The sequence below is a fragment of the Bradyrhizobium sp. WSM1253 genome, from assembly GCF_000244935.1.
Classification (GTDB): Bacteria; Pseudomonadota; Alphaproteobacteria; order Rhizobiales; family Xanthobacteraceae; genus Bradyrhizobium; species Bradyrhizobium canariense.
The window spans coordinates 4620803-4675561 of sequence record NZ_JH600073.1 but is presented as its reverse complement, the minus strand read 5'-3'; the positions used below and the strand labels follow the sequence as shown (position 1 = coordinate 4675561).

57 protein-coding genes and 1 tRNA gene (1 of these 58 running past the window's edge) are annotated in these 54759 nt (G+C 65.0%); 35 read left to right on the top strand and 23 right to left on the bottom strand.

Translation table 11 applies throughout. The annotated features are described in order from the left end of the window. Positions 1–86 precede the first annotated feature (86 nt). Together dnaJ and dnaK are read right to left on the bottom strand one after the other, a co-directional pair. Positions 87–1220, bottom strand: a complete 1134-nt coding sequence (gene dnaJ / locus BRA1253DRAFT_RS23545) for a molecular chaperone DnaJ (protein ID WP_007598494.1) — start codon at positions 1218–1220, stop codon at positions 87–89. Between the two features lie 257 nt (positions 1221–1477). Beyond that, a complete protein-coding gene (dnaK, locus tag BRA1253DRAFT_RS23540) occupies positions 1478–3379 on the bottom strand; it encodes a molecular chaperone DnaK (RefSeq protein ID WP_007598490.1) in 1902 nt (633 codons plus the stop codon). 395 nt (positions 3380–3774) lie between these two features. Between dnaK and BRA1253DRAFT_RS23535 the strand changes: the two genes are divergently transcribed. Together BRA1253DRAFT_RS23535 and pncA are read left to right on the top strand one after the other, a co-directional pair. Beyond that, a complete protein-coding gene (locus tag BRA1253DRAFT_RS23535) occupies positions 3775–4716 on the top strand; it encodes a hypothetical protein (RefSeq protein ID WP_007598488.1) in 942 nt (313 codons plus the stop codon). A 272-nt stretch (positions 4717–4988) separates the two neighbouring features. Beyond that, positions 4989–5711, top strand: a complete 723-nt coding sequence (pncA, locus tag BRA1253DRAFT_RS23530) for a bifunctional nicotinamidase/pyrazinamidase (RefSeq protein WP_088941363.1) — start codon at positions 4989–4991, stop codon at positions 5709–5711. A gap of 142 nt (positions 5712–5853) precedes the next feature. Here the strand turns inward: pncA and grpE are convergent, their stop codons facing one another. Together grpE and hrcA are read right to left on the bottom strand one after the other, a co-directional pair. Further along, a complete protein-coding gene (gene grpE / locus BRA1253DRAFT_RS23525; RefSeq protein WP_007598484.1) occupies positions 5854–6468 on the bottom strand; it encodes a nucleotide exchange factor GrpE in 615 nt (204 codons plus the stop codon). 96 nt (positions 6469–6564) lie between these two features. Further along, positions 6565–7653 carry a heat-inducible transcriptional repressor HrcA gene (gene hrcA / locus BRA1253DRAFT_RS23520; protein WP_007598483.1) on the bottom strand — a complete coding sequence of 363 codons (1089 nt, stop codon included), beginning with the start codon at positions 7651–7653 and terminating at the stop codon, positions 6565–6567. Between the two features lie 181 nt (positions 7654–7834). On the opposite strand from hrcA, the gene rph reads away from it, so the two are divergent. The 3 genes from rph to hemW are packed head-to-tail and all read left to right on the top strand — an operon-like array spanning position 7835 to position 10336. Next, the gene (rph, locus tag BRA1253DRAFT_RS23515) at positions 7835–8548 is read left to right on the top strand and encodes a ribonuclease PH (RefSeq protein ID WP_007598482.1); all 714 of its coding nucleotides are present in this window, start codon (positions 7835–7837) and stop codon (positions 8546–8548) included. A gap of 11 nt (positions 8549–8559) precedes the next feature. Beyond that, complete coding sequence (gene rdgB, locus BRA1253DRAFT_RS23510; RefSeq protein WP_007598481.1) at positions 8560–9195, top strand: RdgB/HAM1 family non-canonical purine NTP pyrophosphatase; 636 nt, start codon at positions 8560–8562, stop codon at positions 9193–9195. Further along, the gene (gene hemW / locus BRA1253DRAFT_RS23505) at positions 9182–10336 is read left to right on the top strand and encodes a radical SAM family heme chaperone HemW (RefSeq protein ID WP_007598480.1); all 1155 of its coding nucleotides are present in this window, start codon (positions 9182–9184) and stop codon (positions 10334–10336) included. The genes rdgB and hemW overlap by 14 nt, the downstream gene beginning before the upstream one ends. Positions 10337–10457: 121 nt before the next feature. On the opposite strand, the gene BRA1253DRAFT_RS23500 is transcribed toward hemW, so the two are convergent. Further along, positions 10458–11711 carry a penicillin-binding protein activator gene (locus tag BRA1253DRAFT_RS23500; protein WP_371261329.1) on the bottom strand — a complete coding sequence of 418 codons (1254 nt, stop codon included), beginning with the start codon at positions 11709–11711 and terminating at the stop codon, positions 10458–10460. 350 nt (positions 11712–12061) lie between these two features. Here BRA1253DRAFT_RS23500 and rsmI point away from each other — a divergent pair, with 350 nt between their 5' ends. From rsmI to BRA1253DRAFT_RS23465, 7 genes are all read left to right on the top strand, one after another. Continuing rightward, positions 12062–13012, top strand: coding sequence for a 16S rRNA (cytidine(1402)-2'-O)-methyltransferase (rsmI, locus tag BRA1253DRAFT_RS23495; RefSeq protein WP_007598475.1), 951 nt, complete (start codon positions 12062–12064; stop codon positions 13010–13012). Next, the gene (locus BRA1253DRAFT_RS23490; RefSeq protein ID WP_007598474.1) at positions 12999–13400 is read left to right on the top strand and encodes a YraN family protein; all 402 of its coding nucleotides are present in this window, start codon (positions 12999–13001) and stop codon (positions 13398–13400) included. Before rsmI ends, BRA1253DRAFT_RS23490 begins: the two co-directional genes overlap by 14 nt. A 10-nt stretch (positions 13401–13410) precedes the next feature. Next, positions 13411–14355, top strand: a complete 945-nt coding sequence (gshB, locus tag BRA1253DRAFT_RS23485; RefSeq protein ID WP_007598473.1) for a glutathione synthase — start codon at positions 13411–13413, stop codon at positions 14353–14355. Between the two features lie 446 nt (positions 14356–14801). Beyond that, on the top strand, positions 14802–15605 hold the full coding sequence (gene cpaB / locus BRA1253DRAFT_RS23480; RefSeq protein ID WP_007598472.1) for a Flp pilus assembly protein CpaB: 804 nt from the start codon (positions 14802–14804) through the stop codon (positions 15603–15605). Between the two features lie 10 nt (positions 15606–15615). Then, positions 15616–17133, top strand: coding sequence for a type II and III secretion system protein family protein (locus BRA1253DRAFT_RS23475; protein WP_088941362.1), 1518 nt, complete (start codon positions 15616–15618; stop codon positions 17131–17133). A 66-nt stretch (positions 17134–17199) separates the two neighbouring features. Further along, positions 17200–17934, top strand: a complete 735-nt coding sequence (locus BRA1253DRAFT_RS23470) for a CpaD family pilus assembly protein (protein ID WP_007598468.1) — start codon at positions 17200–17202, stop codon at positions 17932–17934. After that, positions 17931–19220, top strand: coding sequence for an AAA family ATPase (locus tag BRA1253DRAFT_RS23465; RefSeq protein WP_007598467.1), 1290 nt, complete (start codon positions 17931–17933; stop codon positions 19218–19220). The genes BRA1253DRAFT_RS23470 and BRA1253DRAFT_RS23465 overlap by 4 nt, the downstream gene beginning before the upstream one ends. 229 nt (positions 19221–19449) lie before the next feature. Here the strand turns inward: BRA1253DRAFT_RS23465 and BRA1253DRAFT_RS23460 are convergent, their stop codons facing one another. Then, positions 19450–20235 (bottom strand): tetratricopeptide repeat protein, encoded by a 786-nt coding sequence (locus tag BRA1253DRAFT_RS23460; RefSeq protein WP_007598466.1) that lies wholly within the window; start codon positions 20233–20235, stop codon positions 19450–19452. Between the two features lie 80 nt (positions 20236–20315). Further along, complete coding sequence (locus tag BRA1253DRAFT_RS23455; protein ID WP_007598461.1) at positions 20316–20561, bottom strand: PilZ domain-containing protein; 246 nt, start codon at positions 20559–20561, stop codon at positions 20316–20318. Positions 20562–20787: 226 nt separating this feature from the next. Here BRA1253DRAFT_RS23455 and BRA1253DRAFT_RS23450 point away from each other — a divergent pair, with 226 nt between their 5' ends. From BRA1253DRAFT_RS23450 to BRA1253DRAFT_RS23430, 5 genes are all read left to right on the top strand, one after another. After that, positions 20788–22326, top strand: coding sequence for a YifB family Mg chelatase-like AAA ATPase (locus BRA1253DRAFT_RS23450; RefSeq protein WP_007598458.1), 1539 nt, complete (start codon positions 20788–20790; stop codon positions 22324–22326). Between the two features lie 53 nt (positions 22327–22379). Then, entirely contained in the window at positions 22380–22721 is a 342-nt protein-coding gene (locus BRA1253DRAFT_RS23445; protein ID WP_007598456.1) for a hypothetical protein, read from the top strand. A 119-nt stretch (positions 22722–22840) separates the two neighbouring features. Beyond that, positions 22841–23308: a hypothetical protein gene (locus BRA1253DRAFT_RS23440; protein ID WP_007598455.1), complete on the top strand. Its 468-nt coding sequence runs from the start codon at positions 22841–22843 to the stop codon at positions 23306–23308. 140 nt (positions 23309–23448) lie between these two features. After that, entirely contained in the window at positions 23449–25674 is a 2226-nt protein-coding gene (locus tag BRA1253DRAFT_RS23435; protein ID WP_007598454.1) for a PAS domain-containing hybrid sensor histidine kinase/response regulator, read from the top strand. A 102-nt stretch (positions 25675–25776) separates the two neighbouring features. Then, positions 25777–26406, top strand: coding sequence for a histidine phosphatase family protein (locus BRA1253DRAFT_RS23430; RefSeq protein ID WP_035995357.1), 630 nt, complete (start codon positions 25777–25779; stop codon positions 26404–26406). Between the two features lie 84 nt (positions 26407–26490). On the opposite strand, the gene BRA1253DRAFT_RS23425 is transcribed toward BRA1253DRAFT_RS23430, so the two are convergent. The 8 genes from BRA1253DRAFT_RS23425 to hisB all read right to left on the bottom strand — a co-directional run bounded on the left by BRA1253DRAFT_RS23425 (position 26491) and on the right by hisB (position 31755). Beyond that, positions 26491–26730, bottom strand: coding sequence for a hypothetical protein (locus tag BRA1253DRAFT_RS23425; protein ID WP_007598452.1), 240 nt, complete (start codon positions 26728–26730; stop codon positions 26491–26493). A 97-nt stretch (positions 26731–26827) separates the two neighbouring features. Then, positions 26828–27784, bottom strand: a complete 957-nt coding sequence (gene coaA, locus BRA1253DRAFT_RS23420) for a type I pantothenate kinase (protein WP_007598451.1) — start codon at positions 27782–27784, stop codon at positions 26828–26830. 20 nt (positions 27785–27804) lie between these two features. Next, positions 27805–28131, bottom strand: coding sequence for a phosphoribosyl-ATP diphosphatase (locus tag BRA1253DRAFT_RS23415; protein ID WP_007598445.1), 327 nt, complete (start codon positions 28129–28131; stop codon positions 27805–27807). Positions 28132–28233: 102 nt separating this feature from the next. Beyond that, positions 28234–29010 (bottom strand): imidazole glycerol phosphate synthase subunit HisF, encoded by a 777-nt coding sequence (gene hisF, locus BRA1253DRAFT_RS23410; protein ID WP_007598443.1) that lies wholly within the window; start codon positions 29008–29010, stop codon positions 28234–28236. Positions 29011–29020: 10 nt separating this feature from the next. Continuing rightward, positions 29021–29752, bottom strand: a complete 732-nt coding sequence (hisA, locus tag BRA1253DRAFT_RS23405; protein ID WP_007598440.1) for a 1-(5-phosphoribosyl)-5-[(5-phosphoribosylamino)methylideneamino]imidazole-4-carboxamide isomerase — start codon at positions 29750–29752, stop codon at positions 29021–29023. A gap of 166 nt (positions 29753–29918) precedes the next feature. After that, complete coding sequence (hisH, locus tag BRA1253DRAFT_RS23400; RefSeq protein WP_007598439.1) at positions 29919–30569, bottom strand: imidazole glycerol phosphate synthase subunit HisH; 651 nt, start codon at positions 30567–30569, stop codon at positions 29919–29921. Next, on the bottom strand, positions 30566–31096 hold the full coding sequence (locus BRA1253DRAFT_RS23395) for a DUF2628 domain-containing protein (RefSeq protein ID WP_007598438.1): 531 nt from the start codon (positions 31094–31096) through the stop codon (positions 30566–30568). Before BRA1253DRAFT_RS23395 ends, hisH begins: the two co-directional genes overlap by 4 nt. Before the next feature lie 65 nt (positions 31097–31161). Then, entirely contained in the window at positions 31162–31755 is a 594-nt protein-coding gene (gene hisB / locus BRA1253DRAFT_RS23390) for an imidazoleglycerol-phosphate dehydratase HisB (RefSeq protein WP_007598437.1), read from the bottom strand. Positions 31756–31946: 191 nt separating this feature from the next. Here hisB and hslV point away from each other — a divergent pair, with 191 nt between their 5' ends. From hslV to BRA1253DRAFT_RS23365, 5 genes are all read left to right on the top strand, one after another. After that, on the top strand, positions 31947–32507 hold the full coding sequence (hslV, locus tag BRA1253DRAFT_RS23385; RefSeq protein ID WP_007598435.1) for an ATP-dependent protease subunit HslV: 561 nt from the start codon (positions 31947–31949) through the stop codon (positions 32505–32507). A gap of 177 nt (positions 32508–32684) precedes the next feature. Beyond that, on the top strand, positions 32685–33170 hold the full coding sequence (locus BRA1253DRAFT_RS23380) for a GNAT family N-acetyltransferase (RefSeq protein ID WP_007598433.1): 486 nt from the start codon (positions 32685–32687) through the stop codon (positions 33168–33170). Further along, positions 33167–33784: a DUF2585 domain-containing protein gene (locus BRA1253DRAFT_RS23375; RefSeq protein ID WP_007598431.1), complete on the top strand. Its 618-nt coding sequence runs from the start codon at positions 33167–33169 to the stop codon at positions 33782–33784. Before BRA1253DRAFT_RS23380 ends, BRA1253DRAFT_RS23375 begins: the two co-directional genes overlap by 4 nt. Positions 33785–33835: 51 nt before the next feature. Next, complete coding sequence (gene hslU / locus BRA1253DRAFT_RS23370; RefSeq protein ID WP_007598430.1) at positions 33836–35140, top strand: ATP-dependent protease ATPase subunit HslU; 1305 nt, start codon at positions 33836–33838, stop codon at positions 35138–35140. 28 nt (positions 35141–35168) lie between these two features. Then, complete coding sequence (locus BRA1253DRAFT_RS23365) at positions 35169–36293, top strand: hypothetical protein (RefSeq protein WP_007598428.1); 1125 nt, start codon at positions 35169–35171, stop codon at positions 36291–36293. A 27-nt stretch (positions 36294–36320) separates the two neighbouring features. On the opposite strand, the gene BRA1253DRAFT_RS23360 is transcribed toward BRA1253DRAFT_RS23365, so the two are convergent. Further along, positions 36321–37538, bottom strand: coding sequence for a CaiB/BaiF CoA-transferase family protein (locus tag BRA1253DRAFT_RS23360; protein ID WP_007598426.1), 1218 nt, complete (start codon positions 37536–37538; stop codon positions 36321–36323). Between the two features lie 174 nt (positions 37539–37712). Further along, positions 37713–38138 carry an organic hydroperoxide resistance protein gene (locus tag BRA1253DRAFT_RS23355; RefSeq protein ID WP_007598424.1) on the bottom strand — a complete coding sequence of 142 codons (426 nt, stop codon included), beginning with the start codon at positions 38136–38138 and terminating at the stop codon, positions 37713–37715. A gap of 154 nt (positions 38139–38292) precedes the next feature. Between BRA1253DRAFT_RS23355 and BRA1253DRAFT_RS23350 the strand changes: the two genes are divergently transcribed. Continuing rightward, positions 38293–38754 (top strand): MarR family winged helix-turn-helix transcriptional regulator, encoded by a 462-nt coding sequence (locus BRA1253DRAFT_RS23350; protein WP_007598419.1) that lies wholly within the window; start codon positions 38293–38295, stop codon positions 38752–38754. Between the two features lie 16 nt (positions 38755–38770). Here the strand turns inward: BRA1253DRAFT_RS23350 and BRA1253DRAFT_RS23345 are convergent, their stop codons facing one another. The 3 genes from BRA1253DRAFT_RS23345 to BRA1253DRAFT_RS23335 form a co-directional block, all read right to left on the bottom strand. Further along, the gene (locus tag BRA1253DRAFT_RS23345) at positions 38771–39013 is read right to left on the bottom strand and encodes a GIY-YIG nuclease family protein (RefSeq protein WP_007598418.1); all 243 of its coding nucleotides are present in this window, start codon (positions 39011–39013) and stop codon (positions 38771–38773) included. A gap of 235 nt (positions 39014–39248) precedes the next feature. Continuing rightward, positions 39249–39324: transfer RNA gene (locus tag BRA1253DRAFT_RS23340), tRNA-Ala, on the bottom strand. A 66-nt stretch (positions 39325–39390) separates the two neighbouring features. Next, positions 39391–39801 (bottom strand): TIGR02300 family protein, encoded by a 411-nt coding sequence (locus BRA1253DRAFT_RS23335; protein ID WP_007598417.1) that lies wholly within the window; start codon positions 39799–39801, stop codon positions 39391–39393. A 172-nt stretch (positions 39802–39973) separates the two neighbouring features. On the opposite strand from BRA1253DRAFT_RS23335, the gene aroA reads away from it, so the two are divergent. From aroA to BRA1253DRAFT_RS23275, 12 genes are all read left to right on the top strand, one after another. Then, complete coding sequence (aroA, locus tag BRA1253DRAFT_RS23330) at positions 39974–41311, top strand: 3-phosphoshikimate 1-carboxyvinyltransferase (RefSeq protein WP_035993851.1); 1338 nt, start codon at positions 39974–39976, stop codon at positions 41309–41311. Further along, positions 41308–41946 carry a (d)CMP kinase gene (gene cmk, locus BRA1253DRAFT_RS23325; RefSeq protein ID WP_007598415.1) on the top strand — a complete coding sequence of 213 codons (639 nt, stop codon included), beginning with the start codon at positions 41308–41310 and terminating at the stop codon, positions 41944–41946. The genes aroA and cmk overlap by 4 nt, the downstream gene beginning before the upstream one ends. 267 nt (positions 41947–42213) lie before the next feature. After that, on the top strand, positions 42214–43920 hold the full coding sequence (rpsA, locus tag BRA1253DRAFT_RS23320; RefSeq protein WP_007598413.1) for a 30S ribosomal protein S1: 1707 nt from the start codon (positions 42214–42216) through the stop codon (positions 43918–43920). A 265-nt stretch (positions 43921–44185) separates the two neighbouring features. Then, entirely contained in the window at positions 44186–45166 is a 981-nt protein-coding gene (gene sppA / locus BRA1253DRAFT_RS23315) for a signal peptide peptidase SppA (RefSeq protein WP_007598412.1), read from the top strand. 171 nt (positions 45167–45337) lie between these two features. Continuing rightward, positions 45338–45643: an integration host factor subunit beta gene (locus BRA1253DRAFT_RS23310; protein WP_007598410.1), complete on the top strand. Its 306-nt coding sequence runs from the start codon at positions 45338–45340 to the stop codon at positions 45641–45643. Between the two features lie 71 nt (positions 45644–45714). Further along, positions 45715–46107, top strand: a complete 393-nt coding sequence (locus BRA1253DRAFT_RS23305; RefSeq protein ID WP_007598407.1) for a lipopolysaccharide assembly protein LapA domain-containing protein — start codon at positions 45715–45717, stop codon at positions 46105–46107. Between the two features lie 81 nt (positions 46108–46188). Continuing rightward, complete coding sequence (locus tag BRA1253DRAFT_RS23300; RefSeq protein WP_007598405.1) at positions 46189–46860, top strand: phosphoribosylanthranilate isomerase; 672 nt, start codon at positions 46189–46191, stop codon at positions 46858–46860. Further along, positions 46857–48074: a tryptophan synthase subunit beta gene (trpB, locus tag BRA1253DRAFT_RS23295; protein ID WP_007598404.1), complete on the top strand. Its 1218-nt coding sequence runs from the start codon at positions 46857–46859 to the stop codon at positions 48072–48074. Before BRA1253DRAFT_RS23300 ends, trpB begins: the two co-directional genes overlap by 4 nt. Further along, positions 48071–48907 carry a tryptophan synthase subunit alpha gene (trpA, locus tag BRA1253DRAFT_RS23290; RefSeq protein ID WP_007598403.1) on the top strand — a complete coding sequence of 279 codons (837 nt, stop codon included), beginning with the start codon at positions 48071–48073 and terminating at the stop codon, positions 48905–48907. Before trpB ends, trpA begins: the two co-directional genes overlap by 4 nt. Positions 48908–49044: 137 nt before the next feature. Next, the gene (gene accD / locus BRA1253DRAFT_RS23285) at positions 49045–49986 is read left to right on the top strand and encodes an acetyl-CoA carboxylase, carboxyltransferase subunit beta (protein WP_007598402.1); all 942 of its coding nucleotides are present in this window, start codon (positions 49045–49047) and stop codon (positions 49984–49986) included. After that, positions 49983–51326 (top strand): folylpolyglutamate synthase/dihydrofolate synthase family protein, encoded by a 1344-nt coding sequence (locus BRA1253DRAFT_RS23280; RefSeq protein ID WP_007598401.1) that lies wholly within the window; start codon positions 49983–49985, stop codon positions 51324–51326. The genes accD and BRA1253DRAFT_RS23280 overlap by 4 nt, the downstream gene beginning before the upstream one ends. Positions 51327–51428: 102 nt before the next feature. Continuing rightward, on the top strand, positions 51429–52169 hold the full coding sequence (locus tag BRA1253DRAFT_RS23275; protein WP_007598400.1) for a metallophosphoesterase: 741 nt from the start codon (positions 51429–51431) through the stop codon (positions 52167–52169). A 101-nt stretch (positions 52170–52270) separates the two neighbouring features. Here BRA1253DRAFT_RS23275 and BRA1253DRAFT_RS23270 read toward each other — a convergent pair whose 3' ends face one another. The 3 genes from BRA1253DRAFT_RS23270 to addA all read right to left on the bottom strand — a co-directional run. After that, positions 52271–53284, bottom strand: coding sequence for an ATP-dependent DNA ligase (locus BRA1253DRAFT_RS23270; RefSeq protein WP_007598399.1), 1014 nt, complete (start codon positions 53282–53284; stop codon positions 52271–52273). A gap of 145 nt (positions 53285–53429) precedes the next feature. Further along, entirely contained in the window at positions 53430–53750 is a 321-nt protein-coding gene (gene trxA, locus BRA1253DRAFT_RS23265) for a thioredoxin (protein ID WP_007598398.1), read from the bottom strand. 63 nt (positions 53751–53813) lie between these two features. Beyond that, on the bottom strand, positions 53814–54759 hold the 3' portion of the coding sequence (gene addA / locus BRA1253DRAFT_RS23260) for a double-strand break repair helicase AddA (protein ID WP_007598397.1). It continues 2564 nt past the right edge of the window; the window shows 946 of its 3510 coding nt (coding positions 2565–3510); its start codon lies beyond the right edge, outside the window; it ends in the stop codon at positions 53814–53816.

Below are 54759 nucleotides of genomic sequence, written 5' to 3'. Positions count from 1 at the left end.
CGGGACCGGCCGGGACCGCGTGACCGCGGCGTGTCAGAAAATGGTCATAAAGACGTATAGGCCGAAGGCGGCACGGTCAAGACGCGTCAACTCGCCCGATTACCGAAGAAATCCTTGACCTTGGTGAAGAAACCCTCGGATTCCGGCTGGGTGTTGCCGGAGGAGAGCTTGTCGAACTCGGCCAGCAATTCCTGCTGCTTTTTGGTGAGGTTCTGCGGGGTCTCGACCACGACCTGAACGTACATGTCGCCCATTTGGCGCGAGCGCAGCACCGGCATGCCTTTTGATGCGATGCGGAATCGGCGGCTGGACTGGGTCCCGGCTGGGACCTTCACCTTGGTCTTGCCCTTCTCGATGGTCGGCACCTCGAACTCGCCACCAAGCGCCGCCGTCACCATCGAGATCGGCACACGACAATGCAGATCGGCGCCGTCGCGCTGGAAGAACTGGTGCTGGGCCAGCGACAGGAAGATGTAGAGGTCGCCGGGCGGGCCGCCGCGGACCCCGGCCTCGCCCTCGCCGGCGAGCCTGATCCTGGTGCCGTCCTCGACTCCAGGGGGAATGTTGACCGACAGATTCCGCTCGCGGGTGACGCGCCCCTGACCCGAGCAGGACGGGCAGGCGTCCTCGATCATCTGGCCGCGGCCCTGGCAGCCCGGACAGGTCCGCTCCAGCGTGAAGAAGCCTTGCGACTGCCGTACGCGTCCGGCGCCGCCGCAGGTCGAGCAGGTCTTCGGCTTGGTGCCGGCCTTGGCCCCGATGCCCGAACAGGCTTCGCAAGTGACCGAGACCGGAATCTCGATCTGCGCGGTCTTGCCGCCAAAAGCTTCCTCGAGCGTGATTTCCATGTTGTAGCGCAGGTCGGCGCCGCGCTCGCGGCCGCCACGGCCGCCGCGCTGTCCGGCCATGCCGAACAAATCTTCGAAAATGTCGGAAAAGGAGGAGGCGAAGCCCGCGCCGAAACCGGCGCCGCCACCGCCGCCCTGCTCGAAGGCGGCATGGCCGTAACGGTCATAGGCGGCGCGCTTGTCCTTGTCTTTCAGGACCTCGTAGGCCTCGTTGATTTCCTTGAACTTGACTTCGCTGGTGTTGTCCCCGGGATTACGGTCGGGGTGAAACTTCATCGCCAGCTTGCGGAACGACGATTTCAGGACGGAATCGTCGGCATCGCGTTCGACTTCGAGGGTTTCGTAGTAGCAGCGCTTGGTGGACGTGGACATGATGAGCTCAGTCTATCCGATCGCGATTCAAGTCGGAGCGAAGCAACGTCGCCATGCAACGATATAGGCAGCCTTCCGCCTCGCGACAGAGGATTGCATGGCAGTGTTCAGAATAACGGCTGGGAATTGATCGATCGTAACGGGCCCAAATTTAAAGCCTTGGTCCGTCGAGCCCGACACGATGGCCTCCCCCGCGAGGGAGGAGGCCGTTGGCGCGTGTGGGGTCCAAGCCGTCCGCATCATCACCCTCGCGGGGTTCAGGCGGACTTCTTGTTGGTCTTGTCGTCGTCGACTTCGGTGAATTCCGCGTCGACGACGTCGTCCTTGGCCGCGTCCTTCTTGGCGTCGGCCTCGGCCTGCTGCTTGTACATGGCCTCGCCGAGCTTCATCGATGCCTGGGCCAGCGTTTGGGTCTTGGCCTTGATCGCTTCGGCATCGTCGCCCTTCAGCGCTTCCTTGAGGTCGCTGACGGCATCCTCGATGGCGCGGCGCTCAGTCTCGGCGACCTTCGAACCGTGCTCGGCCAGTGCCTTCTCGGTCGAATGCACAAGTCCGTCCGCGTCGTTCTTGGCAGTCACGGCCTCGCGGCGCTTCTTGTCCGCCTCAGCATTGGCCTCGGCGTCCTTGACCATCTTCTCGATGTCGGCTTCCGACAGACCGCCAGAGGCCTGGATGCGGATCTGCTGCTCCTTGGACGTGGCCTTGTCCTTGGCCGAGACGTTGACGATGCCGTTGGCGTCGATGTCGAAGGTCACCTCGATCTGCGGCATGCCGCGCGGGGCCGGCGGAATGCCCATCAGGTCGAACTGGCCGAGCATCTTGTTGTCGGCCGCCATTTCACGCTCGCCCTGGAAGACGCGGATGGTGACCGCGTTCTGGCTGTCCTCGGCGGTCGAGAACACCTGGCTCTTCTTGGTCGGGATCGTGGTGTTGCGGTCGATGATGCGGGTGAACACGCCGCCCAGCGTCTCGATGCCCAGCGACAGCGGGGTCACGTCGAGCAGCAGCACGTCCTTGACGTCGCCCTGAAGCACGCCGGCCTGGATCGCGGCGCCGATCGCCACGACTTCGTCCGGGTTGACGCCCTTGTGCGGCTCCTTGCCGAACAGTTGCTTCACGACTTCCTGGACCTTCGGCATGCGGGACATGCCGCCGACCAGCACCACTTCGCCGATCTCGGCGGCGGTGAGGCCGGCATCCTTCAACGCCTTGCGGCAGGGCTCGACGGTCTTCTGGACGAGGTCATCGACCAGCGCCTCGAACTTGGCGCGGGTGAGCTTCATCGTCAGATGCTTCGGGCCGGTCTGGTCCGCGGTGATGAAGGGCAGGTTGATCTCGGTCTGCGTCGTCGACGACAGCTCGATCTTGGCCTTTTCAGCGGCTTCCTTCAGGCGCTGCAACGCGAGCTTGTCGTTGCGCAGGTTGATGCCCTGCTCCTTCTGGAATTCGTCGGCGAGATAGCCGACGAGGCGCATGTCGAAGTCTTCGCCGCCGAGGAAGGTGTCGCCGTTGGTCGACTTCACCTCGAACACGCCGTCGCCGATTTCGAGAATCGAGATATCGAACGTGCCGCCGCCGAGATCGTACACGGCGATCGTGCCGGCCTTGGTCTTGTCGAGGCCGTAGGCGAGCGCGGCCGCGGTCGGCTCGTTGATGATGCGCAGCACTTCAAGGCCCGCGATCTTGCCGGCGTCCTTGGTCGCCTGGCGCTGGGCGTCGTTGAAGTAGGCGGGCACGGTGATGACGGCCTGGTCGACCTTCTGGCCCAGATGGGCTTCCGCGGTCTCCTTCATCTTCTGCAAGATGAACGCCGAGACCTGCGAGGGCGAGTAGGTCTGACCGTCGGCCTCGACCCAGGCGTCGCCGTTGGAAGCCTTCACGATCTTGTACGGAACGAGCTTCTTGTCCTTCTCGACCATCGGGTCGTCGTAGCGGCGGCCGATCAGGCGCTTCACTGCGAAGAACGTGCGCTCGGGATTGGTGACCGCCTGGCGCTTGGCCGGCTGGCCGACGAGGCGCTCACCGTCGTCCGTCACGGCGACGATCGAAGGCGTCGTGCGCATGCCTTCGGAATTCTCGATGACTTTGGCGTTCTTGCCATCCATTACGGCGACGCACGAATTCGTGGTACCGAGGTCGATCCCGATGACCTTTCCCATGGTCCTATATCCTTGTTTTTGCGGCAGGCTGGCTGGGCCCAGAAGGCACCCGAACCGAAACCCCCTAAGATCAAACATTCGCGATATTGCGATGGTTGGGGGTCATATAGGAGGGGGGGAGGTGCCTGCAAGGACCGAACGCAAGTTTCGGCCGTGAAAACATTGGGTTTTGGAAGAACATATCCGGGCTGCACCGCCCTTGCGGGTGAGGAAATATTAACAGGTCCCGCGATCGGCCCGCATCCGTCACAGCATCCCGCCCCGCCCTGTTGCGGCCAGACCAAAACCGCTAAAAGGCGGGCAGCCGGCCGGGCTCGTCATCAGGCCGCCTCGCGCGACAAAACGGCCGGCTGGCCACCATCGAACGGCCTCAATGTGAACCAATCAGAGTGCCCATGAAGCTGATCCGCCCCCTCGCCGCGCTCGTCCTCCTCGTCGCCTCTGCGCTTCCGGCTCTGGCTGCCGACGCCGTTTTCCCACCTGGCTTGCGCCTCGGCATGGTGCCATTGGTCGGCCTTAACACGGCCAAGACTTTTCCCGGCTTCGAGAGCGAGGACGGCAGCGTCAAGGTGCTGATCACAGAGCTGCCGCCGGCGGCCTATGGCGAGGTCGTGAGCGCCTTCAACTCCAATCCGGCCGGAGCCAACGGCGTCAAGCAGGACAAGATCGAGACGCCCGCGGGACTTGCCTATTTCACCACCGAGAGCGGCAAGGCCGGCGAGACCCCGGTGCGGCGCTATTCGATGATCGTGCCGGGCGCCGGCTTCTCCGGCTATGTCGCGGTGCAGATTCCCGAGAATGCGGTCAAGATCTACACCGACGAGGCGGTGCGGCAGATGTTTGCGAGCGTCGTCACCCGCAAGCAGGTCTCGGCCGACGAGCAGATCGCGCTGATGCCGTTCAAGATCACCGATCTCGCCGACTTCAAGGACGTCCGCATGCTGGCGCCGGGCTCGAGCATCATCCTGGCCGACGGCGACGAGAGCTCCGGCTATGAATCGAAGCCGTTCATCATCCTCGGCGTGATTGGCGCCACCCCGCAAGCCGCCGACGACCGTGCCCGCTTTGCCCAGGAGGCGGCGCTCCAGATTCCCGGCGTGCGCGAATCGCGCGTCACCATGTCCGAGCCGATCCGCATCAGCGGCCAGCAGGGGTTCGAGACCCGGATCGACGGCGTCAGCGGCAAGGACAAGACGCCGGTGACCGTGGTGCAGTGGATCCGCTTCAGCAGCGGCGGCGCCTCGCTGCGCATCATCGCCAGCGCCCCGCGCGAGCAATGGCCGACTGCCTTCACCCGCTTCCGCGCGGTCCGCGACGGCATCCAGCCAAAGGGCTAGCAGCATCTGCGCATGAGATGCGCTCCTCCCCCGCTTGCGGGGGAGGGCTGGGGAGAGGGTGTCGCCGCACAGGGACACTCCCCCAGAGGATAGAACCCTCACCCGCCGCGCTCTCCGAGCGCAGCGACCTCCCCGCAAGCGGGCGAGGTGCACCGAACCCGCGGCTCAAGCCCAACGACTCACCAAAGCCGGCTGCATTTTCGGGCTTCTGTTCGTATACGAACGGAACTAGGCTCCCCTTCCGTTGAGTTCATCCTGGAGGGAGGCGAATGATGCTGGATCGGCGACAAGTCTTGGCGGCGCTCGGGACGAGCGCGCTCGTGGCGCTCGCGCCAACCGCGATTCTGGCAGCGGCATCGATCAAGCCGGACGATGCATCCGCGCTGCTCGTGATCGACGTGCAGAATTGCTTCCTTCCCGGCGGCAGCCTTGCCGTGAAGGAAGGCGAGCAGGTGGTGCCCGTCATCAACAAGATCTCGAAAGCGTTTTCGAACGTGGTGATGACGCAGGACTGGCACACGCAAGGCCATGTTTCCTTTGCGTCAGTCCACGCCGGCAAGAAGCCGTTCGAGACCGTCGATCTTCCCTACGGCAAGCAGGTGCTGTGGCCCGACCATTGCGTGCAGGGCACCGACGGCGCCGCGCTGTCGAAAGACCTTGCGATCCCGCACGCCGAGCTCATCATCCGCAAGGGTTTTCACAAGGACGTCGACAGCTATTCGGCCTTCCTCGAAGCCGACGGCAAAACCTCGACGGGTCTCGCCGGTTATCTGAAGGCGCGAAAGATCAAGCGCGTCTTCGTCGTGGGGCTGGCGACGGATTTCTGCGTGGCCTGGACCGCGCTCGACGCGCGCAAGGCGGGCTTCGAGGTCTATGTGGTGGAAGACGCCTGCCGCGGCATCGACAATCAGGGTTCGCTCGCAAAAGCCTGGGCCGACATGGCCAAGGCCGGCGTGAAGCGGATTCAGTCCGCAGATATCGCCGCGAGCGCGTAAGAGACGCAACCGAACTGCCAGACCCTCATCCTGAGGAGCGCGCTTCTTGGCGCGCGTCTCGAAGGATGAAGGCCCCCGCTGCAGCAGCTCGGCCTGCATGGTTCGAGACGGCGCTGACGCGCCTCCTCACCATGAGGATCGATCAGTTCGCAGCGCCGTTCGGCTCGTTGCTGTTGGCGGGCGCGGCCTTGGCGCCGCCCTTGGCGACACCGACCAAGGCGGGACGCAGCACGCGCTCGCCGATGGTGTAGCCGGCCTGCATGACCTGCACGACGGTGCCCGCGGGTACCGACGCATCGGGCACCTCGAACATCGCCTGCTGGAAGTTCGGGTCGAACTTCTGGCCCAAGGGATCGAACTTCTTCACGCCGTGTTTTTCCAGCGCGCTCAGTAGCGAGCGCTCGGTCAGTTCGACGCCCTCGATCAGCGAGGCGAGGCCTGCATCGGCCGCCGCACGGGCTTCGGCCGGAACGGCATCGAGCGCGCGCTGGAGGTTGTCGGCGATGTCGAGCACGTCGCGGGCAAAGCCCGTGACGCCGTAGAGCTTGGAGTCAGCGACCTCCTTGGCGGTGCGCTTGCGCAGATTCTCCATCTCGGCCAGCGTCCGCAGCATGCGGTCGCGCGCCTCGGCGACTTCCTTCTGCAGGAGCTCGACCGAGCCGGGCTCGGGATCGTCGGGCATGATGTAGGGTTTTGACACCACGGGCTCGCCGGCCGCAGCACTCGTGTCTTCGGGTTGCCGGTCTCGATCGGTCATCGGCTCTCTTTTCGCATTCGTCTCAGGGGGTTTCTGGCCCGCATATCGTGCTTCGGGCGCCGAAAATCAAGCGCCCGTGATCGGGAGAGACGCCGGTCAGCCCCCCAGGAGCCGGCTGACGATGCGGGCAGCATAGTCCACGGTCGGGATCACACGGGCATAATTCAGCCGCGTCGGCCCGATTACGCCCAAAACGCCGACGATATGGCCGGCAGCGTCCCGATAGGGCGAGATGATGGTGGACGAGCCCGACAGCGAGAACAGCTTGTTCTCACTGCCGATGAAGATCCGCACGCCTTCCGCAGTCTCGGCCCGGCCGAGCAGGTCGATCACGCCGCGCTTGGTCTCGAGATCGTCGAACAGCAGGCGAACGCGCTCGAGATCCTCCAGCGCATGCAAATCCTCGAGCAGATTGGCGTGGCCGCGGACGATGAGCTGGCGGTCCTCGTTCTCGCCGCCGGACCAGCTGGCGATGCCGGCCGAGATCACCTTGTGCGTCAGCTGATCGAGCTCGGTGCGCGCCTCTCCGAGCGCGGTTTCGAGCTCCAGCCGGGCCTCGGCCAGGGTCCGGCCCCGGATACGGGCATTGAGGAAGTTCCCGGCTTCGGTCAACGCCGAGGATGGAACCCCCGGTGGCAGCGTCAACACGCGGTTTTCGACCTGCCCGTCCTCGCCGACCAGGATCACCAATGCCTTTTCCGGTTCCAAGCGGACGAATTCGATATGTTTCAGCCGCGCATTGGATTTCGGCGTCAGCACGACGGCGGCTGCGCGGGTCAGGCCGGAGAGCCGCGTCAATGCCTCTTCGAGCGCAGCCTCCACCGATTGCGCGTGGCCGACGGAGGTCAACTGGCTCTGAATCGCCTGCCGTTCGCTGTCATTGAGATCGCCGACCTGCATCAGGGCATCGACGAAGAACCGCAGGCCGAGTTCCGTCGGCAACCGGCCGGCGGAGGTGTGCGGGGCGTAGATCAAGCCGAGCTGTTCCAGGTCGGCCATGACGTTGCGGACCGACGCGGGCGACAGCGGCATGGCGATCAGGCGCGAAATATTGCGTGAGCCCACCGGCTCGCCGGTCGCGAGGTAGCTTTCGACGATTTGACGAAAGATGTCGCGGGAACGCTCGTTGAGCTGGGCGAGGCCCGCGCGCGGCGCGATCAGATGGATCGGATCGTGATGGGCCACAGACCGTAACTCCTCTAAGATACAGGTAATTTGTCTATCCCGGGCGCGTCTGACAAGCGTGGCGTTCGCGGATTGAAAATCGGGGGTGAATAAGGCCTCGATCTTCCCCCTTGCCGCCCACCCTCACCCAACCTACAAGCACCGCCAACAGCCCTTTTCCGAGAGTTTTGGAGGATTTCCCATGCGGCCAAGCCGCCGTGCGCCCGACGAATTGCGCCCCGTGACGCTGGAGCGCGGCGTGGTCAAATATGCGGAAGGCTCGTGCCTGGTGAAATTCGGCGACACCCATGTGCTGGTCACCGCCACGCTGGAAGACCGCCTGCCGCCATGGCTCAAGGGCCAGGGCCGCGGCTGGGTCACCGCCGAATACGGCATGCTGCCGCGCGCGACCTCGGAACGCACCCGCCGCGAGGCCTCCGCTGGAAAGCAGAGCGGCCGCACCGTCGAAATTCAGCGCCTGATCGGCCGCTCGCTTCGCACCATCATCAATCTCGAAGCACTCGGTGAGCGCCAGATCACGGTCGATTGCGACGTCCTCCAGGCCGACGGCGGCACCCGCACGGCCTCGATCACCGGTGCCTGGGTCGCGCTCGCCGATTGCGTCAGCTGGATGAAGGCGCGCAACATGGTCAAGGCCAATGTGTTGCGCGACAACGTCGCCGCGATCTCCTGCGGCATCTACAAGGGCACGCCCGTGCTCGACCTCGACTATGCCGAGGACTCCGAAGCCGATACCGACGCCAATTTCGTCATGACGGGCGATGGCCGCATCATCGAAGTCCAGGGCACCGCGGAACGCGAGCCGTTCACGGAAGCCGAGTTCCTGGCGTTGATGGCGCTTGCGCGCAAGGGCGTCGCGCGTCTCGTGGACTTGCAGAAACTGGCGGTAGCGTAGTCAATAGGCCGATGCATCGCCGAATCACCGGAAAGCTGGTCATCGCGACCCATAATCCCGGCAAGCTCGCCGAGATGAAGGAGCTGCTTGCGCCTTACGGCATCGAGGCGGTGTCGGCCGGCGAATTAGATCTTCCGGAGCCGGAAGAGACCGGAAACGATTTCCGCAGCAACGCCGCGATCAAGGCGATCGCGGCAGCGCAGGCGACCAAGCTGCCGTCTTTCGCCGATGATTCCGGCATCGTGGTCGACGCGCTCGACGGCGCGCCCGGCATCTACTCGGCGCGCTGGGCCGGGCCGAACAAGGATTTTGCCGCGGCGATGGCGCAGATCGAACGGCTGTTGCAGGAGCGCGGCGCGACCACGCCCGCCAAGCGCAAGGCCCATTTCGTTTCCGCGCTGTGCGTTGCATGGCCCGACGATCATCTCGAACAGGTCGAGGCGCGCGTCGACGGCACGCTGGTGTGGCCGCCGCGCGGCACCGCCGGCTTTGGCTACGACCCGATATTTTTGCCCGACGGCCACAGCCGCACCTTCGGCGAAATGGAAAGCATCGAAAAGCACGGCCTGCCGCCGCTCGGTCTCGGCCTGTCGCACCGTGCCCGCGCCTTCGTGAAACTGGCGGAGATCTGCCTTGAGCCGCGCTAAGGAAGCCTTCGGCGTCTACGTGCACTGGCCGTTCTGCCTGTCGAAGTGCCCCTATTGCGACTTCAACAGCCATGTCCGTCACGCCGCGATCGACGAAGCGCGTTTTGCGTCAGCATTCGCGCGTGAGATCGCGACGACCGCCGAGCGCGCGCCCGGCCGCGAAGTCACCTCGATCTTTCTCGGCGGCGGCACGCCCTCGCTCATGCAGCCTGCAACCGTGGGCGCTGTGCTCGACGCCATCGGCAAGCACTGGACCGTGGCGAAAGACGTTGAAGTCACGCTGGAGGCAAACCCGACCAGCGTCGAGGCCACGCGCTTCGCCGGTTATCGCGCCGCCGGCGTCAATCGCGTCTCGCTCGGCGTGCAGGCGCTCGACGATGCCTCGCTGAAAGCGCTCGGCCGCATGCACAGCGCGCGCGAGGCCCTCGATGCCGTCGCCATCGCGCGCCGCTCGTTCGATCGTTATTCGTTCGACCTGATCTACGCCCGTCCCGACCAGACGCCGGCGATGTGGGCCGATGAATTGCGTCTCGCGATCGACGAGGCGGCCGAGCATCTGTCGCTCTATCAATTGACGATCGAAGAAGGCACGCCGTTCTTCGGCTTGCATCAAGCCGGCAAGCTGAAGACGCCGGATGAAGCGGTCGCACGCGCGCTCTACGACGTCACGCAGGAGACCTGCGACAAGCTCGGCCTGCCCGCCTACGAGATTTCAAATCACGCGCGGCGGGGCGCCGAGTGCCGGCACAATCTGGTCTACTGGCGCGGCGAGGAATATGCCGGCATCGGCCCCGGTGCCCATGGCCGGCTCGACATCGACGGCATCAGGCACGCGACCGCTACCGAGAAGCGTCCCGAAGCCTGGGTGATGCGGGTCGAGACCAACGGGCACGGCGTCGTCACCGACGATCTCCTCAACAGCGAAGAGCGCGCCGACGAATTTTTGCTGATGGGGTTGCGCCTCGTCGAGGGCATCGACCCCGAGCGCTACCGCGCGCTGTCAGGCCGCTCGCTCGATCCCAAGCGCATCACGCTGCTGCGCGAAGAAGGCGCGATCACGGTGGATGCAACGGGACGGCTGCGCGTGACCAGCAGCGGTTTTCCGGTGCTGGACGCGGTGGTCGCGGATCTGGCGGCGTAGCGAGCTGTCGTAGGGTGGGCAAAGCGAAGCGTGCCCACCATTTTTACCACATGTGCAGAAAGATGGTGGGCACGGCGCGCAAAGCGCGCCTTTGCCCACCCTACGGCACCGTCATCTTGAACTACGCCCCAAAACTCTTCGGCGAGCCCGCCACGGCCACGCCGCCGCCCGTCGTGACCTTCATCACCGCGAGGCCGCGCTCGTTGGTGCCGTCGGCGCGGAAGCGGAACAGGCCGTCAATGCCGGCAAAGCCGGACGGATTGGTGAGCACGTCGGATGAGAAGCGCGTCGTGCCTTGCGTGCGCGCCAGCGCGGCGACCAGGGCGACGGCGTCATAGGCGAGCGTCGCGGTGCGCACGGGCTCCGCGCCATATTTGGTGCGATAGCGGCCGGAGAAGGCGCGGAAGCCGGCCGGGTCCGGCGCGGCGTAGAGGCCGCCTTGCAAGCTGGAGCTGGCATAGACGCGCGGGCTGTCCCACAGGCCGGTACCGAGCAGCTGGATATTGCGCAGATTCGCCCCCGCCGCGCTCATCGCATCGGCGACCGCGACGACGGCATCGCCATCATCGGCGATGAACAGCGCATCGGCGCTGCCGAGCTGCTGCGCCACGGTCCGGGCCGGCGTGGCGCGATCGGCGCCGTATTTCTCGAACGCGACGATGCGCCCGCCGCGGCGCGGCACCGCCGCCTTCACCGCGGCCTCGACCACGTTGCCATAAGCATTGTCGGGCACGAGCACAGCGACGGAGCGCTTTCCGATGCTGGCGGAATATTCGACGATGCGGTTGACGTCGGACTCTGGCAGGAAGCTCAGCAGATAGACACCGCGGCCGGCAATGCTGGAATCGGTCGAGAACGCCATCACCGGGATCCCGCGCGTGCGCGCGATCTGCGCCACCGCAGGCACCGATTGCGCGAACAGCGGCCCCAGGATGATCTCGGCGCCCTCGTCCACCGCCTGCTGCGCACTGGCCTGCGCGCCCTGCGGGCTGCCATTGTCGTCCTTGATCAGGAGCTGGATGTTGGGATTCTGGAACTCGGCCAGCGCCATCTCGGCGGCGTTGCGCATCGACTGCGCGGCGAGGCCGGCATTGCCGGATGCCGAGAGCGGCAGGATCACGGCAACCTTCACCCCGCCGGTGCCGGCGGTCGTCGCCTGTTGCGGCGGGCCGGCCGGCTGGGCCGGAGGCGGGGAGGAGCTGCTGAACGGATTGGAGAACTGGCTCAGGCTCTGCTGCACGCCGGCGCAGGCCGACAGCAGCGGCGCGCCGAGCAACAGACCGAGCGCGCTTCGCCGGGTCGCCCCTGACATCAGGGGCCCCTGAACGGGAGACTCCTCCGAAAAGGAGGATCTGGGATCACGTGGGCCCGTCATGACAGTTTCTCTTCCGACCGACCGTCGCCAGCCGGTCACGACATTCTTTCCACGACACCGGCCATGGATTCAGGCATATTGTCGGCAAATAGTTAACTCAAACAAAAGGATAATGCCCGCTTAACGCGGCTTCCTCTCAAGTTCTGGCTAGCTGTCCGCCGTCCGTCACCCAGCATCAAGGCGGCGTTTCCGCCACGAATATGGCGCTGACGCTTCATTCCCTGCTGTATGTGATGCCGAATGGATCACATTCCAGTCCTTCCTCGCCCCTTGTCGCCCCTTGCCCAGGCACGATCTTTTTTCGGGGACCGGTTCCCAGCTCCGGGGATCATGCCTAAGTTCGTTTGATTATGCGCGCAAAGCCGTCCCCGATAAATACACCCGAGATCACGGAGCCCGCCTCGCGCGGTTTCTCCATCGACGCCCATCGGCTTGTCGCGCCGAAGGCCGCGTCGGGCCTGCACCTGGTCGCGACCCCCATCGGCAATCTCGGCGATATCACGCTGCGGGCGCTGCAGACCCTCGCCGGGGTCGATGTCATCGCCTGCGAGGACACCCGCATCACGCGGCGTCTGACCGAGCGCTACGACATCTCCGCGCAGCTCAAGCAATATCACGAGCACAATGCGGAAGCGGCCCGTCCGAAGATCCTGGAACGGCTGTCGCAGGGCGGCTCGATCGCGCTGGTGTCGGATGCCGGCACGCCGCTGATCTCGGACCCCGGCTACAAGCTGGTGCGCGAGGTCTGCGCCGCCGGCCACGCGGTCTACGCGCTCCCCGGTCCGTCCTCGGTGCTGGCGGCGCTGTCGGTCGCCGCGCTGCCGACCGACCGCTTCTTTTTCGAAGGGTTTTTGCCGGCCAAATCGGCGGCGCGACGATCTCGCCTGACTGAGCTTGCGCGCATCGATGCGACGCTGGTGATGTTCGATTCCGGCAACCGCGTGCAGGACACGCTCGCCGAGCTTGCCGAGATCATGGGGAGCCGCGAAGCCGCGATCTGCCGCGAGCTGACGAAACTGCACGAGCAGATTTCGCGCGCCACGTTGCGTGAGCTCGCGCGCGGCGCCGACACGCTGGAGACGCGCGGAGAATTCGTGCTGGTGATCGCTCCGCCTGCGGCGGATGCCGAGATGCTGACATCGGATGCGCTCGACGGTGTCCTGCGCGAGCAGCTCGTCGCGAACAGCGTCAAGGATGCGGTGGCGCATGCGGTCGCGCTCTCGGGCCGGCCGCGCCGCGATGTCTATGCCCGCGCGCTCGAGCTTGCCAAGGAGTTGCGGGGCGGCGATGGCGAAGGCTGAGGTCCCGACGGAACCGAAAATCGCCTCGCCCGAGCGCGTCGCCGCGTTTCGCACCGGCATCTCCGCGGAAAGCCGCGCCGCGGCCTATCTCATGGCCAAGGGCTATCGCATCCTCGCCAAACGCTACCGCACGCCGCATGGCGAGATCGACATCGTGGCGCGCCGCCGCAATTTGATCGCCTTCGTCGAGGTCAAGGCGCGCGCGACGCTGGACGACGCCGCCTTCGCGGTGACGCCGCGCCAGCAGCAGCGCATCATCGATGCCGCGCAAGGCTGGCTCGTCGCGCATCCCGAGCATGCGGAATTTGAAATGCGATTCGATGCCATGCTGATTGCGCCGCGGTCACTTCCACGCCATGTGTTGGCGGCATTCGACGCCTCGACCTGAAAGGCAGACCATGAAACTGAACGTCGCCGTCCAGATGGACCCCATCGCCCGCATCAACATCAAGGGCGATTCCACCTTTGCGCTGCTCCTGGAGGCGCAGAAGCGCGGCCACGGCCTGTCCTATTACACGCCCGACAAGCTCTCGATGGTCGGCGAGGAGATCGTCGCTCCGGTTCAGCTCCTCACCGTGCGCGACGAGCCCGGCAATCATTTCACCCTGGGCGAACCCAGGCGCGAGGCGCTCAACGGCTTCGACGTGGTGCTGCTCCGCCAGGATCCGCCGTTCGACCTCGCCTATATCACCTCGACGCACCTTCTCGAACGCATCCATCCGAAGACGCTCGTCGTCAACGACCCCGCCTCGGTGCGCAACGCGCCGGAAAAGCTGTTCGTGATGAACTTCCCGCAGCTGATGCCGCCGACGCTGATCTCGCGCGACCTCGACGAGATCAACGCGTTTCGCGACAAGCATGGCGCCGTCGTGATGAAGCCCTTGCACGGCCATGGCGGCGCGGCGGTGTTCCGCGTGATGCCGCAGGACATGAATTTCGGCTCGCTGTTCGACATGTTCTCGGTGACCTTCAAGGAAGCCTGGGTGATCCAGCAGTTCATCCCCGAGGTCAAGCACGGCGACAAGCGCATCATCCTGATCAACGGCGAGTTCGCCGGCGCGGTGAATCGCGTGCCGGCCGCCGACGACCTCCGCTCCAACATGGTGCGCGGCGGCGCAGCGCAGGAGACCGAGCTTACGCCGCGCGAGCGCGAGATCTGCGCCACCGTGGGCCCGGCGCTGCGCGAGCGCGGGCTGTTGTTCGTCGGCATCGACGTCATCAACGGCAATCTCACCGAGATCAACGTGACCTCGCCGACCGGCATCCGCGCCATCGCGCGGCTCGGCGGACCCGACGTTGCCGCAAAGCTCTGGGACGTGATCGAGCAGAAGCGGGCGAGGTAGGCATCGGCTTGTAGCCTCAATGTCGTCCTGGCGAAAGCCAGGACCCATTACCCCGGCTGCCAGTTTGACGAACATCGAAGCGATCACCTCCTTAACAACTCATCGCGGTGGTAATGGGTCCTGGCTTTCGCCAGGACGACAGCGGTGATGTGGCGCGTTGTTTCCATCTCACTGCATGCCGGCACCAAGCATCACCCCACCCATCACTAACCACCCATTCACCACGACGCGGCGGCGCATCGTTCGAATGCATGGGCCGCGACTGCGTGAAACTACGGGGCCAGTGGCCGACCGGCTAACGCGACGTTCACCATCTGCCGAAAGACCACAGCGCGGCCGTCGATCACATTCGGCCTCGCAACACCGCTTATACTTTTACTGCCTACTCATCGACACGGGGAACCCGCCAGGTGCGGTTCGAGTGCCCCGCGTAAGAGTAGAAGCGTATGAACACCGCACGCATTGTCGTTCTCGTCATCGCACTGGGCGCCGGCGGCGTCGCTGCGTATCTGGCGAGCGGCTATGACAACAAGCCCGCGCCCGTTCTTCCTGTCGCCGAAAAGCTGCCGACGGTCGAGGTCCTGGTCGCCAAGAACGACATCCAGCTCGGTCAGGCCGTGAAGCCCGAGGACCTGCAATGGCAGGTCTGGCCGGCGGCGACCGCGAGCAGCGCCTTCATCCGCCGCGACAACAGGCCCGAGGCGCAAATCCAGATCGCAGGCTCGATCGCACGCGTGCCGTTGATGCAGGGCGAGCCGATCCGCGAGCAGAAGCTGGTCAAGGCCGACGGCTCCGGCTTCATGGCCGCGATCCTGCCGTCGGGCATGCGCGCGGTCTCCACCGAGATTTCAGCCGAGACTGCCGCCGGCGGCTTCATCCTGCCGAATGACCGCGTCGACATCGTGCTGACCCGCCGCTTGAAGAATCCTGACGGGGCCGGCGGTAACGACCTCATCCTGTCCGAAGCGATCCTGACCAATATCCGCGTGCTCGCGATCGACCAGGCGCCGAAGGAAAAGGACGGCCAGAACGCCGTCGTCGGCAGGACCGTCACGCTCGAGCTCAAACCCGACCAGGTCGCCGCGCTATCGGCAGCGCGCCAGGGCGGCACGCTGACACTCGCGCTGCGCAGCATCGTCGATGCCAACTCGGTCGACAGTACGCCCGAGGACCAGGCGAGCAAGCGGTCCGCCGGGATCAACGTGATCCGCTACGGCGTACAGGCGCGGCAACTGACGTCACAGAAGTGATGGGGACATGATGAACTACGGGGATGATCGGACGGGCATGCGCATTCGGGGGAATCGCGCGCGCTCGTTCTGGACGGGGACGATGCTGATCCTGGGGCTCCTCGCAGCCCCCGATGTCGTCAGCGCTGCAGATGCGCCGGTCGGCGACCAGGCGCCGATGCAGGCAGCGGATCTCGATGTGTCGCCGGTCGGGACGATCGTGCCGGCGAAGACGCGCTTCCTGTCGCTCGGCGTCGGCAAGTCCGCCGTCATCGACCTGCCGCGCGACGTCAAGGATGTGCTGGTCGCCGATCCCAAGATCGCCAATGCCGTGATCCGCTCGGCCCAACGCGCCTATATCATCGGCGGACAGGTCGGCCAGACCAACGTCGTGTTCTTCGCTGCCGACGGCCAGCAGGTGGCCGCCTACGACATCGCGGTGAAGCGCGATCTCAACGGCATGCGCACGGCGCTGCGTCAGGCGCTGCCGGGCGTGCAAATCGAAGGCGTCGGCGACAGCGTGATGCTGACCGGCTCGGTGTCGAGCCCGGTCGAGGCCCAGCAGGCCGGCGACGTCGCGGCCAAACTGGTCGGCGGCTCCGAGAAGGTGGTCAACAACATCGTCGTGCGCGGCCGCGACCAGGTGATGCTCAAGGTCGTCGTCGGCGAAGTACGCCGCGATATCGTCAAGCAGCTGGGCGTCGATCTCAGCGCCAGCCTGAACGCCGGCACCGCGGTGGTGAACTTCAACAATTCCAACCCGTTCTCGGTCAGCGGCGGACCGATCGTCAGCAACAACGGATTAGGTGTGGCCGGCATCACCAAGGGCTTCGCGACCGTCAGCGCCACGATGCGCGCGATGGAAAGCGCCGGTGTCATGCGCACGCTCGCCGAGCCGAGCCTGACCGCGATCTCCGGCGAATCCGCCACCTTCATCGCCGGCGGCGAATTCCCCATTCCGTCGGGCTACGCCTGCGATCCCGTCACCCACGTTTGTACCACCCAGATCACCTACAAGAAGTTCGGCATCTCCCTGAACTTTACCCCCGTCGTACTGAGCGAGGGCCGGATCAGCCTGCGCGTGATGACCGAGGTGTCGGAGCTATCGAACCAGAGCGCCATCACGGTGACCCAGGCGCTGTCCTCGAGCTCGAGCAACTCGATCACCATCCCCTCGATCCAGACCCGCCGCGCCGAAACGACGCTGGAAATTCCCTCGGGCGGTTCGATGGCGATGGCCGGCCTGATCCAGCAGCAGACCAAACAGGCGATCAACGGCCTGCCTGGCGTCGACCAGGTGCCGATCATCGGTGCGCTGTTCCGCAGCCAGGACTTCGTCAACAACGAGACCGAGCTGATGGTGATCGTGACGCCCTATGTGGTGCGCGCGGTGGCTCAGAAGGAACTGTCCCGGCCCGACGACGGCTTCGCGCCGGCCTCTGACGCCCAGACGGCGCTGCTCGGCCGCATGAACCGCCTCTATGGCATCGCGCGCCGCGTCGATCCGATCGCGGGCACGCCCGGTGATTTCGGCTTCATCATCGACTGATGACGAACGGACGACTTGGGGCAAGCGGCAGAGACGGGCGAGAGACGGGGCACGAGGGATGAAGCGATGACGAAGACCATGGCCGATCGACGTCGCAGGTTGAGCGTCGCGCTGGCGCTGACGGGGCTCTCCGTCATGTTGGGCGCCTGCAACACCACCGGCGAGATCGTCACCCAGACGGTGCCGACCGACTATCGCCAGCGTCACCCGATCGCGGTCGAGGAAGCCAAGAAGTCGATCGTGATCTTCGTCGGCAAGGCTCGCGGCGGCCTCTCGGCCGCGCAGCACGCGGACGTCGCCGGCATTGCCCGGGACTGGGTGCGCGAAGGCACCGGCTCGGTGGTCGTCGACGTCCCCGCCAACGCCGCGAATTCGCGGGCGGCGGCAGCGACCTATCACGAGATCCGTTCCGTGCTCGCATCCGTCGGCGTGCCCTCGCGTGCCATCGTCCAGCATCCCTATCGGCCGGAGGATCCCGGACTACTGCCCACCATCCGCCTGAGCTATTCCCGGATCGCCGCAGTCGCCGGCCCCTGCGGGCTGTGGCCGGAAGATATCGGCCCCTCCATCCTCGACCCCGGCTACAACGAGAACCAGCCCTATTTCAATCTGGGCTGCGCCAGCCAGCGCAACCTCGCGGCAATGATCGACAATCCAGCCGACCTCGAGCAGCCGCGGTCCGAGACGCCAGCCTATAACGCACGGCGTGACATCGCCTTCGAGCGCTATCGCAAGGGCATGCCGATCGCGACCACCAATTCAGACGCCGACAAGGCCAAACTCAGCGATACAGGCAGATGACACGCGTCCACGACGAAGAAGCGGACGATCCGCAGCACCCCGAGGAACACATTGCGCCGGTTCCTCGCATCTCCGTGCAAGCCTTTTGCGAGACCGAGCAGACGCTCGCCGCGGTGACCGCGGCCGGGCAGGATCGCCGTCTCGCCAAGGCGCATCTCACCGCCAAGGACGGCGGCCTCGCTGCGGCCATCGAAGTCTATGAAACGATGCCGACGCCGAACGTCATCGTGATCGAATCCGACGGCACGCGCGACATTCTCGAGGGCCTCGACGACCTCGCCGGTGTCTGCGATCCCGGCACTCGTGTGGTGGTGATCGGCAATCCCAGCGACACCGCGCCCTATCGCGAGCTGGTCCGCCGCGGCGTCAACGACTATGTGGTGGGACCGGTCGAAACGCTCGACGTCGTCCGCTCGATCTGCAGCCTGTTCTCGGCGTCCGAAACCATCATCACCGGCCGCGTCATCGCGGTGGTCGGCGCCAAGGGCGGTGTCGGTGCCTCTACCGTCGCGCACAATGTGGCCTGGACCATCGCCCGCGACCTCGCGCTCGATTCCGTCGTGATCGATCTCGACCTCGCCTTCGGCACCGCGGGCCTCGACTACAATCAGGACCCGGTGCAGGGCATCGCCAATGCGGTGCTGTCGCAGGATCGGCCGGACACGGCCCTGATGGAGCGTCTGCTCTCCAAATGCACCGAGCGTCTCAGCCTGCTTGCTGCGCCTGCCACCCTTGACCGCGTCTACGATTTCGGCGCGGAGGCCTTCGATGCGGTGTTCGACACGCTGCGCATGACGACGCCCTGCATCGTGCTCGACGTTCCCCACCAATGGTCGGGTTGGACGCGGCGTGCGCTGGTCAACGCGGACGACATCGTGATCGTGGCCGAGCCCGATCTTGCGAACCTGCGCAACACCAAGAACATGCTGAACGTGTTGAAGGCGGCGCGGCCGAACGACCGGCCACCGCTCTACTGCATCAACCAGGTCGGCATGCCCAAGCGGGCGGAGATCGAGGTCAAGGCATTCGCCAAGACCATGGAGAGCCAGCCGATCGCGGTGATCCCGTTCGATTCAAAGCTGTTCTCGACCGCGGCCAACAACGGCCAGATGATCGCGGAGGTCTCCAAGAGCCACCGCACCACCGAGCTGTTCCAGAACATGGCGAACCGCCTCGCCGGGCGCGGCGAGGTGAAGAAGCCGAAGCGCTCGCTGCTCGGGCCGCTGCTGAAGAAGCTGAAGGGCAGGTCGGGGCGCGCGTCAGCCCCGCATCGCAAGGCGTCGTAGGGACAAGAGCTGAGCTCTCTCCGTTCCCTCCCCCCTTGTGGGGGAGGGGCAGGGAGGGGGTGCTACACGGGGACTCTTTCCGTCGCGCACCCATTCGATGCATCGTCACCAATCAGCACTTTTTCCTGGGCTACCCCTCTCCCTAGCCCTCCCCCACAAGGGGGGAGGGAATGCACCTCCCTCGGTGCGCTCGGCGAGGCTCAATCTGTCGAGCTCAGGAATGAGCGGGCTACTTCTCCGCCCGCTGCTGCTTCTTCACCAGCAATTGCCGCAGCGCTGTGACCTTTGCCGCCGCTTGATCCGGCGGCAGGTCCGCCTTCACGATGGTTTCGGCCTCGGCCTGCTTTCCTTCCAGTCCCAGCACGAGCGCGAGATTGGCGCGCACCCGGAGATCGGCGGGATTGCGCTCGTGCGCGCGGCGCATCGTTTCCTCTGCCCGCGGCAGATTGTTCTGCAGCATGTAGGACAGTCCGAGATTGGACAGCACCGACGGTTCGTCCGGCACGATTTTCAGTGCGGCGGCGTAGTATTGCTGCGCCTCCTCGTTGCGACCGAGCTGATCGAGCGCGGCGCCCTGCGCCGACAGGATATGCCAGTCGGGATCCTCGGGCGAATGCGCGCGACCGAGGACGTCGAACGCCTGCTGGAAACTGCCGCTGTCGGCGAGCGCGCGGCCATAGCCGGCGAGCAGCGCCTTGTTGCTGGAATGGGCAAGCACGGCCTGCTCCAGCACCGCGAGCGCCTGCGCGCGCTGGCCGGTCTGGCGCAACGCCTTGCCATATTCGAGCGCGACGTTGGGATCGCCAGGCTTGGCGCGATAGCGCTCGCGCAGCGCGTCCATGTCCGGCCTCACGTCTGGCTTGGCCTCGGCCCTGACAGCCGTGTCCGATTTTCCGCCGAGCGCGCCGGTGATGTCCTCGATGCCGGTGGTCTGACAGCCGCCCAAGGCCAAGATCAGAAGTGCGGAAAACAGATATCTCGCCGGAGGAGAGGCGACGGACAAACGCTTGGACATACTCTGATCACTCGGCGACTGATCAGAGATGCTTACCGATTAACGCTAAAGTCCCGTTAAGGCGGGGCGCTTCCGAAAGCTCAGTCGGTGAATTCAGCGCCGAACTCGCAGCCGATGCGCCAGCGCAGGCGGCACTGCCGGGAATAGTCGGGCGCGAAGATGATGGTGAATTGCGGCGGCACTTCCAGAAATTCCGCCACCACTTTCACGCCGCCATCCGAAATATCCGTGATCGTGCAGTCCCGCGGCAGCGAACCCGCGCCAAAATGAATCTTGGCGAGCCGCGTGCACATCCGTCGTTCGCTTCTCCGGCGATTTGCAAGCATCTGAATTGTTCACCCGTTAGACCACGGCCCATCCCGCAGCCTAGGAGTAGCGGACATTCGTTGGAATGTGCTGAGCAGAGCAGCTTGCATTCGAGGCGTAGTGTCTTCGACGTGTTTACGATCGGTTAAGGCCTTCCGGCCCTCTCGACCCGTTCCCGTATTGTTCTTGCAAGAACTGGCCCGCTCTGCTACCCCTAATTGTGCAAAAGGGCAGGCTGGTTCGGGCATGGTTCAGCGGGTTTCTACCGTCGCCTTTGAGGGGATCGAGGCCCGTGCGGTCGACGTGCAGGTGCAGGTCGCGCCCGGTCTGCCGGCCTTCGCGATCGTCGGTCTCCCGGACAAGGCGGTGTCGGAGGCGCGCGAGCGGGTCCGCTCGGCGCTGATCGCCTCTGGGCTGGCGCTGCCGGCGCGCAGGATCACCGTCAATCTCGCGCCCGCCGATCTGCCCAAGGAGGGCAGCCATCATGACCTGCCGATCGCGCTCGGGCTGATGGGGGCGATCGGCGCGATCCCCCCGGATGCGCTGACCGGCTTCACGGTTCTGGGCGAGCTTGGCCTCGACGGATCGATCGCACCGGTGGCCGGTGTCCTTCCCGCCGCGATCGGCGCCAATGTGCGCGAGGAGGGGCTGATCTGTCCGGCGGCTTGCGGCTCGGAAGCGGCATGGGCGAGCCCGGACATCCAGATCATCGCCGCAAGTTCGCTGATCCAGATCGCCAACCATTTCAAGGGAACGCAGGTGCTGTCGCGGCCGGTGCCGAAGGTGCATGAAGCCGCCGCCTCGCCGCTCGACCTGCGCGACATCAAGGGCCAGGAGAGCGCCAAGCGCGCGCTGGAGATCGCGGCCGCCGGCGGCCATCACCTGCTGATGATCGGCGCGCCCGGCGCCGGCAAATCGATGCTGGCGGCACGCCTGCCCTCGATCCTGCCGCCGCTGTCACCGGGCGAGTTGCTCGAAGTCTCGATGATCGCCTCTGTCGCCGGCGAGATCGAGGGCGGCGCACTGACGGCGCGGCGGCCGTTTCGATCGCCGCATCATTCCGCCAGCATGGCCGCGCTCACCGGTGGCGGCATGCGGGCGCGGCCAGGCGAGATCTCGCTCGCGCATCAGGGCGTGCTGTTCCTCGACGAGCTCCCCGAATTCGATCCGCGCGTGCTGGATTCGCTGCGCCAGCCGCTGGAGAACGGCGAGGTCTCGGTGTCCCGCGCCAATCACCGCGTCACCTATCCCGCACGCTTCATGCTGGTCGCGGCGATGAATCCGTGCCGCTGCGGCAATGCGTTCGAGCCCGGCTATGCCTGCAAGCGCGGCCGCATCGATCGCTGCACTGGCGACTACCAGGCCCGCATCTCGGGGCCGCTGATGGACCGTATCGACCTGCGCATCGAGGTTCCCGCCGTGACCGCGGCCGATTTGATCCTGCCGCCGCCGGCGGAGGGCTCGGCCGAAGTCGCCGCGCGCGTGGCCGCCGCGCGCGACATCCAGCTCGCACGCTACGCGGACGCCGGCCTGCCGAAGGTTCGCACCAATGCCGAAGCGCCGGCCTCGGTGCTGGAGGAGATCGCCAAGCCGGATGCGCAAGGCCAGAAGCTGCTGCGCGACGCCGCCGAGACCATGCGGCTGTCGGCGCGCGGCTATCACCGCGTGCTGCGGGTGGCGCGCACGCTGGCCGATCTCGATCGTGCCGACAAGATCGGCCGGCTGCATCTGGCCGAAGCGCTGTCCTACCGCGCACTCGCGGAGGATGTGCGCCAGTTGGCCTGAGCAATGCGCCGCCGCAGCTTTCTCGACAACATCACCATGCCCGAGATTGAACCATGACCGACGTCAATGCCTGCACCATCAGATTTGTCCGCCCGTCCCAATATGCCGATCGGCTGAGGTCGTACGAGTTGTGGGTCAACGGGACCAGCGTTGGGAAGCTTGCGCGCAATGACGCGTTGGAGGTCACGCTGCCGGCCGGTGCCTGCACGATCGAGGCGACTATTGATTGGGGCAGAAGCCAACCGCTCATCGTTCGCACCACTCCTGGCCAAATCGTCGAGATCGAGGTCAGGAACAGGTGGGGCGCCTGGGCAGCGCTGTGGGCGATCAGCTTCGTCAAGAACAGCTATTTGGTTCTCACTGAAGTCGAGCGAAAAACGAACAGAAGCGCTTAACCGACTGAGATTCTCATCCCCAGATACCGGCATCAACCCGGCGGTAACGAGTTTCCTTTACGCTCTGCAAACCATAAGGCCCATCAGTTCCCCGTACAGGGCCTGGCGAGTAGCGTGTCATGTTGCGTTTCAAGATCCTGGCCTCGGTTGTTCCCCTGTTGGCGGCCGCGGTGTTCGCGCGCAGCGAGATCGGATCGGTCTCGCATCCCTGCATCGCCCTCGGCGACACCTCGGTCGAGCTGACGTCGCTGTTCTGGACCGCCGGCGTGCATGTCGCCTTCACCGACGATCCCGCGCGCGCCACGGTGCGGGTTCAGATTACCGAGGATGCGGACGCTGCCGACTTCGCCGTTGTCGACGATGGCCCCGGTTCGGAATCGGAGTCCTGCCAGGCCAACCCTTCGACTCGCCTGATCTCGATTGCCGCACAGCCCGTCGACGGCGGTCAGGTGGTCTATCTCTCCACCGAGGGGCCGGCGGATTACCGGGTCTATGTGCGCTCGAAAACCTTCTCGCAGCGCGAGGCGGCGGCGCTGATCGTCGGCGCCCGCGGCGGCCACCGCCATCTCCAGGCGGCCTCGCTTTGAGCCGCCTCGCTTTGCGCCGTTAACGTCTCGTCAACCCTGTTTGGAGGCGGTCGCAGGGCCTCAAACTGTTCGCAAGGTCGGCGGCACATCGTCGTTTACAGCGAGCACAGGTTTTTACGAAAAGAGTCGGGTCGGTGGCGATGGATCGGACGTTCCGGATCAAGGTGCGCATGCGTCGCTTCAGGCGACAGTACCCACGAATCGCCTTCGCGATCCGCTCCTTCATGATCTTCTCGGCGACCTTCGGCGGCGCCTATGGGTTTGTCTCCGGCAGCCGGTCCGAGACGTCCGGCTACGATCCCAATGCGTTTGCGATCGGCGTCAGCTTCCTGTTCGCGCTCGCCTGCCTCGGCCTCGCCACGCTGAGCATGCGCCTGCGCTTCGTCAACAAGCGGATGCGTGCGCTGGCTGCCCACAACGAAACGCTGATCGACCGCAATTGGGAGCTGAAGGAGGCCGAGGAGCGCGCTCGCAGCCTGTTCGAACAGCAGGGCGATCTGATCGTGCTGCGCGACACAGGCGGCCGCATCACCTTCGCCAACGACGCCTATTGCGCGCTTGCCGCACAGGCGCGCGGCGCGCTGGTCGGCACGCGCTTTGATTTCGACGTGCTGGAGCAGGGCGACAGCGCCCGCGAGAGCAACGGCACGCGGATTCACGACCAGAAGATCGCAACTCCGCTCGGCGCGCGCTGGATCGCCTGGCGCGAAGGCTATGTCCGCCTCGACGCCGGCCAGCCCGCCGAATTGCAGAGCGTCGGACGCGACGTCACCGACCGCACCGAGACCGAGCGGGCGCTGTCCGAGGCCCGCGATCAGGCCGACGCCGCCAACCGGGCCAAATCGCGCTTCCTGGCGATGGCGTCGCACGAGATCCGCACGCCGCTCAACGGCATCATCGGCATGGGCGGGCTGCTGCTCGACACTACGCTGACGCCGGAGCAGTCGACCTACGCCAAGGCCGTGAAGACCTCCGGCGAAGCGCTGATGGCGCTGATCGAGGAGTTGCTCGACTATTCCAAGATCGAGGCCGGCAAGCTCGATCTCGAGCAGCGTCCCTTCGCGCTCTCGGCCCTGATCGAGGACATCACCGAGCTGCTCGCGCCGCGCGCGCAGGCGAAACAGCTCGAGATCGCCGCCTATGTCGACGAGCGGCTGCCGCTCGAAGTGGTCGGCGACGCCGCGCGGCTGCGCCAGGTGCTGCTCAACCTCGCCGGCAACGCCATCAAGTTCACGGCGAGCGGCGGCGTCGCGCTGATCGTCGAGCCCGGCATCTGGCCGAACGAAATCAGCTTTCTGGTGCGCGACACCGGGATCGGCATCGCAGCCGACGCGCAACAGCGCATCTTCCGCGAATTCGAGCAGGCCGACGAACGCGTCGCCCGCACCTATGGCGGCACCGGCCTCGGTCTCGCTATCAGCGAGCGCATCGTCAAGCGCATGGGCGGCCGCATCACGCTCGCGAGCGAGCCGGGCAAGGGTTCGACCTTCGACGTCTCAGTCCCGCTGGCATCATCCTCCGCCGGCGCGGAGCAGACGGCGTTCCCGAGTCCCGACCTCACAGGCAAGTCGATCCTGCTGATTGCCGACGGCATCGAGGCTTCCCTGATCGCGCGGCGGCTGGAGCGCTGGGGCGGCCAGACCTGCATGGTGACCGACGCCGCGGTGGCGGAAGCGCTGCTGCCGGAACGCTCATGGCATTCGGTGCTCATCGATCGCGCGCTCGGCGCTGCCATTGCCGACCGCCTCGGCGAAGCCGCACGCAGCCATGCGACGCAACGCCTCGTGCTGCTGACGTCCGGCTCGCGCCACGAGAAAATCTCGCCGGCCTTCACCGGCTTCCTGGTGAAGCCGCTGCGCGCGGCCTCACTCGCCGCACGCCTCGCGCTGCCCCCGGAGGTCGCCTCGCCCGATCTCGCGCCGGAGCCATCTGCCCCATCCACCGGCGCGGTACCGGCGAAAGGCCTCTCGGTTCTCGTCGCCGAGGACAACGAGATCAATGCGCTGTTGATGCGCTCGCTACTGACGAAACTCGGTCACCGCGTCATCATCGCGATCAATGGCGAGGCCGCGCTGGAATCCTGGCTCGGCGCGTCCTCGGCCGGCACGCCCTATGATCTCGTGCTGATGGACATCCAGATGCCGCAGCTCGACGGCATCGAAACGACAAAACGCATCCGTGCGCATGAGGCAGCCAAGGGCGGCCACCACACGCCGATCCTCGCGCTCACCGCCAATACGCTGGTGGAAGATCGCTACGCCTGCTTTGAAGCGGGCATGAACGGGTTTCTGATCAAGCCGCTCGATCGCGAGAAGCTGGAAGAGGCGCTGGCCGGACTGGCGGCGGCGCGGCAGCTGACGGTTTGATCCGGATTCCATAGGAACCCGATCTCGGACGGCAATCGACAATTGAAATCGAGCGCTTCGCGCGTCACCATCCTCTGGGGCATTTTAAGCAGAGGATTTCGCATCAACATGCTTTGCCGCCTCGCCTTCGTGATCCTTCTCTGTGGTTCCACTCAAGCCACCTCGGCCGATAGCTCGCAACTGATCGCCTCGCTCAAGCAAGGCGGTTACGTGTTGGTGTTTCGCCACACGGCCACCGACGACAGCCAAAAGGATGTCTACCCTTTCAAGTTCGACGACATGAGCGCCCAGCGTCAGCTCAGTGAAAAGGGCCGCGACATGGCGCGCCAGATCGGGACGGCCATCAAGGAACTCGCGATCCCGATCGGCGATGTCTACACCAGCAAGCTGAACCGCGCGATCGAGGCGGGCAGACTGATCTCCGGTCGCGAGCTCAAGCCAGTCGACGCGTTGACGGACAGCAGCAACGCGAGTGCGTCGGGCATGGCAAATCCGACCGGTGCAAATGCAAAAGCGGGCCAGGCCGTGCGGCGGCTCGTCGATGCGCCGCCCAAGGCGGGCACCAACACCGTCCTGGTCACCCACAAGACCAACATCGCCGATGTCTTCGGCAAGGATGCCGGGGACGTGCAGGAAGGCGAAGCTTTCGTCTACCGGGCAAGCACCACCGGTGCGGCGGCTTTCGCAGGGCGCATCAAGCCTGCGGATTGGATCGCGAAGGCCGGCAAGTGAGCCGCTTGCCGGCGACGCACGTCAGCTTGGGTGCGGAGCAGGCCGGGCGCCCGGCATCACTGCGCGCTCCGGCGGAATGAACCGTTATGCGGCGTGAGCAGGAAACCGCGGCGCGGACAGCTTGGCCGTCGGCGCTGGCGTGCCCCTGAATTTGGTGTCTGCCTGGGCCGCGCGCTTGCAATGCGGACACACGAAAAGATGCGCGATGATCGGAGTCGGCTCGTCCGCCAGCAGTTCGGAACGGAACCACTTCATCTCGATATGGCAGTCCGGGCAGGTCGGTGCTTCCAGCTGCTCGGCGGCGTTTCTGAGACGATCAACCATGGGTCCCTCGCGTTTACGAAGGTCATAGCGGAATACCCTTTGCCGGTCTGCAACAAAAGACACTCTGCGCGCGGGCTAGACTCGTCGACCGCAGCGATTACAGCCTGCGCAGCGCCACGCTCGCCACCGTGTGGTCGGCGCCCTTCTTCAGAATCAGGGTCGCGCGGGGGCGGGTCGGCAGGATGTTGTCCTCGAGATTTGCGAGGTTGGTGCGTTCCCAGATCGCGATCGCGGTGGCGGTGGCTTCCTCGTCCGACAACAGCGCGTAGCGGTTGAAGTAGGATTTTGGATTGGTGAACGCGGTGTCGCGCAGCGACAGGAAGCGCCTGATGTACCACTGCCGCAGCGCGGCCTCGTCGGCGTCGATATAGACCGAGAAATCGAAGAAGTCGGACACCACGGGCACGGCCTTGCCGTCACGCGGCAGTTTGCCGGTCTGCAGCACGTTGACGCCCTCGACGATCAGGATGTCGGGCTGGTCGATCTCGGCCCACTGGTTCGGCACGATGTCGTAGGTCAAATGCGAATAGACCGGCGCGCGCACATGGCGGCGGCCGGCCTTGATGTCGGAGAGGAAGCTGAGCAGCAGCGGCAGGTCGTAGCTTTCCGGAAAACCCTTCTTCTGCATGATGCCCTGCCGCTCCAGCACGGCGTTGGGATACAGAAATCCGTCGGTGGTGATCAGCTCGACCTTGGGACGCGGCGACCAGCGCGCCAGCAGCGCTTGAAGCACGCGGGCCGTGGTGGATTTTCCAACCGCGACCGAACCGGCGACGCCGATGATGTAGGGCATCTTGCGGTCGCGGATGTTGAGGAACTGGCGCTCCGCGTAATAAAGCCGCTGCATCGCATCGACATAGATCGACAGCAGGCGCGACAGCGGCAGGTAGATGTCCTCGACCTCCTGCAAGTCGAGGCGGTCGTGCAGCGAGCGCAGCCGGTCGAACTCGCCCGGCTCCAGCGTCATCGGCGTGTCGTCGCGCAGTCGCGACCACTCCTCACGCGTATAGACGCGGTAAGGATTATACTGCTGCTCGGGTGCGCGGATATCCATGACGCGACTCTCCACCTCGGCTAGCTGCCGCCCTTGCGCGACGCCTTTTCTTCCAACCCTGACATATTGGTCCGCTTGTCCAATGCGGCCTCGACCTCTTCCAGCTTTACGCCGCGGGCCTTGAGCAGCACAAGGAAATGATAGAGCAGGTCGGCGCCTTCGGCGATCAGATGCGCGCGATCGTTTTCGACTGCTGCGATTACGGTTTCGACTGCTTCCTCACCGAACTTCTTGGCGCAATGTTCGGCGCCCTTGTCGAGGAGCTTGCGGGTATAGGACGCCTCGCCACCCGCTGCCGCGCGGGCGTCGATGGTCTCGGCCAGATCGTGGATCGTGAAACGCGGCATACAAAATACTCGGAAAACGCGCCTTGGCCGATGATTGGCCGGTTATCTGGCGGGATAAGCCGATCCCCGCCAATCATGTAGCATTTTTAGGAACGGGAGTCGTCAGGCATCGAGGCGCATGGGCAACCCGCGCCGGGACATGTGCTCCTTGGCTTCGCGGACGGTGAATTCCCCGAAGTGGAAGATCGAGGCGGCCAGCACGGCGGTGGCGTGGCCGTCGCGAATACCGTCGACGAGGTGGTCGAGATTGCCGACGCCGCCCGAAGCGATCACGGGAACGGGAATGCTGTCGGCGATCGCCCGAGTCAGCGGGATGTCAAAACCCTGCCGCGTGCCGTCGCGGTCCATCGAGGTGAGCAGGATTTCGCCGGCGCCGAGCGAGACCACCTCCTGGGCATATTCGATGGCGTCGATGCCGGTCGAGTTGCGGCCGCCATGGGTGAAGATCTCCCAGCGCTCCCCGCCACCGGCGCGCTTGACCCGCTTGGCGTCGATCGCGACCACCACGCACTGCCCGCCGAATTTCTCGGCGGCTTCCTTGACGAACTCGCGCCGCGACACCGCGGCGCTGTTGATCGAGACCTTGTCGGCGCCCGCGCGCAGGAGGGTCTTGATGTCGTTGACCTCACGCACGCCGCCGCCCACGGTGACGGGCATGAAGCAGGCTTCCGCGGTGCGCCGGACCACGTCCAGCATGATGCCGCGATTCTCATGGGTCGCGGTGATGTCGAGGAAAGTGAGCTCGTCGGCGCCGGCAGCGTCGTAGGCGATCGCCGCTTCGACGGGGTCACCGGCATCACGCAGGTCGACGAAGTTGACGCCCTTGACGACCCGGCCGTCCTTGACGTCGAGGCAGGGGATCACGCGCACCTTGAACATCGGATGTCTCCTAGGCCGCGGCGCGGATCAGGGTGAGGGCGGCTGAGGGATCGAGCCGGCCATCGTAAAGCGCGCGACCGGCGATCGCGCCGGCGAGCTTTTTCGCGCGCGGCGTCAGCATCGCCTTGACGTCCTCGATCGAGGCGAGGCCGCCGGAGGCGATCACGGGAATCGAGATCGCATCCGCCAGCGCAATGGTCGCATCGAGATTCAGGCCCTTGAGCAGGCCGTCGCGCGCGATGTCGGTGAAGATGATGGCGGCGACGCCGGCATCCTCGAAACGCCGTGCGATCTCCAGCACTGTTACCTGCGAGGTCTCGGCCCAGCCTTCGACCGCGACCTTGCCGTCACGTGCGTCGAGCCCGACCGCGACGCGGCCGGGGAATTTTTTTGCAGCAGCCTTCACCAATTCGGGGTCGCGCACCGCGGCGGTGCCGATGATGACACGGGTGACGCCCTTTTCGAGCCAGGCTTCCACGGTCGCGAGATCGCGAATGCCGCCACCGAGCTGCACCGGAATCGTGATCGTCTTCAGCATCGTCTCGACCGCCTGCGCATTCACGGGCTTGCCGGCAAACGCGCCGTCGAGATCGACGACGTGGAGATACTTAAAGCCCTGCGCGACGAAGCTCTCGGCCTGCGCGGCGGGATTGAGGTTGAACACGGTCGCGCGCGCCATGTCGCCCTGTTCGAGGCGCACGCATTGGCCGTTCTTGAGGTCGATCGCAGGAAAGAGAATCATGATTGAGCCAGGATTTTTCTGCGCGAACGGTGCGCTCCCTCCCCCCTTGTGGGGGAGCGCTGGGGAGAGGGGTAAGCCACGGGCACCACCGTTGTGGCTACCCCCCTCCCGAATGCTTCGCATTCGACCTCCCCCACAAGGGGGGAGGTAACAAGAGCAGCGGCCATCACGGTTTCCATCGCAAGAAGTTCGAGATCAGGGCCAGACCAAAGCGCTGGCTCTTCTCGGGGTGAAACTGCGTCCCGATCGCCGTGTCCTTGCCGACGATCGCGGTGACGGGCCCGCCGTAATCGGCGCGCGCAAGCACGTCCGCCTCGTTGGCGGCTTTGAGGTGGTAGGAGTGCACGAAATAGGCGTGCTGGCCCTTGGGGCCGAGCGGCAGCCCGTCCAGCACCGGGTGCTCGCGCAGCACATCGAGCGTATTCCAACCCATGTGCGGGATCTTGAGGCTCTCGTCGCGCGGCGTGATCTTCTCGACGTCGCCGCCGATCCAGTTCAGGCCTTGCGTGATCACGTGCTCTTTGCCGCGGGTGGCGAACAGCTGCATGCCGACGCAGATGCCGAACATCGGCCGCGCCTTGACGCGCACCGCCTCGGTGATCGCCTCGACCATGCCGTTGACGGCATCGAGCCCACGCCGGCAATCGGCGAAGGCGCCGACGCCCGGCAGCACCAGACGGTCGGCGCCGTAGGCCTGGTCCGGATCGCTGGTGACGAACACCTTTTGCGGATTGTCCATGCTGCGCGCGGCGCGCTCGAACGCCTTGGCGGCCGAATGCAGATTGCCGGAACCGTAATCGATGATGGCGACGCTCATCTTGACCCTCCCGGTTCTGGAAACAAACCAATGATGCCACCGGCCGGCATCGGCGGCGGGTTGGAGAATTGCTGACCCGGCACGTTGCGGGTCGGCGGCGGGCCGCCGCGATCGACGGCCCATTGATCGTTGACGATGCCGCGCTGCTTCTGGCTCCAGCGCTCGAAGAAACGGCGCTCGGCGGTGTCCTCGTCGTCGGAAATCACAACGTCGAGCTGCCGCCATTTGCCGCGCGACAGCGTCCAGCGGCGCAGGCTCGAGGCCTCGAATCCCATCAGCAGCGCGACGATGATGTCGGCGAAGAAGATCGACGAACGGCCGACGCCGAGGCTGGACAGCCCGACGTTGAACGCGGCAACGAAGATCACCCAACCGATCAGCGCCAGCCACAGCCGATTCCACAGCAGCCAGAGCGGGCCGAAGATCATCGCCCAGAAATGGAAGCCGTCGCGCACGAAGACGAACTTGTCGGTCGCGCGCAGATCGGCTCCGGCAGGGGAGGGTGCATGAACTGTGTAGACGGACATGGCGATGCCCCGTTCCCAAGAATTCAGTGATACCGCAAACGGCGCGTGCCGCGGGCCGAAAGATGTCAGCCGCCGAGCGAGCCCTTGGTGGACGGGATTTCGCCCACCGCCTTCGGATCGATCGCGACGGCGGTGCGCAGCGCCCGTGCCAGACCCTTGAAGCAGGACTCGGCGATATGGTGGCTGTTATCGCCATATAGGGTCTCGACGTGAAGAGTCACGCCGGCGTTCATGGCGAAGGCCTGGAACCACTCGCGCACCAGCTCGGTGTCGAACTCGCCGATCTTGTCGCGAGGGAAGTCGGCCTTGAACACCAGGAAAGGGCGGCCCGAGATGTCGATGACCACGCGTGACAGCGTCTCGTCCATGGGCATGTGCACGCCAGCATAGCGGGTGATGCCCGCCATGTTGCCGAGCGCCTGCTTAATGGCCTGGCCGAGCGCGATGCCGGTGTCTTCGGTGGTATGGTGATGATCAATGTGCAAATCGCCGACCGCCTTGACCGTGAGGTCGATGCGGGAATGGCGGGCGAGGAGATCGAGCATATGGTCGAAAAAGCCGATGCCGGTCGCGATATTGGACACGCCGGTGCCATCGAGGTTCACGGTGACCTCGATGTCGGTTTCCTTGGTCTTGCGCTTGATCGTCGCGGTGCGCATCAAAACTAGCTTTCATCCTCGTTCGGGGCCGAAAACGCCGGTCTTTTAACAGCCAAATGACGCCTTCGCTACTGCGGGAACGGCTGGCCGGGCCTCTACTTCTGCCTATGGTGAGCGAAATTGGTCCCGGAGCGGCCCGTTGTGCCCCCGCTCCCGACCGCCTAAATCAGCCCGGACAATGAGGATCATTCATGCAGGACTCCCCAAACAGCTCGCCGGGCTGGCACGGCACCACGATTTTGACGGTCCGCAAGGGCGGCACGGTGGTGGTCGGCGGCGACGGCCAGGTCTCGATCGGCCAGACCGTGATCAAGCACAACGCCAGGAAGGTCCGGAAACTCGGCAAGGGCGACGTCATCGGCGGCTTTGCCGGCGCAACGGCCGACGCCTTCACGCTGTTCGAGCGCTTGGAAGCCAAACTCGAGCAATATCCGGGGCAATTGACCCGGGCCGCCGTCGAGCTCGCCAAGGACTGGCGCACCGACCGTTATTTGCGACGGCTGGAGGCCATGATGATCGTTGCCGACAAGGACGTCTCCCTGGTGCTGACAGGCACCGGCGACGTGCTGGAGCCCGAAGCCGGCGTGATGGCGATCGGCTCGGGCGGGAATTACGCGCTGGCGGCGGCCCGCGCCCTGCTCGACACCGACAAGGACGCCGAGACCATCGTCCGCCGCTCCCTCGATATCGCCGCCGACATCTGCGTCTACACCAACCGCAATGTCACCGTCGAAGCGCTGTCCGCCGGGTAGGGCCTATCTGTGGCTGGACAATGTAGCTCCGGACTGGCTGCAACCTCACCCGCTTGCGGGAGAGGTCGCGCCGAAGGCGCGGGTGAGGGCTCTGTCCTCTTGGGGGCTGTCCCATTGCGGACGCACCCTCTCCCCAACCCTCTCCCGCAGACGGGAGAGGGAGCGCAGCACCGCTAGATGACCCTCGCCTACACCTTCCGCCCGATGACCGCGGCCGATCTGCCGTTGATCCGGCGATGGCTCCGCGAGGTACATGTGCGGGAATGGTGGGGCGATCCGGACGAGCAGTTCGCGCTCGTGAGCGGCGATCTCGATGAGCCGGCAATGGACCAGTTCATCGTGTTGGCCGGCGACAAGCCGTTCGGCTATCTTCAATGCTACCGCCTGACAGCCTGGAATACGGGTCTTGGGCCGCAACCGGAGGGCACCCGTGGCATCGATCAGTTCATCGGCGAAGGCGACATGATCGGGCGCGGGCACGGTTCGGCATTGATCCGCCAATTCGCCGACGCGCAGTTGCGGCAGGGTCTGCCCCGCATCGTCACTGATCCTGATCCGCTCAACGCGCGCGCGGTGCGTGCCTATGAGAAGGCCGGCTTTGTCCCCGACCGCATGGTCGAGACGCCCGACGGAGCGGCGCTGCTGATGGTGCGCGAGCCATGACGCTGGCAACCACGCATGAGAGCAGGGCCGCGTTTCCACCGCTCGCCTGGGTCGGCATCGCGCTGCTGCTGCTGGCGATGCAGGCCTCGATCCTGCTCGCGATGGGACGGGTGCCGATCTGCACCTGCGGTTACGTCAAGCTGTGGCATGGCGTGGTGAACAGCTCGGAAAATTCGCAGCACATCGCCGACTGGTACAGTTTCTCGCACATCCTGCACGGCTTCCTGTTCTATGGACTGACCTGGCTGCTGTTCGCGCGGCTGCCGTTCGTGTCGCTGTCCTGGCCCGCGCGCCTGATCGTCGCGATGCTGATCGAGGGTGCCTGGGAGATCGTCGAGAACTCGCCATTCATCATCGAACGCTACCGCGCCGGCACGATCTCGCTGGATTATTTCGGCGACAGCATCGTCAATTCGGTTTCTGACAATTTGTCCATGATGCTGGGCTTCCTCGCCGCGCGCCTGCTGCCTGTATCGGTGACCGTCATGCTCGGGCTCGCCTTTGAAATCATGCTGGCGCTGCATATTCGCGACAATCTGACGCTCAATATCCTGATGCTGATCCACCCGGTCGAGGCCGTGAAACAATGGCAATCGGGTCCGCCGATCATCTGATGGCAAAAAAGCGGCTTGTCCCCCGCCGCATCTGATCCTAGCTAAGGTCCCATGACAGACTTCTCCCCCCGCGAAATCGTTTCCGAACTCGACCGTTTCATCGTCGGCCAGGCCGATGCCAAGCGCGCCGTCTCGATCGCGCTGCGCAACCGCTGGCGGCGGCAGCAGCTCGAAGGCTCCTTGCGCGAAGAGGTGCTGCCGAAGAACATCTTGATGATCGGCCCCACCGGCGTCGGCAAGACCGAGATCGCGCGGCGGCTCGCCAAGCTTGCCAACGCGCCGTTCCTGAAGGTGGAGGCGACGAAATTCACCGAGGTCGGCTATGTCGGCCGCGACGTCGAGCAGATCGTGCGCGATCTCGTCGAGGTCGCGATCGCCCAGGTCCGCGAGCGCAAGCGCAAAGACGTGCAGGCACGCGCGCAGCTCGCCGCCGAGGAGCGCGTGCTCGATGCGCTGGTCGGCGCCAATTCCAGCGCGGCGACGCGGGACTCCTTCCGCAAGAAGCTGCGCGCGGGCGAGCTCAACGACAAGGAGATCGAGATCGAGACGCAAGGCGGCGGCAGCGGCTTTCCGATGTTCGAGATCCCGGGCATGCCTGGCGCGCAGATGGGCGCGGTTTCGATCGGCGACATCTTCGGCAAGCTCGGCGGACGCAGCAAGACGCGGCGGCTGACGGTGGAGAGCTCGCACGAGATCCTCATCAACGAGGAATCCGACAAGCTGCTCGACAGCGATCAGTTGACGATGGAGGCGATCAGCGCGGTCGAGAACAACGGCATCGTGTTCCTGGACGAGATCGACAAGATCTGCGCCCGCGAAGGCCGCGCCGGCGGCGACGTCTCGCGCGAGGGCGTGCAGCGCGACCTGCTGCCGCTGATCGAGGGCACCACGGTCTCGACCAAGCACGGCGCGGTGAAGACCGACCACATCCTGTTCATTGCCTCCGGCGCCTTCCATGTCGCCAAGCCGTCCGACCTGTTGCCGGAATTGCAGGGCCGCCTGCCGATCCGCGTCGAGTTGCAGGCGTTGACCCGTGACGACATGCGCCGCATCCTGACCGAGCCCGAGGCCTCGCTGATCAAGCAATATGTTGCGTTGATGCAGACCGAGGGCGTCACGCTCGACATCACCGACAACGCCATCGACGCACTTGCGGACGTCGCGGTCGCCGTGAATTCCACCGTCGAGAACATCGGCGCGCGGCGGCTGCAGACCGTGATGGAGCGGGTGCTGGACGAGATCTCCTTCACCGCCCCCGACCGCAGCGGTGAGACCGTCAGGGTCGACGCCGATTTCGTCCAGAAGCACGTCGGCGACCTCGCCAAGAACGCGGATTTGAGCCGGTTCATTTTGTAATTCCGGGCGGCCGCGCTATGGATGCGGCGTGACCGCACGCATCCTGCAAAACCCCTGGCGCGTCCTGCTCGCGATCAACGCGGCGGTCATCGTCGGCGTCTTCGTTCACAAGATCCAGCTGCCGCCTTACGTCCCCTACATCCACCTCCTCGTCGACTATCATTTCGGCTTCATCAAGCGCGCGCTGATCGGGGCGATCGTCGCGCTGTTCACCGACAAGGTGCCGGTATGGCTGGTGTTCGCGCTCGGCGGCGCGACATGGCTGGTGACGCTGGGACTGTACGCAAGACTATTTCAGAAGACGTTCGGCTTCACCACGAAGACATTGCCGCTGTTCGTCTTCATCGCGGGCTCGCCGTTCTTCCTCAAGAACTTCATGCACACGCTCGGCCATTTCGACATCTATGGCTGCGCGCTGGCGATCATCCTGCTGCTGGTGCCGGCCGGCTCGCTGCTGTTCGTGGCGCTGGCTGCGCTGTTCTCGATCGTTCTCGTCCTGATCCACCACATCCATCTCCTGATGTATGTGCCGACGATCATCACCATCGTCGTGATCAGGCACTATCTGACGCAGGGCTGCGATCGCACCAATGTCGCGTTCGGCGTCGTTGCCCTGCTTGCCGTCTCCACGCTGTTCTTCGCCGCGCAGTTTTGGGGAACGATGCCGATCGCGGAGGCGGATTTCGTTGCCTACCTGAAGAGCCGGATGGCCGATCCGTCGCGGACCGATATGTTGCAGTTTGCCTACATCTGGTATCAGCCGCTGACGAAGGAGATTTCCGACACCTGGGGCCGCCTGCCCCACAACATCCTTGGCGTGCCCGTGTTCTTGCTGCTGATCTGGCTGCACATACCGCTGTGGCGTTATTTTGCAAACCTTATCGGCGCGCTGGCAAACGACACGCATCGCCGTCTTGTGATCGCGGCGCTTGCCGGCGTCAGCCTCGCCTGCCTCGTGATGTTCGCGATGGTGTTCGACTATTCGCGCTGGATCTCGAACTGGGCGGTCTGCATGTTCCTGATCCTGCACGCGGTGAAGATGCTGCCCGCCGCACGCGAGACGCCGCTGATTCGGGCGGAGGATCAGAAGACGAATATCTTCGGCCTGATCCTTACGCTGATCCCGCGCGTCGGAATCGTCCGGCCGTTTTAGACGGTGAAGCTCGATCTTCGTCTTATCTCAGCGCTTGCGCTCGGGTCCGCAGACCGTGCCCTGCTCGACCATCGCGTCGATCTCGGACCTGGAGTAGCCGAACTCGCCCAGCACCTCGGCGGCGTGCTGGCTGAATTTCGGCGGCAGGCGACGTAGGCTCGGCTTGCTGCGATCGAGCCGGATCGGGGATGCCACGCCCTTGTACCAATCCTTCTCGATGATATCGCCGCGCGCGATCGTGTGCGGGTTGGTCAACGCTTGGTCGATCCTCTGCACGGGGCCTGCGGGCAGGCCCGCAGCGAGCAGGCGATTGCACAGCGGCTCGGCCTCGTGCTGGCTGAACACGGCGGCGAGCTCGGCCCGCAGCGCCTCGCGATTGGCGATGCGGTCCTTGTTGCGCGCAAAGCGCGGATCGGTGCCGAGCTCGGGCTTGCCGATCTCCTTGGCGAGCTTGCGGAAGGTGCCGTCATTACCGACGCCGATGAAGATGTTGTCGGTCTTGGTCGGGAAGATCGCATAGGGCACGAGGTTGGGATGCTCGTTGCCGGTGAGCGCCGGCGGCTTGCCATGCATGAAATAATTCGCGGTGTGCGGATGCATGATGGCAAGGCCGGTCTCGTACAGCGTGGTCTCCAGGAACTGGCCCTGGCCCGAGCGCTGCCGCTCCGACAACGCCATCAAGATGCCGATCGCCGCATAGAGGCCGGTGCCGATGTCGACCAGCGGCACGCCGATCCGCATCGGCCCGCTCTCGGGCGAGCCGGTCGCCGCGATCATGCCGGTCATGGCCTGGATGATGGCGTCATAGCCGGGATTGCCGCCGCGGGGACCGTCGGCGCCGAAGCCGCAGATCCGGCAATGCACGAGGCGCGGAAATTTTTCGCGCAGCACCTCGTTGCCGATGCCCCATTTCTCCAGCGTGCCCGGCTTGAAATTCTCGATCAGGACGTCGGCGCTCTCCAGCATCTTGAGCAGCACGGTCCGGCCGCCCTCGGAGGCGAGATCGAGGCCGATCGAGCGCTTGTTGCGGTTGATGCCGATGAAATAGGCTGCGTCTTCGTCGTGGAAGGGAGGGCCCCAGTCGCGCACCTCGTCGCCTGCGGGCGGCTCGACCTTGATCACGTCGGCGCCATGGTCGGCGAGGATCTGGGTGCAATAGGGCCCGCCGAGCACGCGCGTGAGATCGATGACGCGCAGGCCGCTCATTGCGCCCGTGGCGGCTCCAGAACTGGCGGCTTCAGTCATGCCTTCGCGTCCCCTGTGTCGATGTGATCACAGGCCTAACGAGGTTCGTCCGAGCGGGCAATGGCTTCCCGCGTAGGGCGTCATGCAGGCGGTCGCCGCAATCCCGCGGGATGGCAAATCAAGGGAAGCGGCTGGCCTGAGAGGGATCCCGGGTCAGCCGCTTCACCGAACCGATCAGACGACCGTCAGGCGAACGTCGACATTGCCGCGCGTCGCGTTGGAATACGGGCACACCTGGTGCGCCTTCTCGACCAGCGCCTCGGCTTCCGCGCGGGCGAGGCCCGGCAACGAGACGGCAAGGTCGATGTCGAGACCGAAGCCGCCGGCCGCGCGCGGGCCGATGCCGACGGTCGAGGTCACGGAGGCGTCGGCCGGAACCTTGGGGCCGCCCTGCGAAGACACGAACTTCATCGCGCCGATGAAGCAGGCGGCATAGCCGGCCGCAAACAGCTGCTCGGGATTGTTGCCCGCGCCGCCTCCGCCGCCGAGCTCCTTCGGCGTGGTGAGCTTGACGTCGAGCGCGCCGTCGAGGGTCGCAGCATGGCCGTCGCGGCCGCCGGTGGCCTTTGCGCTGGTCTTGTAGAGGACGTTCACTGACATTTTCGTCTCCCTGTGTGTTCGGGTGGGGTGCGATCCTTATTGCAAACAATTAGATTGTGCGCAATTGAAATTATGGCGCCTCACATTTAATTGTTCGCAATTGAATGTGGCGACGGCCGGCCCCAGAATGGAAGCAAGTCCTGTGAGATTCTCCATGCCCCGGAAACATTCGGCAGCGGACGCGCCGCTGCGCCTCGACAACCAGATCTGCTTCGCGGTCTATTCGGCCGCGCACGCCTTCAACCGCGTCTACAAGCCGCTGCTGGACCGGCTCGGCCTGACCTATCCGCAATATCTGGTGATGCTGGTGCTGTGGGAGCGCGACGACGTGCCGGTCAAGGACATCGGCGAAAAGCTGCACCTGGATTCGGGCACGCTGACGCCGCTGCTCAAGCGGCTGGAGGCGGCCCACCTCGTCAAGCGCACCCGCTCGAGCGAAGACGAACGTCAGGTGCTGATCGCATTGACGCCGCAGGGCCAGGCCCTGAAGGACAAGGCGCGCGCCGTGCCGCAATCGATCCTGGCCGCGTCGGACTGCTCGGTCTCGGAACTGGTCGCGATGAAGGATGAGATTGTGGCGCTGAGGGACCGGTTGAATGCGGTGATCGGGGAGTAGGGGAAGAGGTGCGCTCTTAGGACAGCCGCTTCTTTGTGAAGGCCCGGCCGGAGTGAGACTTCAGGTACGCTTCAAAAGCGAGCGCTTTGTACTTGTCACGGAAGGCGCAGTACCAGATCAGCTTCCAAGGCTTGAACTTGGCGGTGTGGGTGGATTTGCCAGCATTGTGCTCTGGAATCCGGCGCTTCAGATTTTCCGTGGCCCCAACGTATTCCTGCTCGGGAAATTCGATGCTGCGGAGGATGTAGACGGACCACATTGACGATTATCGCCTGGGCAGCCGCTGCGTGGGAATCTCACCAGCCCGTCTTCGCCCTTCGGGCTTCGCCGGACACCACGCTTCGCCCTTCGGGCTGTGCGCGGCTGCGCCACGCGTAGCCTTAAGGCGTAGGAATCTCACCAGTCCGTCTTCGCCCTTCGGGCTTCGCCGGACACCACGCTTCGCCCTTCGGGCTGTGCGCGGCTGCGCCACGCGTAGCCCGAAGGGCGAAGCGTGGTGGAGCCAGGCGGGATCGAACCGCCGACCTCTTGCATGCCATGCAAGCGCTCTCCCAGCTGAGCTATGGCCCCTTAACCGTCCGACGCGCCTTGGGCGACGCGTCGGGAAAGACCCAGAACCACAGTTCTGGAATTATCTCAAGTCTCTTCGTCACCGCCGACATCACCAATGATGTCGGTGACGTCCTCATCGCCCTCTTCGTCGTCGGCGATAAAGGTCGAATCATCGTCGTCATCGTCCTCGATGGTCTCATCGACTTCGATGTCGTCCTCGGATTCGGGCACGACGGCCTTGACCTTGCCGGTGTTCTCCTCGGCATCGGCCTCCTCGAGCGAGACCTCCTCGACCTCCGCCGGCTCCGGCGTGGCGTCGGCGGCAGCGGCTGCGTGGCGGGCTTCGGCGCCGCGGGGCGCGCGCGCCGGCGCGATGGGCGCGATCGGCACGACTTCTCCGGTATAGGGCGAGATCACCGGATTCTTGTTGAGGTCATAGAACTTTTTGCCCGTCGTCGGGCAAATACGTTTAGTTCCGAGTTCGGACTTGGCCACGGCAGAGGAATCCTGGAAATGTCTGAAAAGCGGTGCTTCACTTGGCTAGTTGGCGGCCCGCTGTCAATAGCGCATTACGGGAGAACGACATGCCCGTGACGGCGGGGAGACCGTGTGGTACCTGCCCCGCGAGTCCCGCAGGGACGTTTCGGGCCTATCCAAGGACACAAACTTGACCGATTCCGACAAGCCGACGCCGCTCCAGTCGCGCGCCAGCGGTCCCCTGACCGGGAAAGTACGGGTGCCCGGAGACAAGTCGATCTCCCACCGTGCCCTCATCCTCGGCGCGCTCGCGGTCGGAGAGACACGGATTTCGGGCCTCCTGGAGGGCGAGGACGTCCTTAACACCGCCAAATCCATGCAGGCGCTTGGCGCCAGGGTCGAGCGCACCGGAGATTTCGCCTGGAAAGTCGACGGCGTGGGTGTCGCAGGCTTCGCGGAGCCCAAAGCGCCGCTGGATTTCGGCAACTCCGGCACCGGCTGCCGGCTCGTCATGGGCGCCGTCGCCGGCTGCCCGATCTCTGCGATTTTCGACGGCGATGCCTCGCTGCGCACCCGGCCCATGCGCCGGATTCTGGACCCGCTGGAAAAGATGGGCGCGAAGGTCGTCGCCGGCGGCGAGGGCGGCCGTCTGCCGTTGACGGTCCAGGGTGCGCGCGATCCGCTGCCGATCACCTACAAGACCCCGGTCGCCTCGGCGCAGATCAAATCCGCCGTGCTGCTCGCGGGCCTGGCCGCGCCCGGCATCACCACGGTCATCGAGACCGAGGCCAGCCGCGACCACACCGAGCTGATGCTCAAGCATTTCGGCGCCGAGATCACCTCGGTGCGGGAAGGTCAGCACGGCCGCCGTATCACGCTCGTGGGGCAGCCGGAGTTACATGGCGCCAATGTCGTCGTGCCCGCCGATCCCTCATCGGCGGCGTTCCCCATCGTTGCCGCGCTGATCGTCGAAGGTTCCGAAATCGTTCTGTCCGACGTCATGACCAATCCGCTGCGCACCGGTCTTTTCACCACGCTGCGCGAAATGGGTGCCTCGATTGAGGAAAGTGAAGTTCGCAGCGACGCCGGCGAGCCGATGGCGAAGCTGCGCGTACGCGCCTCGAAATTGCGCGGTGTCGAGGTGCCGCCGGAGCGCGCACCGTCGATGATCGACGAATATCTGGTGCTGGCGGTGGCGGCCGCCTTTGCCGAGGGCACGACCATCATGCGCGGCCTCCAGGAGCTGCGCGTCAAGGAATCCGACCGTCTTGAAGCCACCGCCGCGATGCTCCGCGTCAACGGCGTCAAGGTCGAGGTCTCCGGCGACGATTTGATCGTCGAAGGCCGCGGCCATGTTCCCGGCGGCGGCGTCGTGGCCACCCACATGGACCATCGCATCGCGATGTCCGCGCTGGTGATGGGCTGCGCGTCCGACCAGCCGGTGACCGTCGACGACACCGCCTTCATCGCCACCAGTTTTCCGGATTTCATTCCGATGATGCGTTCGCTTGGGGCCGATTTTTCATGATCATCGCCATCGACGGGCCCGCGGCGTCGGGCAAGGGCACGCTCGGCAAGCGCCTCGCCCACCATTACGGCTACCGTCATCTTGATACCGGCGTGATCTATCGCGCGGTGGCCTATTCCCTGATGCAGTCCGGTCATGATCTCCGGGACGAGGCGGCGGCGGTCGCTGCGGCGCTGGAACTCGATCCCGAGAAGTTCGGCAATCCCGCCCTGAAGACCCAGAAGGCCGGCGAGGGCGCCTCCATCGTCTCGGCGATCCCAAGGGTGCGCGAAGCCCTGATCAGTTTTCAGCGGCAATTCGCCGCCGATCCGCCGGGCGCCGTGCTCGATGGGCGGGATATTGGAACCGTGATCTGCCCCCATGCCGACGTGAAGATCTTCGTCGTCGCCGACCCCAAAGTCCGCGCCCGCCGCCGGACCATGGAGGCCAAGGCGAGGGGTGAGGAGGCCGATGAGGCCGCCGTACTCGCCGACATCATCCAGCGCGACGAACGCGACAAGAACCGGGCGATCGCGCCCCTGAAGCCGGCCGCGGATGCTTACTTGCTAGATAACTCCCAACTGGATATAGAAGGCGGCGTCCGGGCCGCCATCGACATTATCGAGGCCGTCCGAGCGGGCCGGTCGCGGGGTTAAGCCGCTGCCGTCATTGGAGGAAGCGCCCGCTCCCGCTCTTTGAGGTCGATACTCTCGGTCCCTGCTTGGGGCCGACGCGATCCAGGCTCCGGACAAAAGATTTCCACGTATCGCACGCGCGGGCCTCAGCCGGCCCGCTTCCGCTGTTCCGTCCTCCAGGTCGGAGCAGCGAGCGGTCGCTCGAAGGTTCTGCGGACCTTCCGACACTGCGCGTACGATGCGCCCAAGAACCCAACGGCCGGCACGACATCCGCAACTGGAGAACAAATGGCTTCGACTTCTGCTGATACCTATAGCCCGTCGCGCGACGATTTCGCCGCGATGCTCGACGAGTCCTTCGCAGGCGGCAACCTGCAGGAAAGCTCAGTCATCAAGGGCAAGGTTGTTGCAATCGAAAAGGACATGGCCGTCATCGACGTCGGCCTGAAGACCGAGGGCCGCGTTGCCCTGCGCGAATTTTCCGGCCCCGGCCGTGACAGCGAGCTCAAGGTCGGCGACGAGGTGGAAGTGTTCCTCGATCGGATCGAGAACGCCCTCGGCGAAGCCGTGCTGTCGCGCGACAAGGCGCGCCGCGAAGAGAGCTGGGGCAAGCTCGAGAAGGCCTTCCAGAACAACGAGAAGGTCAACGGCGTCATCTTCAACCAGGTCAAGGGCGGCTTCACCGTCGACCTCGACGGTGCCGTGGCCTTCCTGCCGCGTTCGCAGGTCGACATCCGTCCGATCCGCGACGTTGCGCCGCTGATGAACAACTCGCAGCCGTTCCAGATCCTCAAGATGGACCGTCGCCGCGGCAACATCGTCGTGTCCCGCCGCACGGTTCTCGAAGAGACCCGCGCCGAGCAGCGTCAGGAGCTGGTGCAGAACCTCGAAGAGGGTCAGGTCATCGACGGCGTGGTCAAGAACATCACCGATTACGGTGCGTTCGTTGATCTCGGCGGCATCGACGGTCTGCTGCACGTCACCGATATCGCGTGGCGCCGCGTCAACCATCCGACCGAGGTGCTCTCGATCGGCCAGACCGTGAAGGTCAAGATCATCAAGATCAACCACGAGACGCACCGCATCTCGCTGGGCATGAAGCAGCTGTTGGACGATCCGTGGCAGGGCATCGAAGCCAAGTACCCGCTGGGTGCCCGCTTCACCGGTCGCGTCACCAACATCACCGACTACGGCGCGTTCGTCGAGCTCGAGCCGGGCATCGAAGGCCTGATCCACGTCTCCGAGATGTCGTGGACCAAGAAGAACATGCACCCCGGCAAGATCGTTTCGACCTCGCAGGAAGTCGAAGTGCAGGTGCTCGAAGTCGATTCCGTCAAGCGCCGCATCTCGCTCGGCCTCAAGCAGACCATGCGCAACCCGTGGGAGGTCTTCGTCGAAGGTCACCCGACCGGTTCGACGGTCGAGGGCGAGGTCAAGAACAAGACCGAGTTCGGTCTGTTCCTGGGCCTCGAAGGCGACGTCGACGGCATGGTCCATCTCTCCGACCTCGACTGGAAGCAGCCGGGCGAGCAGGTGATCGACAACTACAAGAAGGGCGACATGGTGAAGGCCGTGGTGCTCGATGTGGACGTCGAGAAGGAGCGCATCTCCCTTGGCATCAAGCAGCTCGAAGGCGACCCCTTCGCCGAGCCGGGCGACGTCAAGAAGGGCGCTGTCGTGACCTGCGAAGTGATCGACGTGAAGGAGAGCGGTATCGAGGTGAAGATCACCGGTACCGACTTCACCACGTTCGTGAAGCGCTCGGAGCTCGCCCGTGACCGCAACGATCAGCGCGCCGAACGCTTTGCCGTCGGCGAGAAGGTCGATGCCCGGGTGATCCAGTTCGACAAGAAGGCCCGCAAGGTCCAGGTGTCGATCAAGGCGCTCGAAGTCGCCGAAGAGAAGGAAGCCATCGCGCAGTACGGCTCCTCCGATTCGGGGGCGACGCTCGGCGACATTCTCGGCACCGCGCTCAAGAACCGCGACACCAAGTAAGCGAAACGCAGGTTTCGCTGCACCAAAGCCCCGGCGCGAGCCGGGGCTTTTTTGTTGTTGAGGTCGTAGCCCGGATGGAGCGAAGCGCAATCCGGGAAAGCCTCTCCGTGAGGCGAGAACCCCGGATTACGTTTGCGCTCCATCCGGGCTACGCCGCTACCGGCCTTGTTTTCTTCTAATTGCGCCGCAATTGATGTATCCAGATAAGCCAATGGTGACGCTGCGACGGCACAACGCGCCTGGCCTTTCATTTGGAGATATCTCGATGTCGCTCGATTCGGACATCATCGTCGATCGCCGCAGGATCCGCCGCAAGCTGACGTTCTGGCGCGTCTTGGCCGCGCTGATCGCGATCGCGGCGATCGCTGGCTTCGCACTGGTCGCGACGCCGGGTGCGCGCGGCACGTTCGCGTCCGCCGGCTCGATCGCGCGGGTCCAGATCGACGGCCTGATCCGCAGCGATTCCGATCGCACGCAGGCGCTCGAGCGGCTGGAGAATTCGCAGGCTGCCGCCGTCATCGTCCACATCAACTCGCCGGGCGGCACCACCGCCGGCTCCGAGCAGCTCTACGATTCCCTTGTGAGTCTGAAGGCGAAGAAACCGCTCGTAGTCGTCGTCGAAGGCCTCGCGGCTTCCGGCGGCTACATCACCGCGATCGCCAGCGATCACATCATCGCCCAGCAGAGCTCGCTGGTCGGCTCGATCGGCGTGCTGTTCCAGTTTCCGAACGTCTCGGAGCTGTTGAAGACCGTCGGCGTCAAGGTCGAGGAGGTAAAGTCCACGCCGCTGAAGGCCGCGCCCAACGGTTTCGAGCCAACCAGCCCCGAGGCACGGGCCGCGCTCGATGCGCTGGTGAAGGATTCCTATGCCTGGTTCAAGGGATTGGTGAAGGATCGGCGTGGCATGGATGACACGCAGCTCGAGAAAGTGGTTGATGGCCGTGTCTTCACCGGACGCCAGGCCATCGATCTCAAGCTGATCGACCAGATCGGCGACGAGAAGACCGCCGTGACCTGGCTGGTCGAGCAGAAGGGCGTCAAGAAGGGGCTCTCCGTGCGCGATTACAAGCTGCAGCCGCGCTTCAGCGATCTGCCGTTCCTCAAGACGGCGGCCGCAGTGACGCTGGAAGCACTGGGTTTAGGCTCGATTGCGCATCAAATCGGACAAACCGGCGTCGCACAGGCGGTCGATCGGCTCGGAATGGATGGAATGCTCGCCTTGTGGCAGCCGGCGGCGTCGAACTGACGGAACCGGGCGAGCCCCGGAGGTTTTTCCCGTTCGGCGCGTGCAGGGCCAGCCTGCTTTTTTGGCATTTGTCACGTATTTTCACGACGCTCAACCTTCATTTAGCGTCTTGACAGATCACGGTATTTTCACGGAAATGGTCGTCCGCACGCTCCCGGGTCCTATCTCTCGATGATCAAATCCGAACTTGTTCAGCGTATCGCCGAGCACAACCCGCATCTGTACCAGCGGGATGTCGAGAACATTGTGAATGCGATTCTCGAAGAGATCGTAGCGGCTCTCGCGCGCGGTGACCGCGTCGAGTTGCGCGGCTTCGGTGCCTTCTCGGTCAAGCATCGCCCTGCGCGCGCAGGGCGCAATCCGCGCACCGGCGCCCATGTGCCTGTCGATCAGAAGAGCGTTCCGTTCTTCAAGACCGGCAAGGAAATGCGCGAACGGTTGAATCGCGACCATCCGGATCCAGGCGCGCCAGACTGAGGTCCACCTCAGGGTTTCCGGCGGTCGCCACCGATGCGGCCGCAACTTTGATTCAAGGCGAGCGAGCCGAGATGCGAAAATTCCTGACCGCGCTGGTCGTGATTCCGCTGGGCCTGATCCTGATGATCTTTGCCGTCGCCAACCGGCATTTCGTCACGGTCTCGTTCGATCCCTTCGTGTCCAACGACCCGTCATTCTCGGTCACGCTGCCGCTGTTCCTGCTCCTGATCGTGGTGGCCGCGCTCGGGGTTCTCGCGGGCGGTTGTGCCGTCTGGTTCGGCCAGCGGCACTGGCGGCGTGCGGCGCGCCGGCATGACGCGGATGCCCGGGCCGCGCGAGGCGAGCTGGCCGATCTGCGGGCCCAGGCGGCCGCAGCAAGGCCCGAGTCCCAGCGCCTCCCCGTTCCCTCCGGGGTGGGGCTTTACGGGCCCGTCGGGCGAGACAAGCAGCGCGCGACGTTGTAGAAGCGGCCGCGACCGAAAAGCCCGTTTTCCGGCCGCGGACCTGCGGCCTCCATTTGCTTTGAGCCCATATCCGTCGAGAACATGTCCCTGCTCGTCAAAATCTGCGGCCTGTCCACGCCCGAGACGCTCGAAACGGCGCTCGAGGCGGGTGCCGACATGGTGGGCTTTGTGTTCTTCCCGCCGTCCCCGCGGCATTTGTCGCTGGAAGCCGGCCGGGGGCTCGGCCGGCAGGTGAAGCGGCGCGCGCTCAAGGTCGCCCTCACCGTCGATGCCGACGACGCCACGCTCGACAACATCATGGACGCGCTGTCGCCGGACATTTTCCAGCTTCATGGCACGGAAAGCGTGGCCCGGCTGCGCGACATCAAGCAGCGGTTCGGTCGCCCGGTGATGAAGGTCGTGCCGGTCGCAACGTCAGCCGATCTCGCCGTGCTGCCCGGCTACGCAGAGGTGGCCGAACGCATCCTGTTCGACGCGCGCGCACCGAAGGACGCGACCCGGCCCGGCGGCCTCGGTGCACCGTTCGATTGGCATTTGCTCGGAAACCTGGAGCTTGCGTTGCCGTATATGGTCTCGGGCGGCCTCAGCGCCGACAACGTCGCCGAAGCCGTTCGCGTCACCCGCGCCGGTGGTGTGGACGTCTCCTCCGGTGTCGAGAGCGCCCCGGGCGTGAAGGATCCCGGGATGATCAAGGCCTTCATTCGCGCCGCGCGCGCAAGCCAAGATGCAAGTCAAGAGTTGAGCGTCCGATGAATGTTGTAAAACCCAATTCCTATCGCAGCGGCCCCGACGAGCGCGGCCATTTCGGCATTTTCGGCGGACGCTTCGTCGCCGAAACCCTGATGCCGCTGATCCTCGATCTGGAGAAAGCCTACACCGATGCCAAGGCCGATCCGGCCTTCCAGATCGAGATGAACGGCTATCTCAAGAATTACGTCGGCCGGCCCTCGCCGCTTTATTTCGCCGAGCGTCTGACCGAACATCTCGGCGGCGCCAAAATCTATCTCAAGCGCGAAGAGCTCAACCACACCGGCTCGCACAAGGTGAACAACGTGCTCGGCCAGATCATGCTGGCGCGGCGGATGGGCAAGAAGCGCATCATCGCCGAGACCGGCGCCGGCCAGCACGGTGTCGCCACCGCGACGCTGTGCGCGCGCTTCGGCCTGGAATGTATCGTCTATATGGGCGCCGTCGACGTCGAGCGGCAGCAGCCCAACGTCATCCGCATGGAGATGCTGGGCGCAACGGTGGTCCCGGTGCAGTCGGGCACGCGCACGCTGAAGGACGCCATGAACGAGGCGCTGCGCGATTGGGTCACCAACGTGCACAACACGTTCTACTGCATCGGCACGGTCGCAGGGCCCCATCCCTATCCGACGCTGGTGCGCGACTTCCAGTCGATCATCGGCAATGAGACCAAGGCGCAGATGCAGGAGATCGAAGGCCGCCTGCCGGATTCGCTGGTCGCCTGCATCGGCGGCGGCTCCAACGCGATGGGCCTGTTTCATCCGTTCCTTGACGATTCCTCGGTCGAGATCTTCGGCGTCGAAGCTGCGGGCCACGGGCTGACGCAACTGCATGCGGCATCGATCGCGGGCGGCCGTCCCGGCGTGCTGCACGGCAACCGCACCTATCTCCTGATGGACGCGGACGGCCAGATCCAGGACGCGCATTCGATCTCCGCCGGCCTCGACTATCCCGGCATCGGCCCCGAGCACTCCTGGCTGCACGAGATCGGCCGCGTGAACTATCTCTCCGCGACCGACGACGAGGCGCTCGCAGCGTTCCAGCTGCTGTCAAAGCTGGAAGGCATCATCCCCGCGCTCGAACCGGCACATGCCATCGCCAAGGTGATGGAGCTCGCGCCGAAGCGGACAAAAGATCACCTGATGGTCGTCAACCTCTCCGGCCGCGGCGACAAGGACGTCCCGCAGGTCGGCGACATCCTGAGGGGCAAGAGCAAGTGACCACGCGTATCGACACCCGTTTCGCAGAGCTGAAGAAAGCCGGCCGCTCGGCCTTCGTCACCTTCGTGATGGCCGGCGATCCCGATCCGGCGACCTCGCTCGAGATCATCAAGGCGCTGCCGAAAGCGGGCGCCGACGTGATCGAACTCGGCATGCCCTTCACCGATCCGATGGCCGACGGTCCCTCGATCCAGGCGGCAGGTCTGCGCGCGCTCAAGGCCGGCATGACGCTGAAGAAGACGCTCGATCTCGTGCGCGGCTTCCGCAAGGACGACAACACGACGCCGATCGTGCTGATGGGCTACTACAACCCGATCTACATCTACGGCGTCGACAAATTCCTGGTCGATGCGAAAGCCGCCGGCATCGACGGCCTCATCATCGTCGATTTGCCGCCGGAAGAGGACGACGAGCTCTGCCTGCCCGCGATGAAGGCCGGCCTTAATTTCATCCGCCTGGCGACGCCGACCACCGACGACAAGCGCCTGCCGGCCGTGCTCGCCAACACCTCGGGCTTTGTCTACTACGTCGCGATTACCGGCATCACCGGTGCGGCGGCTGCGGACGCCTCCGCCGTCGGCGAGGCCGTTATCCGCATCAAGCGGCACACCGAGCTGCCGGTCTGCGTCGGCTTCGGCATCCGCACGCCGGAGAATGCCCGCGCGATTGCCTCGCATGCCAATGGCGCCGTGGTCGGCACCGCGCTGGTCGATGCCCTCAAGAACAGCCTCGATGCGGACGGGCACGCCACCGGCAAAACCGTCAACGCCGTCGCTGAGCTGACGGCGGCACTCGCGCAGGGCGTCAAAGGCGCGCAACAGGCGGCGGAATAGGCCACAATTTCGCTGCCAAGTCCGGCGAGCAAGTCCGACGAGCAAGGCCGACGATATGGCGGCTTGCCGGGCCGGGTCCCGGCCGCCATATATCTCTTCAGGCGGTCCCCAGGCGGGATCGCACATCGGAGCAAACCATGAACTGGCTTACCAATGTGGTCCGGCCGAAGATCCGCAACATGCTGCGGCGGGAGACGCCGGAGAATCTGTGGATCAAGTGCCCGGATTCCGGACAGCTCGTGTTCTACAAGGACGTCGAGGCCAACCAGTTCGTCATCCCCGGCTCGAACTATCATATGCGCATGAACGCGGTGGCGCGTCTGAAGTCGATTTTCGACAACGAGACCTGGTACGACGTCGCGCTGCCTGACGTCACGCCCGATCCGCTCAAGTTCCGTGACGAGAAGAAGTACGTGGATCGCATCAAGGATGCGCGCGCGCGAACCAACCTCAACGACGCGATCAAGGTCGGCTACGGCAAACTCGAAGGTGCCGCCGTCGTCGTCGCCGTGCAGGATTTCGACTTCATGGGCGGCTCGCTCGGCATGGCCGCGGGCGAAGCCATCGTGCGCGGGCTCGAGCTTGCGGTCGAGAAGAAATCACCCTTCATCGTGTTCGCCGCCAGTGGTGGCGCGCGCATGCAGGAAGGCATCCTGTCACTGATGCAGATGCCGCGCACCACGGTCGCGGTGCAGATGCTGCGTGAAGCGAAACAGCCCTACATCGTCGTGCTGACCAACCCGACCACCGGCGGCGTCACCGCGTCTTACGCGATGCTCGGCGACGTGCAGATCGCCGAGCCCGGTGCGCTGATCGGTTTTGCCGGCGCGCGCGTGATCGAGCAGACCATTCGCGAAAAACTTCCCGAGGGTTTTCAGCGCGCCGAATATCTCAAGGAGCACGGCATGGTCGACATGGTCGTGCATCGCCACGAATTGCGCCCGACCCTGGCGCGGCTCTGCCGTCTGTTGACCAGGGCGCCGGCGCTGGAGAGTGGATCCAAACCGGTGCAGCCGGTCGTGAGCCCGGCGCAGATCGTATCGGCTCCCGAAACGGCGCCGGCCGCGCCGCACGCGTGAACGCTTCCTCTGACAGCGCAAAGCCGCCGCTCGGCGAATTGATCGGGCGGCTGTCGGCCCTGCATCAGAAACGCATCGATCTCGGGCTGGATCGGATGCACCGCCTGCTCGAGCGGCTCGGTCACCCCGAGCGCAAGCTGCCGCCGGTGATCCACATCGCCGGTACCAACGGCAAGGGCTCGACGCTGGCTTATCTGCGCGCGACGCTGGAAGCCGCAGGCCTGCGCGTCCACGCCTACACATCGCCCTATCTCGTTCGCATCAACGAATGTTTCCGGCTCGGCCGCGTCGGCGGCGGCGTGCTGGTCGATGACGACGAGTTGCGCGCGGCACTGGAAGAGGTCGAGCGTGTCAATGCCGGTGAGCCGGCCACCCTGTTCGAGCTCAAGACGGCGGCTGCATTTCACCTGTTCGCGCAGAACCCGGCCGATGTGGTTCTGCTGGAGGTCGGCCTTGGGGGCCGGCTTGATTCAACCAATGTGGTTGACGCGCCGGCGGCCTGCGTGATCACGCCTATCAGCATGGACCACATGGATTTCCTCGGCGATACTTTGACGTCGATCGCCGGCGAAAAGGCTGCAATCATCAAGCAGGGCGTGCCCGTGGTGTGCGCCGAGCAGCCGGGTGAGGCGATGGCCGTGATCGAGGCGCAGGCCAAGCGCATGCGGGCGCCGTTGTTTGCCGCGGGCGAGAGCTGGCATGTCAACGTCGAGCACGGGCGCCTGGTTTATTCCGACGAGCGCGGCTTGATGGATCTCACAGCGCCGCGCCTGTTCGGTCGCCACCAGTTCGACAATGCCGGTCTCGCCATCGCAACGCTGCGGGCCACCAACGCCTTCAAGATCAACCAAGCGGCGTTCGAGGCCGGGATCGTCGGTGCGGAATGGCCGGCACGGATGCAGCGCATCGCTTCGGGCGAGTTGCTCGCTCTCGGCCCGCAGGGCTCGGAGATCTGGCTCGACGGCGGCCACAATGCGGAAGGCGGCCGCGTTGCGGCGGCCGCGCTCGGCGATCTCGAAGAGCGGGTGTCGCGGCCGCTGGTCGTGATCGCCGGCATGATGGCCAACAAGGACGCGCAGGCTTTTCTCGCCAATTTCGCCGGTTTGACCCGTCACATCATCGCGGTGCCGATTCCCGACACCGACAACGCGATGCCGGTCGACCGCCTCACGGATGCCGCCCGCAGCCTCGGCATGCGCGTCGAGCCCGCGCCCGGCGTCGAGGCCGCACTGCGCGCCTTGGCGAAGCTCGCCTACGAAGTGCCGCCGCGCATCCTGATCACCGGCTCGCTCTATCTCGCCGGCCACGTGCTCGCCATCAACGGCACGCCTCCTGCATAGAGGTTGGGTAGCCCGGATGGAGCGAAGCGCAATCCGGGATTGTACCAAAAGCGACAAAGGCCCCGGATTACGCTTCACTCCATCCGGGCTACAGGAAGACCCATGCGTTTTGCAGCGATTGCCGACGTCCACGGAAATTACCTCGCGCTGGAAGCTGTGCTCGCCGACATCCGCGCGCAAGGCGTCTCCGACATCGTCAATCTCGGCGACATGCTGAGCGGTCCGCTCGATGCCGGCCGGACCATCGAAATCCTGATGCAGCTCGATGCCGTGCACGTGCTCGGCAATCACGACCGCTATCTGCTCGACCGTCCTCCGGAGAAGATGGGTTCGTGGGATCGTCCGGCCCATGCAGCGCTCGACGCCGCGCAACTCGACTGGCTGCGTGCCCAGCCGATGACGCGCGTCTTTCGCGAGCAGGTGTTCCTCTGCCACGCGACGCCCGACAGTGACGAAGTCTATTGGCTCGATACCGTGCATCCCGACGGCGCGGTGGCGCTGTCGCCGCTCGATCGCATCGAGCAATTTGCGCAAGGCATCACGCAATCGCTGATCCTGTGCGCCCACACCCATCTCGCCCGTGCCGTGCGACTTCGAGATGGAAGGCTGATCGTCAATCCCGGCAGCGTCGGCAGCCCCGGCTATCGCGACAAGCATCCGTTCCCGCATGTCGTGGAGGCCGGTACGCCGCACGCGCGTTACGCGATCCTCGAGCTGGCCGATGGTGCCTGGCAGGTCACGTTCCACCATGTCGTCTACGATCATGAGGCGATGGCCGCGCTTGCTCGCCGCAACGGCCAGCCGGAGCTGGCGAACGCGCTGGCGACGGGATGGATTGCCTAGCGCCGTCGCCTCGTAGCCTGGATGGAGCGAAGCGCAATCCAGGAATCGTGCCACAAATGACGACGGCCCCGGATTACGCTGCGCTCCATCCGGGCTACCGGTTACGGCTGTTTCAACAGCTTCATCGGATCGGCCACCTTCTGCTTCAGCTGCTCGAAGCTGCATTGCCGCGGGGCCTTGTCGGGACGCCAGCGCAGAATCGAGGTGCCGTGGCGAAAGCGCTCGCCGCTGAAATGGTCGTAGCAAACCTCGATCACCAACTTCGGCTTGAGCGGACACCACTTGGCCGAGCGCTCGGTGGACCAGCGGCTCGGCCCGCCCGGCGCGTTGCCGGTGAAGCCCGGCTCGCCGATCAGCGCCTCCAGCCGATCGGTCAGACCGGGCTTGTCCGTCGCCTTGATCGCCGAGGTGAAGCCGACATGATGCAGGAGACCTTCGTCGTCATAGAGTCCGAGTAGCAGCGATCCCACCACCTTCCGGCCGGCGATCTTGTTGGTGGCATAGCGGAAGCCGCCGACCACGCAATCGGCGCTGCGGAATTTCTTGATCTTCTGCATGCCGTCGCGATTTCCCGCCTGGTAGGGCAGGTCGATGCGCTTGGCGATGACGCCGTCCGAGCCGCCGCCGGATTGCGCCAGCCATTTCCTCGCAATGGCGTAGCTCGTGGTCGCCGGTGAGAGGCGGAAGATGCTGCCTTTCAGATGGGCCTTGGCAAACGCTTCCAGCGCCGGCCGTCGTTCGCTCAGCGGCTGCTCGGCAAGTTGTTTCTCCCGGGCCGTCGCAAGCAGATCGAAAGCGAGATAGAGCGCCGGCGTCTCCTCCGTGAGCTTCTTCACGCGGCTCGCCGCAGGGTGAATGCGTTGCAGGAGCGCGTCGAAGGAAAATCCCTTGCCGTGCGGCACGACGATCTCGCCGTCGAGCGTGAAGCGATCCGCCTTCAGCTTCAGCGCCGCGGCGACGATCTCAGGGAAATAGCGCGCGAGGTCTTCACCGGATTTCGAGCGCAGATCAATGCTGCCGCCGTTGCGCGACAGCAGGCAGCGGAAGCCATCCCATTTCGGCTCGTATTGCCACTCCTTGCCGCGCGGGATCTCGTCGACCGAGCGCGCCTCCATCGCCACGAGGGACGTCGATTTTCGCGCGCACTTTGCGGGAGGAGGAGGCAACAGGCGGGACTCATCATACGCTGGACATGTCCCATCAACGCAAAACGGCCGGCTTTCGCCGGCCGTTTCCAAAAATATTCTTGTGCGAGCCGGATCAGACCGCGGAAGTGATCCACTGCTGCAGCTTCGCCTTCGGCGCCGCGCCGACCTGGCGGGAGGCCATCTCGCCGCCCTTGAAGATCATCAGGGTCGGGATCGACATCACGCCATATTTCGACGCGGTCTTCGGGCTCTCGTCGACGTTGAGCTTCACGATCTTGACTTTGTCGCCCATCGCGCCGGCGATCTCGTCGAGCGCGGGTGCGATCATGCGGCAGGGGCCGCACCATTCGGCCCAGAAATCGACGACCACGGGGCCGTTTGCCTTGAGCACTTCGGCTTCGAAATCGGTGTCAGAAACCTTACCAACGGCCATGGGAGTACCTCGTACCTGAGAGAAGGGCGCGACGGGAATCGCGCCCGAGATCATGGCGTCAACCTATGAATGGCTCCTTGCCGGGTCAAGGACGCTCACACCGAGATGAAGAGATGCCAGCGCCGCGTCCAGCGCGGGAGCCGAAATCTCCATATATTCAAGGGCCTCGGTCCAGAGCAGGACGGCGCGGATCGGCTTTTGGGGATAAAGCCTCGATAGCACCGCCCGGTACAGCGCCAGCTGCCGGACATAGGCGGCGGGCGCCGCATGGGCGCTCTTGGAAGCCGCCTGATTGGTCTTGAAATCGACGATCAAGACCTCATCCGGCCGAACGACCAGCCGGTCGATCTGGCCGGACACCAGCGCGGGAGCGTGGCCCGGCCGTTCCAGCCTGCCGACAATCGCGACCTCCGCCCGGCTGCCGGCGGCAAACACGGGGGCAAACCGTGGTTCGGCGATCAAGGCGAGCACCTTGTCGGCCAGCGCGGCCCGGTCGGCCTCCGCCCAGTCCGCGGCATTGCGCGCCATGAAGCCGAGCGCGGCCTCGCGCCGACGCTCGGTGGGGATGTCGGGGAGCGATTGCAGCAGCCGGTGCACCAGCGTGCCGCGTTGCAGCGCGAGCGCGCGGGACTGCACTGATTCGCCCGACAGCACGGTGCGGCCTTCCCCGGACGGCTGGCCGGAGGGGCGCACCGGATCGTCTTCGATGGTCTCGGGCGGTACCGGCGTCCGCAGCCAGACCGGGAGCGCGGTCGTCTGGTCCAACGAGATCGCGGGCGTGCCCAGCGCCACGACATCCTCCGGTCGGGAGAAGCGCGTTACCTTTCCCAGCGGCGTCTCGATCGTCTCTTTCGCCAGGCCCGAGCCGGCGAGCCCGGTGTCGACCAGATCGTACCAGCTCAGCTTGCGGACCGTCTTCATGTTGCCGGGCATGCAGCCGCCGACGATGAGCCGGTCGGCGGCGCGCGTCATCGCGACGTAGAGCAGGCGGCGGTATTCGTCCTCGGTC

Coding starts and splice junctions, on each gene's coding strand:
- hisF (WP_007598443.1), bottom strand. CDS start 29,010: ATGTTCAAGGTGCGCGTGATCCCCTGCCTCGACGTCAAGGACGGCCGG.
- BRA1253DRAFT_RS23465 (WP_007598467.1), top strand. CDS start 17,931: ATGACACGCGTCCACGACGAAGAAGCGGACGATCCGCAGCACCCCGAG.
- BRA1253DRAFT_RS23395 (WP_007598438.1), bottom strand. CDS start 31,096: ATGTCCGTCTACACAGTTCATGCACCCTCCCCTGCCGGAGCCGATCTG.
- sppA (WP_007598412.1), top strand. CDS start 44,186: ATGTCGCTCGATTCGGACATCATCGTCGATCGCCGCAGGATCCGCCGC.
- pncA (WP_088941363.1), top strand. CDS start 4,989: ATGCTGGATCGGCGACAAGTCTTGGCGGCGCTCGGGACGAGCGCGCTC.
- dnaK (WP_007598490.1), bottom strand. CDS start 3,379: ATGGGAAAGGTCATCGGGATCGACCTCGGTACCACGAATTCGTGCGTC.
- BRA1253DRAFT_RS23440 (WP_007598455.1), top strand. CDS start 22,841: ATGTTGCGTTTCAAGATCCTGGCCTCGGTTGTTCCCCTGTTGGCGGCC.
- BRA1253DRAFT_RS23425 (WP_007598452.1), bottom strand. CDS start 26,730: ATGGTTGATCGTCTCAGAAACGCCGCCGAGCAGCTGGAAGCACCGACC.
- BRA1253DRAFT_RS23380 (WP_007598433.1), top strand. CDS start 32,685: ATGACCCTCGCCTACACCTTCCGCCCGATGACCGCGGCCGATCTGCCG.
- BRA1253DRAFT_RS23470 (WP_007598468.1), top strand. CDS start 17,200: ATGACGAAGACCATGGCCGATCGACGTCGCAGGTTGAGCGTCGCGCTG.
- BRA1253DRAFT_RS23445 (WP_007598456.1), top strand. CDS start 22,380: ATGACCGACGTCAATGCCTGCACCATCAGATTTGTCCGCCCGTCCCAA.
- BRA1253DRAFT_RS23275 (WP_007598400.1), top strand. CDS start 51,429: ATGCGTTTTGCAGCGATTGCCGACGTCCACGGAAATTACCTCGCGCTG.
- rph (WP_007598482.1), top strand. CDS start 7,835: ATGCGGCCAAGCCGCCGTGCGCCCGACGAATTGCGCCCCGTGACGCTG.
- BRA1253DRAFT_RS23535 (WP_007598488.1), top strand. CDS start 3,775: ATGAAGCTGATCCGCCCCCTCGCCGCGCTCGTCCTCCTCGTCGCCTCT.
- rpsA (WP_007598413.1), top strand. CDS start 42,214: ATGGCTTCGACTTCTGCTGATACCTATAGCCCGTCGCGCGACGATTTC.
- BRA1253DRAFT_RS23345 (WP_007598418.1), bottom strand. CDS start 39,013: ATGTGGTCCGTCTACATCCTCCGCAGCATCGAATTTCCCGAGCAGGAA.
- BRA1253DRAFT_RS23455 (WP_007598461.1), bottom strand. CDS start 20,561: ATGCTTGCAAATCGCCGGAGAAGCGAACGACGGATGTGCACGCGGCTC.
- BRA1253DRAFT_RS23490 (WP_007598474.1), top strand. CDS start 12,999: ATGGCGAAGGCTGAGGTCCCGACGGAACCGAAAATCGCCTCGCCCGAG.
- BRA1253DRAFT_RS23435 (WP_007598454.1), top strand. CDS start 23,449: ATGGATCGGACGTTCCGGATCAAGGTGCGCATGCGTCGCTTCAGGCGA.
- hisB (WP_007598437.1), bottom strand. CDS start 31,755: ATGCGCACCGCGACGATCAAGCGCAAGACCAAGGAAACCGACATCGAG.
- gshB (WP_007598473.1), top strand. CDS start 13,411: ATGAAACTGAACGTCGCCGTCCAGATGGACCCCATCGCCCGCATCAAC.
- trxA (WP_007598398.1), bottom strand. CDS start 53,750: ATGGCCGTTGGTAAGGTTTCTGACACCGATTTCGAAGCCGAAGTGCTC.
- BRA1253DRAFT_RS23460 (WP_007598466.1), bottom strand. CDS start 20,235: ATGTCCAAGCGTTTGTCCGTCGCCTCTCCTCCGGCGAGATATCTGTTT.
- accD (WP_007598402.1), top strand. CDS start 49,045: ATGAACTGGCTTACCAATGTGGTCCGGCCGAAGATCCGCAACATGCTG.
- rsmI (WP_007598475.1), top strand. CDS start 12,062: ATGCGCGCAAAGCCGTCCCCGATAAATACACCCGAGATCACGGAGCCC.
- hisA (WP_007598440.1), bottom strand. CDS start 29,752: ATGATTCTCTTTCCTGCGATCGACCTCAAGAACGGCCAATGCGTGCGC.
- BRA1253DRAFT_RS23500 (WP_371261329.1), bottom strand. CDS start 11,711: ATGACGGGCCCACGTGATCCCAGATCCTCCTTTTCGGAGGAGTCTCCC.
- dnaJ (WP_007598494.1), bottom strand. CDS start 1,220: ATGTCCACGTCCACCAAGCGCTGCTACTACGAAACCCTCGAAGTCGAA.
- trpB (WP_007598404.1), top strand. CDS start 46,857: ATGAATGTTGTAAAACCCAATTCCTATCGCAGCGGCCCCGACGAGCGC.
- BRA1253DRAFT_RS23310 (WP_007598410.1), top strand. CDS start 45,338: ATGATCAAATCCGAACTTGTTCAGCGTATCGCCGAGCACAACCCGCAT.
- rdgB (WP_007598481.1), top strand. CDS start 8,560: ATGCATCGCCGAATCACCGGAAAGCTGGTCATCGCGACCCATAATCCC.
- BRA1253DRAFT_RS23300 (WP_007598405.1), top strand. CDS start 46,189: ATGTCCCTGCTCGTCAAAATCTGCGGCCTGTCCACGCCCGAGACGCTC.
- BRA1253DRAFT_RS23270 (WP_007598399.1), bottom strand. CDS start 53,284: ATGGAGGCGCGCTCGGTCGACGAGATCCCGCGCGGCAAGGAGTGGCAA.
- BRA1253DRAFT_RS23415 (WP_007598445.1), bottom strand. CDS start 28,131: ATGCCGCGTTTCACGATCCACGATCTGGCCGAGACCATCGACGCCCGC.
- BRA1253DRAFT_RS23355 (WP_007598424.1), bottom strand. CDS start 38,138: ATGTCAGTGAACGTCCTCTACAAGACCAGCGCAAAGGCCACCGGCGGC.
- BRA1253DRAFT_RS23450 (WP_007598458.1), top strand. CDS start 20,788: ATGGTTCAGCGGGTTTCTACCGTCGCCTTTGAGGGGATCGAGGCCCGT.
- cpaB (WP_007598472.1), top strand. CDS start 14,802: ATGAACACCGCACGCATTGTCGTTCTCGTCATCGCACTGGGCGCCGGC.
- hslV (WP_007598435.1), top strand. CDS start 31,947: ATGCAGGACTCCCCAAACAGCTCGCCGGGCTGGCACGGCACCACGATT.
- BRA1253DRAFT_RS23475 (WP_088941362.1), top strand. CDS start 15,616: ATGAACTACGGGGATGATCGGACGGGCATGCGCATTCGGGGGAATCGC.
- hslU (WP_007598430.1), top strand. CDS start 33,836: ATGACAGACTTCTCCCCCCGCGAAATCGTTTCCGAACTCGACCGTTTC.
- BRA1253DRAFT_RS23360 (WP_007598426.1), bottom strand. CDS start 37,538: ATGACTGAAGCCGCCAGTTCTGGAGCCGCCACGGGCGCAATGAGCGGC.
- coaA (WP_007598451.1), bottom strand. CDS start 27,784: ATGGATATCCGCGCACCCGAGCAGCAGTATAATCCTTACCGCGTCTAT.
- grpE (WP_007598484.1), bottom strand. CDS start 6,468: ATGACCGATCGAGACCGGCAACCCGAAGACACGAGTGCTGCGGCCGGC.
- BRA1253DRAFT_RS23350 (WP_007598419.1), top strand. CDS start 38,293: ATGCCCCGGAAACATTCGGCAGCGGACGCGCCGCTGCGCCTCGACAAC.
- BRA1253DRAFT_RS23375 (WP_007598431.1), top strand. CDS start 33,167: ATGACGCTGGCAACCACGCATGAGAGCAGGGCCGCGTTTCCACCGCTC.
- hisH (WP_007598439.1), bottom strand. CDS start 30,569: ATGAGCGTCGCCATCATCGATTACGGTTCCGGCAATCTGCATTCGGCC.
- BRA1253DRAFT_RS23305 (WP_007598407.1), top strand. CDS start 45,715: ATGCGAAAATTCCTGACCGCGCTGGTCGTGATTCCGCTGGGCCTGATC.
- cmk (WP_007598415.1), top strand. CDS start 41,308: ATGATCATCGCCATCGACGGGCCCGCGGCGTCGGGCAAGGGCACGCTC.